Origin of the sequence: Corynebacterium sp. HMSC070H05 (genome assembly GCF_001837615.1) — a bacterium.
GTDB lineage: Bacteria > Actinomycetota > Actinomycetes > Mycobacteriales > Mycobacteriaceae > Corynebacterium > Corynebacterium coyleae.
This window is the reverse complement of the sequence record NZ_KV833341.1, coordinates 187,453-243,447: the sequence shown is the minus strand read 5'-3', so window position 1 is coordinate 243,447 and position 55,995 is coordinate 187,453. Positions and strand designations below refer to the sequence as shown.

At 61.4% G+C, this 55,995-nt stretch carries 57 protein-coding genes (2 of these 57 cut by a window edge); 14 read left to right on the top strand and 43 right to left on the bottom strand.

Going from position 1 to position 55,995, the window contains the following annotated elements:
* Positions 1-123 carry the 5' portion of a bifunctional riboflavin kinase/FAD synthetase gene (locus HMPREF2617_RS09375; protein ID WP_070451068.1) on the bottom strand. It extends 849 nt beyond the left edge of the window, so the window shows 123 of its 972 coding nt (coding positions 1-123); the start codon lies at positions 121-123; its stop codon lies beyond the left edge, outside the window.
* Positions 124-153: 30 nt separating this feature from the next.
* On the opposite strand from HMPREF2617_RS09375, the gene truB reads away from it, so the two are divergent.
* On the top strand, positions 154-1,047 hold the full coding sequence (truB, locus tag HMPREF2617_RS09370; RefSeq protein WP_070840573.1) for a tRNA pseudouridine(55) synthase TruB: 894 nt from the start codon (positions 154-156) through the stop codon (positions 1,045-1,047).
* 3 nt (positions 1,048-1,050) lie between these two features.
* Here the strand turns inward: truB and HMPREF2617_RS09365 are convergent, their stop codons facing one another.
* From HMPREF2617_RS09365 to rimP, 9 genes are all read right to left on the bottom strand, one after another.
* The gene (locus tag HMPREF2617_RS09365) at positions 1,051-1,704 is read right to left on the bottom strand and encodes a 4'-phosphopantetheinyl transferase family protein (RefSeq protein WP_070614539.1); all 654 of its coding nucleotides are present in this window, start codon (positions 1,702-1,704) and stop codon (positions 1,051-1,053) included.
* A 2-nt stretch (positions 1,705-1,706) separates the two neighbouring features.
* Positions 1,707-2,504, bottom strand: coding sequence for a metallophosphoesterase family protein (locus HMPREF2617_RS09360; RefSeq protein ID WP_070422294.1), 798 nt, complete (start codon positions 2,502-2,504; stop codon positions 1,707-1,709).
* The gene (locus HMPREF2617_RS09355) at positions 2,501-3,835 is read right to left on the bottom strand and encodes an MATE family efflux transporter (RefSeq protein WP_070840572.1); all 1,335 of its coding nucleotides are present in this window, start codon (positions 3,833-3,835) and stop codon (positions 2,501-2,503) included. Before HMPREF2617_RS09355 ends, HMPREF2617_RS09360 begins: the two co-directional genes overlap by 4 nt.
* Positions 3,832-4,836 carry a DHH family phosphoesterase gene (locus HMPREF2617_RS09350; RefSeq protein ID WP_246821727.1) on the bottom strand — a complete coding sequence of 335 codons (1,005 nt, stop codon included), beginning with the start codon at positions 4,834-4,836 and terminating at the stop codon, positions 3,832-3,834. Before HMPREF2617_RS09350 ends, HMPREF2617_RS09355 begins: the two co-directional genes overlap by 4 nt.
* Positions 4,823-5,263, bottom strand: coding sequence for a 30S ribosome-binding factor RbfA (gene rbfA, locus HMPREF2617_RS09345; protein ID WP_070422292.1), 441 nt, complete (start codon positions 5,261-5,263; stop codon positions 4,823-4,825). Before rbfA ends, HMPREF2617_RS09350 begins: the two co-directional genes overlap by 14 nt.
* A 95-nt stretch (positions 5,264-5,358) precedes the next feature.
* Positions 5,359-8,175, bottom strand: coding sequence for a translation initiation factor IF-2 (gene infB / locus HMPREF2617_RS09340; RefSeq protein WP_070483872.1), 2,817 nt, complete (start codon positions 8,173-8,175; stop codon positions 5,359-5,361).
* Between the two features lie 106 nt (positions 8,176-8,281).
* Positions 8,282-8,605: a YlxR family protein gene (locus tag HMPREF2617_RS09335; protein WP_070451066.1), complete on the bottom strand. Its 324-nt coding sequence runs from the start codon at positions 8,603-8,605 to the stop codon at positions 8,282-8,284.
* Positions 8,606-8,794: 189 nt separating this feature from the next.
* A complete protein-coding gene (gene nusA / locus HMPREF2617_RS09330; protein ID WP_070422289.1) occupies positions 8,795-9,808 on the bottom strand; it encodes a transcription termination factor NusA in 1,014 nt (337 codons plus the stop codon).
* A complete protein-coding gene (gene rimP / locus HMPREF2617_RS09325; RefSeq protein ID WP_070451006.1) occupies positions 9,805-10,356 on the bottom strand; it encodes a ribosome maturation factor RimP in 552 nt (183 codons plus the stop codon). Before rimP ends, nusA begins: the two co-directional genes overlap by 4 nt.
* Before the next feature lie 30 nt (positions 10,357-10,386).
* Here rimP and HMPREF2617_RS09320 point away from each other — a divergent pair, with 30 nt between their 5' ends.
* The gene (locus HMPREF2617_RS09320; RefSeq protein ID WP_246815410.1) at positions 10,387-11,181 is read left to right on the top strand and encodes a DUF4439 domain-containing protein; all 795 of its coding nucleotides are present in this window, start codon (positions 10,387-10,389) and stop codon (positions 11,179-11,181) included.
* 22 nt (positions 11,182-11,203) lie between these two features.
* Here HMPREF2617_RS09320 and HMPREF2617_RS09315 read toward each other — a convergent pair whose 3' ends face one another.
* Positions 11,204-12,991, bottom strand: coding sequence for a proline--tRNA ligase (locus HMPREF2617_RS09315; RefSeq protein WP_070840616.1), 1,788 nt, complete (start codon positions 12,989-12,991; stop codon positions 11,204-11,206).
* A 31-nt stretch (positions 12,992-13,022) separates the two neighbouring features.
* Between HMPREF2617_RS09315 and HMPREF2617_RS09310 the strand changes: the two genes are divergently transcribed.
* On the top strand, positions 13,023-13,688 hold the full coding sequence (locus HMPREF2617_RS09310; protein WP_070840571.1) for a YaaA family protein: 666 nt from the start codon (positions 13,023-13,025) through the stop codon (positions 13,686-13,688).
* Positions 13,689-13,691: 3 nt separating this feature from the next.
* On the opposite strand, the gene HMPREF2617_RS09305 is transcribed toward HMPREF2617_RS09310, so the two are convergent.
* On the bottom strand, positions 13,692-14,513 hold the full coding sequence (locus HMPREF2617_RS09305; RefSeq protein ID WP_070483877.1) for a hypothetical protein: 822 nt from the start codon (positions 14,511-14,513) through the stop codon (positions 13,692-13,694).
* Between the two features lie 311 nt (positions 14,514-14,824).
* On the opposite strand from HMPREF2617_RS09305, the gene HMPREF2617_RS09300 reads away from it, so the two are divergent.
* Entirely contained in the window at positions 14,825-15,547 is a 723-nt protein-coding gene (locus HMPREF2617_RS09300) for a DUF1648 domain-containing protein (protein ID WP_070840615.1), read from the top strand.
* Positions 15,548-15,550: 3 nt separating this feature from the next.
* Here the strand turns inward: HMPREF2617_RS09300 and gltS are convergent, their stop codons facing one another.
* Positions 15,551-16,771 (bottom strand): sodium/glutamate symporter, encoded by a 1,221-nt coding sequence (gene gltS / locus HMPREF2617_RS09295; protein WP_070840570.1) that lies wholly within the window; start codon positions 16,769-16,771, stop codon positions 15,551-15,553.
* Positions 16,772-16,880: 109 nt separating this feature from the next.
* Here gltS and HMPREF2617_RS09290 point away from each other — a divergent pair, with 109 nt between their 5' ends.
* Positions 16,881-17,609 carry an NAD-dependent deacylase gene (locus tag HMPREF2617_RS09290; RefSeq protein WP_070483878.1) on the top strand — a complete coding sequence of 243 codons (729 nt, stop codon included), beginning with the start codon at positions 16,881-16,883 and terminating at the stop codon, positions 17,607-17,609.
* On the opposite strand, the gene HMPREF2617_RS09285 is transcribed toward HMPREF2617_RS09290, so the two are convergent.
* Genes HMPREF2617_RS09285 through cobA form a run of 4 tightly spaced genes read right to left on the bottom strand, consistent with a single transcriptional unit; the run spans position 17,606 to position 19,827 of the window.
* The gene (locus tag HMPREF2617_RS09285) at positions 17,606-17,860 is read right to left on the bottom strand and encodes a Txe/YoeB family addiction module toxin (protein ID WP_070422282.1); all 255 of its coding nucleotides are present in this window, start codon (positions 17,858-17,860) and stop codon (positions 17,606-17,608) included. The genes HMPREF2617_RS09290 and HMPREF2617_RS09285 overlap by 4 nt on opposite strands.
* Complete coding sequence (locus HMPREF2617_RS09280; protein WP_070422281.1) at positions 17,860-18,111, bottom strand: type II toxin-antitoxin system Phd/YefM family antitoxin; 252 nt, start codon at positions 18,109-18,111, stop codon at positions 17,860-17,862. Before HMPREF2617_RS09280 ends, HMPREF2617_RS09285 begins: the two co-directional genes overlap by 1 nt.
* Positions 18,112-18,152: 41 nt before the next feature.
* Positions 18,153-19,103: a class I SAM-dependent methyltransferase gene (locus HMPREF2617_RS09275; protein WP_070451002.1), complete on the bottom strand. Its 951-nt coding sequence runs from the start codon at positions 19,101-19,103 to the stop codon at positions 18,153-18,155.
* On the bottom strand, positions 19,087-19,827 hold the full coding sequence (cobA, locus tag HMPREF2617_RS09270) for a uroporphyrinogen-III C-methyltransferase (RefSeq protein WP_070422279.1): 741 nt from the start codon (positions 19,825-19,827) through the stop codon (positions 19,087-19,089). Before cobA ends, HMPREF2617_RS09275 begins: the two co-directional genes overlap by 17 nt.
* A 24-nt stretch (positions 19,828-19,851) precedes the next feature.
* On the opposite strand from cobA, the gene HMPREF2617_RS09265 reads away from it, so the two are divergent.
* Complete coding sequence (locus HMPREF2617_RS09265; protein WP_070840569.1) at positions 19,852-21,057, top strand: protein adenylyltransferase SelO family protein; 1,206 nt, start codon at positions 19,852-19,854, stop codon at positions 21,055-21,057.
* 27 nt (positions 21,058-21,084) lie between these two features.
* Here HMPREF2617_RS09265 and mqo read toward each other — a convergent pair whose 3' ends face one another.
* The gene (gene mqo, locus HMPREF2617_RS09260) at positions 21,085-22,581 is read right to left on the bottom strand and encodes a malate dehydrogenase (quinone) (RefSeq protein WP_070840568.1); all 1,497 of its coding nucleotides are present in this window, start codon (positions 22,579-22,581) and stop codon (positions 21,085-21,087) included.
* 131 nt (positions 22,582-22,712) lie between these two features.
* Here mqo and HMPREF2617_RS09255 point away from each other — a divergent pair, with 131 nt between their 5' ends.
* From HMPREF2617_RS09255 to HMPREF2617_RS09240, 4 genes are all read left to right on the top strand, one after another.
* Positions 22,713-23,723 carry an alpha/beta hydrolase gene (locus HMPREF2617_RS09255; RefSeq protein ID WP_070816292.1) on the top strand — a complete coding sequence of 337 codons (1,011 nt, stop codon included), beginning with the start codon at positions 22,713-22,715 and terminating at the stop codon, positions 23,721-23,723.
* 41 nt (positions 23,724-23,764) lie between these two features.
* Complete coding sequence (gene mtr / locus HMPREF2617_RS09250; RefSeq protein WP_070840567.1) at positions 23,765-25,177, top strand: mycothione reductase; 1,413 nt, start codon at positions 23,765-23,767, stop codon at positions 25,175-25,177.
* A 322-nt stretch (positions 25,178-25,499) separates the two neighbouring features.
* A complete protein-coding gene (locus tag HMPREF2617_RS09245; RefSeq protein WP_070422274.1) occupies positions 25,500-25,907 on the top strand; it encodes a hypothetical protein in 408 nt (135 codons plus the stop codon).
* Between the two features lie 54 nt (positions 25,908-25,961).
* A complete protein-coding gene (locus tag HMPREF2617_RS09240) occupies positions 25,962-26,462 on the top strand; it encodes a hypothetical protein (protein ID WP_070840566.1) in 501 nt (166 codons plus the stop codon).
* Positions 26,463-26,604: 142 nt separating this feature from the next.
* On the opposite strand, the gene map is transcribed toward HMPREF2617_RS09240, so the two are convergent.
* From map to dxr, 5 genes are all read right to left on the bottom strand, one after another.
* On the bottom strand, positions 26,605-27,504 hold the full coding sequence (gene map / locus HMPREF2617_RS09235; protein ID WP_168168346.1) for a type I methionyl aminopeptidase: 900 nt from the start codon (positions 27,502-27,504) through the stop codon (positions 26,605-26,607).
* 59 nt (positions 27,505-27,563) lie between these two features.
* Positions 27,564-29,369: a penicillin-binding transpeptidase domain-containing protein gene (locus HMPREF2617_RS09230; protein ID WP_070483889.1), complete on the bottom strand. Its 1,806-nt coding sequence runs from the start codon at positions 29,367-29,369 to the stop codon at positions 27,564-27,566.
* Between the two features lies 1 nt (position 29,370).
* The gene (ispG, locus tag HMPREF2617_RS09225) at positions 29,371-30,534 is read right to left on the bottom strand and encodes a flavodoxin-dependent (E)-4-hydroxy-3-methylbut-2-enyl-diphosphate synthase (RefSeq protein ID WP_070422393.1); all 1,164 of its coding nucleotides are present in this window, start codon (positions 30,532-30,534) and stop codon (positions 29,371-29,373) included.
* 20 nt (positions 30,535-30,554) lie between these two features.
* Complete coding sequence (locus tag HMPREF2617_RS09220) at positions 30,555-31,763, bottom strand: M50 family metallopeptidase (protein WP_070483891.1); 1,209 nt, start codon at positions 31,761-31,763, stop codon at positions 30,555-30,557.
* Between the two features lie 63 nt (positions 31,764-31,826).
* Positions 31,827-32,987, bottom strand: coding sequence for a 1-deoxy-D-xylulose-5-phosphate reductoisomerase (gene dxr / locus HMPREF2617_RS09215; RefSeq protein ID WP_070840564.1), 1,161 nt, complete (start codon positions 32,985-32,987; stop codon positions 31,827-31,829).
* 196 nt (positions 32,988-33,183) lie between these two features.
* On the opposite strand from dxr, the gene HMPREF2617_RS09210 reads away from it, so the two are divergent.
* Complete coding sequence (locus tag HMPREF2617_RS09210) at positions 33,184-33,672, top strand: DUF2631 domain-containing protein (protein WP_083279402.1); 489 nt, start codon at positions 33,184-33,186, stop codon at positions 33,670-33,672.
* A 75-nt stretch (positions 33,673-33,747) separates the two neighbouring features.
* Here HMPREF2617_RS09210 and rlmN read toward each other — a convergent pair whose 3' ends face one another.
* From rlmN to frr, 3 genes are read right to left on the bottom strand one after another with little or no spacing between them, the layout of a single operon-like run.
* Positions 33,748-34,851, bottom strand: a complete 1,104-nt coding sequence (gene rlmN, locus HMPREF2617_RS09205; RefSeq protein ID WP_070422268.1) for a dual-specificity RNA methyltransferase RlmN — start codon at positions 34,849-34,851, stop codon at positions 33,748-33,750.
* A 55-nt stretch (positions 34,852-34,906) separates the two neighbouring features.
* Complete coding sequence (locus HMPREF2617_RS09200) at positions 34,907-35,815, bottom strand: phosphatidate cytidylyltransferase (protein WP_070422267.1); 909 nt, start codon at positions 35,813-35,815, stop codon at positions 34,907-34,909.
* Position 35,816: 1 nt separating this feature from the next.
* On the bottom strand, positions 35,817-36,374 hold the full coding sequence (gene frr / locus HMPREF2617_RS09195) for a ribosome recycling factor (RefSeq protein ID WP_070422266.1): 558 nt from the start codon (positions 36,372-36,374) through the stop codon (positions 35,817-35,819).
* Between the two features lie 74 nt (positions 36,375-36,448).
* Between frr and HMPREF2617_RS09190 the strand changes: the two genes are divergently transcribed.
* On the top strand, positions 36,449-37,528 hold the full coding sequence (locus HMPREF2617_RS09190) for an amidase family protein (protein ID WP_141763041.1): 1,080 nt from the start codon (positions 36,449-36,451) through the stop codon (positions 37,526-37,528).
* Here HMPREF2617_RS09190 and pyrH read toward each other — a convergent pair.
* From pyrH to rpsB, 3 genes are all read right to left on the bottom strand, one after another.
* Positions 37,517-38,200, bottom strand: a complete 684-nt coding sequence (pyrH, locus tag HMPREF2617_RS09185) for a UMP kinase (RefSeq protein WP_070422390.1) — start codon at positions 38,198-38,200, stop codon at positions 37,517-37,519. The two genes, HMPREF2617_RS09190 and pyrH, sit on opposite strands and share 12 nt — an antisense overlap.
* A gap of 225 nt (positions 38,201-38,425) precedes the next feature.
* On the bottom strand, positions 38,426-39,244 hold the full coding sequence (tsf, locus tag HMPREF2617_RS09180) for a translation elongation factor Ts (RefSeq protein WP_070450990.1): 819 nt from the start codon (positions 39,242-39,244) through the stop codon (positions 38,426-38,428).
* A gap of 231 nt (positions 39,245-39,475) precedes the next feature.
* Positions 39,476-40,393, bottom strand: coding sequence for a 30S ribosomal protein S2 (rpsB, locus tag HMPREF2617_RS09175; RefSeq protein WP_070614557.1), 918 nt, complete (start codon positions 40,391-40,393; stop codon positions 39,476-39,478).
* Between the two features lie 330 nt (positions 40,394-40,723).
* Between rpsB and HMPREF2617_RS09170 the strand changes: the two genes are divergently transcribed.
* On the top strand, positions 40,724-41,254 hold the full coding sequence (locus tag HMPREF2617_RS09170; RefSeq protein WP_083323258.1) for a M23 family metallopeptidase: 531 nt from the start codon (positions 40,724-40,726) through the stop codon (positions 41,252-41,254).
* On the opposite strand, the gene HMPREF2617_RS09165 is transcribed toward HMPREF2617_RS09170, so the two are convergent.
* The 14 genes from HMPREF2617_RS09165 to rpsP form a co-directional block, all read right to left on the bottom strand.
* On the bottom strand, positions 41,217-42,116 hold the full coding sequence (locus HMPREF2617_RS09165) for a tyrosine recombinase XerC (RefSeq protein WP_070840562.1): 900 nt from the start codon (positions 42,114-42,116) through the stop codon (positions 41,217-41,219). The two genes, HMPREF2617_RS09170 and HMPREF2617_RS09165, sit on opposite strands and share 38 nt — an antisense overlap.
* Before the next feature lie 41 nt (positions 42,117-42,157).
* Positions 42,158-43,333 carry a DNA-processing protein DprA gene (gene dprA / locus HMPREF2617_RS09160; protein ID WP_070840561.1) on the bottom strand — a complete coding sequence of 392 codons (1,176 nt, stop codon included), beginning with the start codon at positions 43,331-43,333 and terminating at the stop codon, positions 42,158-42,160.
* Positions 43,330-44,853, bottom strand: coding sequence for a YifB family Mg chelatase-like AAA ATPase (locus HMPREF2617_RS09155; RefSeq protein ID WP_070840560.1), 1,524 nt, complete (start codon positions 44,851-44,853; stop codon positions 43,330-43,332). Before HMPREF2617_RS09155 ends, dprA begins: the two co-directional genes overlap by 4 nt.
* Positions 44,840-45,220 (bottom strand): YraN family protein, encoded by a 381-nt coding sequence (locus tag HMPREF2617_RS09150; RefSeq protein WP_070422259.1) that lies wholly within the window; start codon positions 45,218-45,220, stop codon positions 44,840-44,842. Before HMPREF2617_RS09150 ends, HMPREF2617_RS09155 begins: the two co-directional genes overlap by 14 nt.
* Before the next feature lie 73 nt (positions 45,221-45,293).
* Positions 45,294-45,599 carry a DUF2469 domain-containing protein gene (locus HMPREF2617_RS09145; protein WP_070422258.1) on the bottom strand — a complete coding sequence of 102 codons (306 nt, stop codon included), beginning with the start codon at positions 45,597-45,599 and terminating at the stop codon, positions 45,294-45,296.
* Positions 45,596-46,246 carry a ribonuclease HII gene (locus HMPREF2617_RS09140; RefSeq protein ID WP_070840559.1) on the bottom strand — a complete coding sequence of 217 codons (651 nt, stop codon included), beginning with the start codon at positions 46,244-46,246 and terminating at the stop codon, positions 45,596-45,598. Before HMPREF2617_RS09140 ends, HMPREF2617_RS09145 begins: the two co-directional genes overlap by 4 nt.
* Positions 46,247-46,250: 4 nt before the next feature.
* Positions 46,251-47,009, bottom strand: a complete 759-nt coding sequence (gene lepB, locus HMPREF2617_RS09135; RefSeq protein WP_070840613.1) for a signal peptidase I — start codon at positions 47,007-47,009, stop codon at positions 46,251-46,253.
* A gap of 177 nt (positions 47,010-47,186) precedes the next feature.
* The gene (rplS, locus tag HMPREF2617_RS09130; RefSeq protein ID WP_070422256.1) at positions 47,187-47,534 is read right to left on the bottom strand and encodes a 50S ribosomal protein L19; all 348 of its coding nucleotides are present in this window, start codon (positions 47,532-47,534) and stop codon (positions 47,187-47,189) included.
* A 114-nt stretch (positions 47,535-47,648) separates the two neighbouring features.
* Positions 47,649-49,967, bottom strand: a complete 2,319-nt coding sequence (locus HMPREF2617_RS09125; protein ID WP_070840558.1) for a Tex family protein — start codon at positions 49,965-49,967, stop codon at positions 47,649-47,651.
* Between the two features lie 36 nt (positions 49,968-50,003).
* The gene (locus tag HMPREF2617_RS09120; RefSeq protein ID WP_070840557.1) at positions 50,004-51,389 is read right to left on the bottom strand and encodes an anaerobic C4-dicarboxylate transporter; all 1,386 of its coding nucleotides are present in this window, start codon (positions 51,387-51,389) and stop codon (positions 50,004-50,006) included.
* A 104-nt stretch (positions 51,390-51,493) separates the two neighbouring features.
* Positions 51,494-52,573: a tRNA (guanosine(37)-N1)-methyltransferase TrmD gene (gene trmD, locus HMPREF2617_RS09115; protein ID WP_070840556.1), complete on the bottom strand. Its 1,080-nt coding sequence runs from the start codon at positions 52,571-52,573 to the stop codon at positions 51,494-51,496.
* On the bottom strand, positions 52,566-53,066 hold the full coding sequence (gene rimM, locus HMPREF2617_RS09110) for a ribosome maturation factor RimM (RefSeq protein WP_070840555.1): 501 nt from the start codon (positions 53,064-53,066) through the stop codon (positions 52,566-52,568). Before rimM ends, trmD begins: the two co-directional genes overlap by 8 nt.
* A gap of 41 nt (positions 53,067-53,107) precedes the next feature.
* Positions 53,108-53,887 carry an SDR family NAD(P)-dependent oxidoreductase gene (locus HMPREF2617_RS09105; protein ID WP_070450976.1) on the bottom strand — a complete coding sequence of 260 codons (780 nt, stop codon included), beginning with the start codon at positions 53,885-53,887 and terminating at the stop codon, positions 53,108-53,110.
* A gap of 133 nt (positions 53,888-54,020) precedes the next feature.
* Entirely contained in the window at positions 54,021-54,515 is a 495-nt protein-coding gene (gene rpsP, locus HMPREF2617_RS09100) for a 30S ribosomal protein S16 (RefSeq protein ID WP_070840554.1), read from the bottom strand.
* Positions 54,516-54,906: 391 nt separating this feature from the next.
* On the opposite strand from rpsP, the gene HMPREF2617_RS09095 reads away from it, so the two are divergent.
* A protein-coding gene (locus tag HMPREF2617_RS09095) for an acyltransferase family protein (protein WP_070422249.1) crosses the window boundary here: on the top strand, positions 54,907-55,995 show its 5' end (the start). Its footprint extends 1,107 nt past the window's final position; only the first 1,089 of its 2,196 coding nucleotides appear in the window; the start codon lies at positions 54,907-54,909; the stop codon falls past the right edge of the window.

The window sequence follows — 55,995 nt, the reverse complement described above, 5'->3', positions numbered from 1 at the left end:
GGCCTTCGAGATCAGCAGTTGGTGGCCTCTGTGCACACCGTCAAAGACGCCGATAGTGACGACGGTGCCACCAGGCTCGCCAAACGTTTCCGGCACTGCGTCGAGGCCACGCAAAATATCCACGGGGGACACAGTACGGCATACTTCAAAAGCATGAACGATCCCCTCGAAAAGTCCGGCATTGTTGTCGTCGATAAGCCTCAGGGCTTGACGAGTCATGACGTGGTCGCGCGTCTGCGTCGGTTCTTCGGTACTCGCAAGGTTGGCCACGCTGGCACGCTCGACCCGATGGCCACGGGCGTGCTTGTCGCAGGCATTGAGCGCGGCACGAAGCTGCTGGCGCACCTGGTCGCAGAGGACAAGGTCTACGAAACGACGATCCGCCTCGGTGCGTCCACGACCACAGACGATGCGGAGGGCGAGATCACCGAAACGCACGACGCGTCCGCGGTTACCGACGACGCGATCCACGAGCAGATCGCACTGCTGACCGGCGATATCATGCAGGTTCCGTCGAAGGTGTCCGCGATCAAGATCGATGGGCGCCGCGCCCACGAACTGGTGCGCGCCGGTGAGGAGGTCACCATTCCTCCCCGCCCCGTGACCGTCCACGCTTTCGATGTCAGCGAGATCCGCCACCACGATGGCGTCGTCGACATCGACGCCCGCGTGCATTGTTCCTCCGGCACCTATATCCGCTCGCTGGGCCGCGACCTCGGCGCAGCACTGGGGGTTGGCGGGCATTTGATTGCTTTGCGACGAACCTCCGTCGGCCCATTCTCCATCGACGACGCGCACACCCTCGAAGGGTTGGAAGACAATGCTGTGTTGTCGCTGACCATGGATGAGACACTGACCCGCTCGTGGCCGGTGCTTGATGTCAATACTGATGAATACGCGGCGCTCTCCATGGGCAAGTGGCTCGAGCCGCGCGGTTTGAAGGGCGTGCACGCCGCCGTCGGACCAGACGGCAAAGCAGTCGCCCTAGTGAAAGAGCAGGGCAAGCGCCTAGCCACGGTGTTTGTGGCGCGGCCATCCACGCTTTAGCGCTTAGCGCACGTACGTGGAAGCCACCACGTAGCCACCACGGACCACCCAGCGGCCCTCAAACACCGGCACCGGCGCGGGACGGGCGAGGAGCTGCGAGACAAACGTGCCGTCGGCGCGCAACTCAATTTCGGCTTCGTCGAAATCTAGCCAACGCCGTGTCATCGGAAACCAGCACTTGTAGGTCGCTTCCTTGGCGCAAAACAGCAGCCGGTCGGCCCATTGCTGCCCCTGCTGACGCATACCGTTGACCATCGCAATCTCAGTATCACTGGCGATCGACTCCAGCACCCCGTCTGGCAGCGATTCTGCCGGCTCCGCATCGAGCCCCATCGACAGTACGTACCGGGTTGGTGCTGCGACAGCGGCGCGCAGGCCATCGGTATGGGTCAGCGAGCCGGTAAACCCCTCTGGCCACAACGGCATACCGCGTTCCCCGCGCAGGATTGCGCCTGCAGATTCCACGCCCAGTTCGCGCAGTGCCTGGTGTGCGCACCAGCGGGCATCGCCGAACTCTCCCTTGCGCAAATCGACTGCGGTTTTGACCTCTTGGCGCTCCGCCGGGTGCAGGTCGTCGTAGCGGGTGAGGTCGCCGGCGTCGTCGGTAAGTAAAAAGACGCAGCGTGCTTCTGGAGGAAACAGCGAAATATCTTGCATCACTATTCAACCTCCATGACCGGGTACGGGAATTGCCGCGTGGACGGGTGGTGGCGCCACTCGCGCGGATAGCCCAGGGAGACCTCAATGTGGTCGACGCCATCGACCTTGGTCACCCCCGGCATGTGCAGGTGACCGTACACCACTGCCTGCGCGTTGTAGCGCTTGGGCCATGTCCTGGTGTGCCGGGTCCCGCACCACAGGGCGATTTCGGACCACATCATGCGCTGCACCGGCTCCTGCACCAGCGGCCAGTGGTTGACCAGAATCGTCGGCCCGCTAATGCGGGATAAGCGTTTGGTGGTGTAGGCCAAACGGTCCCAGCACCAGCCACGGATATCCACAAATGGTGCGATGGCAAACTCGTCTGTCATCACCACGTTGTTGTCGTGGGCGGCCTGCAGGGCTTCGTCGACAGTCATTTCCCTGCTGCGGAACGAATAGTCGTACAGCGTAAATAGCGGCGCGATGGTCACTCCGCCGAACACCGGATAGCGATCTTCCGGGGTAATCACACCGATAGCGCGCATCGCTTGAACCAGCATGGCGTACTTTTCTCGGCCGCGGTACCTGTCCGCAGAACGGCAAAATAGCTCGTGGTTGCCGGGCACCCAGATGACGGTGTCGAACCGACTGGCCAGTTCTGTCATCACTTCAACGATGAGTTCGAACCGTTCGGCCACGTCGCCAGCGACGATGAGCCAGTCAGACGGGTCAGTAGGCTGGATGTCGTCGATTTTTGGGCCGTTGAGCTTCACTGCGGCGTGCAGGTCGCTGACTGCCCAGAGTGTCGTGGTCATGCGTCATTCCTACCATCACCGCTTGTCACTGCCCATCGCATGGAACGGAACCTGTGCACTACACCTACGAGGCGCACAAGGATTTGGCCGAGTTGTCCGACCCAAATACCGGTCAGGCCCCAGCCGAAGAAACCGGAAGCGATGATGATCGGCAGCGCAACCCCGAGCAGAGAAAACAGTGTCAGGTTGCGCAGGTACGCCGCATCCGCCGCACCAAGCAGCACCCCGTCGAGCGCAAACACCGCTCCCCCGGCGATGATCATGGCGATAAACAACAGCCACGGCAGCTGCAGCGTATCGACGACCGCCTGATCCTGCGTAAACAAACCCAGAATCGGCTCACGGAACAACGCGAACACCACGGCCAGCACGACCGCGAAGACCATCGAGTACTTCAATGCGTGCTCACCAACAGCGCGTGCGTCCTGCGCCCCTGCCCGCCCCAAAGCCGAGCCGGTCAGGGTCTGCGCCGCAATAGCCAGCGAATCAAGCACGAGTGTGAGGAAGTTCCACAGCTGCAGCATCAACTGGTGAGCAGCAAGCGCAACCACGCCGAAGCGACCAGCAACTGCAGCAGCGGTCAGCAACGAGACTTGAAACGATAACGACCGCAAAATCAGGTCGCGGCCTAACACGAGCTGCTTGGAAATCACCGACCACTGCGGCGCCCAGCCCCGGCCCGACGTCCGGTGCTCCCTGATAAGAAACACCACGAACAACGTTGACGTGATCCCCATGCCAATCACGTTGGATATCGCGGAGCCCACAAGCCCGTACTTGTTCACCAACAACGGCAACGAGATCGCGCCGGGAATGAGGCCACACAACGTTAAGTAAAAGGGCAATCGCGTATTTTGCACGCCGCGCATCCAGCCGTTTCCGGCCATGATGATCAGCGTCATCGGGATGGCGAATGCGGATACACGCATCCAGGACGCAGCGCGCACACTCGTGTCAACGTCTCCTGCAAGCGCCATCGCCAACGGCTGGGCGAACACCCACACAATCAGCGCCAAGATCGCGCCCACCCCGAGCGCTACCCAGGTAGCTTGTACACCTTCCTCGACTGCCTTGTCGCGCTTTCCCGCACCATAAAACCGCGAGCTTCGCGCCGTCGTGCCGTAGGACAAGAACGTCAATTGGGTTGTCACGGTCGACTGGATGGCAGCGCCTGCAGCGAGTGCAGCCAGCTGCGCGGTGCCGAGCCTGCCAACGACAGCGGTATCCAGCAACAGGTACAGCGGGTTGGCTGCCAGCACGCCGAGCGCGGGCAGCGCGAGCATCAAGATATCCCGCGCGGTTGGTGTGCGGGCAGCGTCCGCGCCCCTCATCGGTCGGCGGGTTCCGGCAATGCGTCGAGCAGGTCGCGGACGACCTCAGAGCGTGAACCGGTGGCCGAGTACCCCGCTGCTGCCTTGTGTCCGCCACCGCCAAGAGAGCGCGCGACGGTTGAAACATTCAGCACCGTAGAACGCAGCGACATCGCCCAGTGCTTGCTGCTGTACTGCTTCAACACCACACCAACGTCGGTGCCTTCAAGGGCACGTGCGTAGTCGATGATCGCCTCGACCGTTGGCTGACTCATGCGCGCTAACAACCCCGTGGGGATGGTGAGCACTGCAACGGAGAGCCCCTTGACCGGAATGATCTGGGTTTCCGCCAACACCGCGCCCATGAGCTGGAGGTCAGTCGCACTCATCGTGTCCATCAGGTCCAGCGCAATCTGGCGAGTATTCAGGCCGTAGCCCATCAGCTCCGCGGCCAAACGGTGCATCCTCGGTGTGCCCCACCGGAAGCTGCCAGTGTCGGTGACCAAGCCCGCGTACAGGCAGTACGCGATGTCCTCGTCAAGCTCCACCCCAAGATGATCAAGCAACTCGCGGATCATCGTTGTGGTCGATTCGGACTCGACGATCAAATTCATGTCGCCGAACCCGGGGTTGGTGTTGTGGTGATCGATGACAACAACGCGCGACGGGTTATCCGAAACATCGACCAGGAATGCTCCTGTGCGATCTGCGGAGGCACAATCCACGGTGACAACAAGGCCATCCTCCGGCAAAGTTTCGCCGTAGATGATCTCATCGACTCCCGGGATAGTGCGCATATTCGCCGGGTGCGGCAACGGCTGGCCAATGTAAACGTCGTTGTCGATACCAAGCGCCGTGAGCCCCTTTGCGAGCGCACACGCCGACCCGATCGCATCCGCATCGGGGTTGATGTGTGCGACCACGTTGACGCGGTCCGCGGCGCGGATACGAGCGGCAACCTCGGCAAATAGCGGAGCATGCTCCGCAAACAGCTGGCTGTTCAGGGCACTACTCCCCTTCACCGGAGCGCTTGTACGGGTCAGCATCGCCAGCCGGCTTCGCATTTGCGCGCAGCTTTGCTAGCTCCTCATCACGCGCGCGGGCACGGTTGAGCAACTCCTCCATGTGCGCGGAAGCTTCCGGCACGGTATCGCGCTCAAACGAGATGGTCGGCGTGAACCGAACCGAAAGCTGATCTCCCACGATCTTGCGGATCTGCCCGCGAGCACGGTTGAGCGCCTCAGCGGCCTGCTCGTAGTCAGGTTCGTCGTCGATCTCTTGGCCACGCACTGTGTAGTAAATGGTGGCGTCATGAAGGTCCCCGGTGACTCGGGTGTCGGTCACAGTGACCAACTCCAGCCGGCGGTCCTTAATCTCCCGCTCAATCGCGGAAGCAACAATCGTCTGAATCTGCTTCGCCAACCGCTGGGCGCGGGTGTTATCAGCCATGTCACTCCTCCTCAAAACTTCTGCATAGTGTAACCCCCGCCGAGCACGTGCGTGCGGGGCGGGGGTTTCGTCGATAAGCAATTGCTTTGCGACGACTAGTCGCGCGGGACCTCGACCATCTCGTAGGTCTGAATGATGTCGCCCACCTGGATATCCGGGTAGGACAGCACCATGCCGCACTCGTAGCCCTTGGCTACCTCGTTGACGTCGTCCTTCTCGCGGCGCAGCGAATCGATCGACGCATCCGGAGTAATGACGTTGCCGTCGCGGACCAGGCGCAGCTTCGCACCGCGCTTGACCTTGCCCTCGGTAACCATGCAACCTGCGATGAGGCCGACTGCGGAAGCCTTGAAGATCTGACGGATCTCGGCTTCGCCCAGGTCGCGCTCTTCGTAGATCGGCTTGAGCATGCCCTTGAGCGCCTGCTCCACATCCTCGATCGCCTGGTAGATGACCGAGTAGTAGCGGATCTCCACGCCTTCGGCATTCGCCTCTTCCGTGGCCTTGCCGTCCGCGCGGACGTTGAAGCCAATGATGATGGCGTCGGATGCCGCCGCGAGGGTGACGTTGGTCTGGGTCACAGCACCGACGCCACGGTCGATGATGTTGACCTGCACCTCGTCGTCGACCTCGATCTTGAGCAGCGCCTCCTCGAGGGCTTCCACCGAACCGGCGTTGTCGCCCTTGAGGATGAGGTTGAGCTGGCTGCGCTCCTTGAGAGCCTGATCCAGGTTCTCCAAAGAGACACGCTTCTTACGACGTGCCTGCATCGCCGCACGCTGACGAGCGTCACGCTGCGCAGCAATCTGGCGAGCCACACGGTCATCCTCAACCACGAGCAAGTTGTCGCCCGGGCCAGGAACACCGTTGAGGCCCTGGACCTGAACCGGACGGGACGGGCCTGCCTCTTCCACGTCCTCGCCCCACTCGTCGACCATGCGACGCACGCGACCGAAGTTGCCGCCAACGACAATCGAGTCACCGACACGCAGGGTGCCGCGCTGCACGATGACGGTGGACACCGGGCCACGGCCACGGTCCAGGTGGGACTCGATGGCAATACCTTGTGCGTCCATGTCTGGGTTCGCCGTGAGCTCAAGCGCCGCATCTGCGGTCAGGAGCACAGCCTCCAGCAGGTTGTCGATACCGGTGCCCTGCTTCGCGGAGATGTCAATGAACATGGTGTCGCCGCCGTACTCTTCCGGCACGAGGCCGTACTCGGTGAGCTGGCCACGGATCTTCTCCGGGGAAGCCTCCGGCTTATCCACCTTGTTCACTGCAACCACGATCGGCAGTTCCGCAGCCTTGGCGTGGTTAATCGCCTCAACGGTCTGCGGCATGACGCCGTCGTCCGCTGCCACCACGAGGATGGCCAAGTCGGTCGACTTCGCACCACGGGCACGCATGGCGGTAAACGCCTCGTGGCCCGGGGTATCCAGGAACGTGATCTTACGCGGGTGGCCGTCGAGGGTGACCTCGGTCTGGTATGCACCAATGCCCTGGGTAATACCGCCGGCCTCGCCACGACCCACGTTTGCCTTGCGGATGGAGTCCAACAGGCGGGTCTTACCGTGGTCGACGTGACCCATGACGGAGACCACTGGAGGACGCTGCTCGAGCTCCTCTTCGCCGCCTTCGTCCTCACCGAATTGCAGGTCGAAGGATTCGAGCAGTTCGCGGTCCTCGTCCTCAGGCGAGACGATCTGGACCTCGTAGTTGATCTCAGCGCCGAGCAGCTGCAGGGTGTCCTCAGACACGGACTGCGTTGCCGTCACCATCTCACCGAGGTTGAACAGCGCCTGCACCAGCGACGATGCATCGGTGTTGATCTTCTCAGCGAGGTCAGACAGGGTCGCGCCTTGGCGCAGGCGAACGGTCTTGCCACCGCCGTCGGGGAGACGAACGCCACCGATGACGTTCGGCTTGTGCATCTCCTCGTACTCAGCCCTCTTCTGGCCCTTGGACTTGCGGCGCTTGCCGGGTGCACCACCCGGACGGCCGAATGCACCTGCGGTACCGCCGCGACGTCCGCCGCGACCGCGGAAACCGCCACCCGGTCCGCCGAAACCGCCACGCTGTGGCCCGTTCTGGCCACCACGGCCACGACCACGGCCACCGCCGCGGCCACCGGCCGGTGCAGCCTTCGCAGGCATTTGTGTCGGCGACGGACCTGCCGGCATATCCGCCGGGGACGGACGGTTGCCGCCACCCTGACGGGCACCACCCGGGCGTGGGCCGCCCTGGCCCTGGCCACCGCGACCCTGCCCCGGACGTCCACCCGGACGCGGCGGGCGCTGCCCACCGCCGGTGTTGGACGAGAACGGGTTGTTAGCAACGCGCGGGCGTCCACCAGGCTTCGGCATCGGGCGAGGCATACCGCCCGGAGTCGGGCCGTCCTTCTTCGCAGCAGCCGGCTTCGGCGCTGCAGGCTTTGGAGCTGCGGGCTTTGGAGCTGCGGGTTTAGGTGCGCCTGGCTTCGGGGCGGAACCCGCAGGCTTCGGCGCTGCAGGCTTCGGTGCGCCCGGCTTCGGGGCGCCTGGCTTCTGGGCCGGCTCACCCGCAGCCTTCGCAGCCGGTGCCTTCGGAGCAGCCGGAGCCGGCTTCGGCTTCGCAGCCTCGCCCGGCTTTGGTGCGGAACCGGCGGGCTTCGGCGCTGCAGGCTTGGCACGGTTCTGGCCAGGCTTCTTCAGCGGCGGTTTCGCCGGAGTCGGTGCTTCCTTCTTTTCGTTGTCGTCTGCGCCACCGCCATTGAGCTTGGCGTAGTGCGCCTTCATCTTCTTGATGACAGGCGGCTCAATGGTCGACGACGCCGTCTTCACAAACTCACCCTGTTCTTTCAGGGTTGCGAGTAATTCCTTACTTGTTACGCCGAGCTGCTTAGCCAACTCGTGTACGCGTAGCTTTCCGGACACATGTCTCCTTGTTGTTCATGCTAGGAGCCCAGTGCCCTTCGGCTACCGGCCCCTAGACGTGGTCAGTGACTTTCATCGCTGATGCTGCTTCATGGTTGCGTACTCATCAGTGTTCGGTCTTTCCTTCATTCTCTGGGTCGACCGCCTCGGCGCTTCTGCTTTGCGACGAGGCGAGGTACGTACGTACATGACCTAGGTCTACTTTCGCAGACAGACGGAGCGCTCGCCCAAAGGCTCGGCGTTGTTCCGCCAGCTCGACTGCGTCCAACGACGGGGTAATCCATGCTCCCCGACCAGGCAGTTTCCGGTCCGGGTCGGCGAGGATCTTCCCCGGCACGTCCGGATCGGCGACCACGCGCAACAGTTCGACGTCGGGGTGAGTTTTTCGGGTGGCAATACAGGTACGTGTGCGGATGGGGTGCTTACGCATTCCGCTCATTCACATCCTTCCCGCAACCTATCTGCCGTCTAACACTGTGCCGTTATGTCTCACACCGGCGCACTCGTGTGCGTGGTGGGCCGCCGCACCCAACGTGCGGACGCAAAGCCGTTAAACACTGTACGCGAAAACCCGCAGAATCTGTACTTCCTGCGGGTTTCATAAACGTTGGCAAAGACCTTATTCGTCGTCGGCGATATCAGCGTCGGAGCGGATGTCGATCTTCCAGCCGGTCAGGCGGGCGGCCAGGCGGGCGTTTTGGCCTTCCTTGCCGATGGCTAAGGAGAGCTGATAGTCCGGCACCGTCACGCGAGCTGCTTGCATATCCGCATCGAGCACCGTGACATCCACCACTTTCGAGGGGGCCAGGGAGTTGCCGACGTACTTCGCCGGGTCTGCATCCCAGTCGATGATGTCGATCTTCTCGCCGCCTAGCTGCTGCATGATGTTGGTCACGCGAGCACCACGCGGACCGATGCACGCACCCTTGGCGTTGACGCCCTTGACGGTTGCGCGAACCGCGACCTTGGAGCGGTGGCCGGCCTCACGTGCAATGCTGACAATCTCCACTGATCCGTCTGCAACCTCCGGCACCTCGAGTGCGAACAGGCCTCGAACCAACTCGGGGTGCGTGCGCGACAGGTTGACCTGCACGCGCTTGTCGCCCTTGTTCACACCCACCACGTAAGCCTTGATGCGATCGCCGTGGCGCAACACTTCGCCCGGGATCTTCTCTGCCGGCAGCAGGATGCCGTCCTGCGGGTCTGCCTCCGTACCGAGCTGGACGATGCTGATGCCGCGCGCCTCTGCGTGGGCATCGCGCTGGACCAGCCCAGAGACAATCTGGCCCTCGAGTTCGGCGTACTCGCCGTAAACGCGGCCAGCCTCCGCTTGGCGCAGACGGCCCTTGATCGCGTCACGCACGGCGACGGAACCAATTCGGGAGAAGTTCACCGGCGTGTCGTCGTATTCAGAGATGACTTCGCCTTCGGCGTCGAGCTCGCTGACGATAACGGCAACGTCGCCCGTTTCGGTGTCAATGTCCACACGCGCCTTGGAACGCTCGGTACCGCTTTCCTCCTTGAACTCGCGGTATGAAAACAGCAGCGCGTTTGCGATGGTGGTCAGCAGGTCCTCCATCGAAATGCCTTGCTGTTCTTCGATGGTTTTCAGCGCGTTCAAGTCGATATTCACTTGTTTCCTTCCTGTGCCGCCGCTGCGGCTTCGAGCTCTGCAAACGTCTGATCCGCCAGCTCAACTTCTGCTGCTGGCGGCGCGTTGAACTCAATTTCTACCACTGCACCAGCAATTTCTGAAACCGGTGCAATTCGCACCTCATCGCCCTTTTTCGACGAACGCACCAGCGCAACATGCTCCTGCGCCTCATCCAGTACGGCGATGCGCCACTTCTGCTCACCCGCCTTAATCAGACGGCCCTGGTTGCGACGGAAGTGTCGCGGCTGCGTCAGCGGCATATCCACACCAGGGGTGGTCAGTTCAAGCGTGTATCCGGCGCCGAAGTTGACTTCCCCGCGCTGCTCGAGGTCGTCGAAAAGCGTTGATAGCTCATTGGACACTTCCTCCAACTCATCCAGCGTCGGGTGCGTATCCGAGTCGAGCGCAATAACGACCTGCGATTTCTTCCCCGCCTTGACGGTGCGAATGTTCTCAATGTCCATCGCGTACGCCTTCACGACAGGGGCGACCAATTGTTCAAGTTCGTTATCTGTGGGAAATGCCATGCGTCAAACCTAGCGTGTAACGTGCAGCGGGTGAAGAAACTGCTTGTTTTGCCAGCTGTACTGCTCCTGACCAGTTGCACAGTGATGGATGTTGTCGGCCCTCGCGCCAACGGCGAGATCATGTCGCTGGCCAAGCAAGCCTCCGCTGATTGGGTGTTCGGGGAGCACCCCGAGTGGGCGGAACTGCGCAAGTTCCAGAGCGAGCAGCTTCAAGACGAAGCACTGCGCCTGTGCGGCACGGACGAAACTGGACAGACCCCGCAGTCCTGCAACGTCGGGTATGGCGACACCGACCTTCCGGCAGCCGCGGACGGCGCAGCCCTTTTGGAGCACACCGTCACCGCCGCCGACAAGGTGCCTGACGATTCGGTTGACCTCGTAGTAGCCCAAGCCATCGATGCGCTTGCGCTCACTCCTGTCAAGATTGAGATCGAGGGCCCGCTTGACGACGACGCCGCCACCCAATCCGCCGCCGACCTCCTCGCCCGCGAAAACGCGATGTATTACGGCCTCGGCCTCGCGCTCGCCCATGCCGACGAGGCTTTGCGCACCCGCATTAGCGAACTGCGCGAGGCGTCCCACGAACGCACCGAGGCGCTTACGGAACTGCTCGGCGACACAGACGGCCAATCGTTAGTTCCCGCCGCCGGATACACCCTCGCGGACGGCTACAACGACCCCCAGACAACGCAAGAGGCCACCGCGCTCGTCGAAACGATGCACGGTGATCTTGTCAGACAGTGGCGCTACGCCGCCGCTCACGCAGAGACCAAGCAGTGGCGCAAGGCGGCAATCCAACTCGCCGCCCACGCCCAGCGGGCCTAGCCTTCACACCCAGATTTATCGCCTAGTCGCGGCGCTCTGCGACCAGTTCCTGGACCTTCGCCACGATGTCGTCGGCCGGGACCTCAAGGGTCTCGCCCCCGCGGATGCGCAGTTCGACGTTGCCGTCAGCGAACGCGCGACCGAGGATCACGATGAACGGCATACCGAGCAGTTCCGCATCCTTGAACTTGACGCCTGGGGAGACCTTCGGGCGGTCGTCGAAAAGCACCTCGAGCCCGGCGTCGGAGAGTTCTGCAGCGATGCGGTCGCCTGCCTCGAGCGCAGCAGCGTCCTTGTTCGCCACAGCCACATGCACCTGGTACGGGGCGATCTCCACCGGCCAGACCAGGCCCTTGTCGTCGTGGCGCTGCTCCGCCACCACAGCGAGCATGCGAGAGATACCGATGCCGTAGGAACCCATGGTCGGCACGGCACGCTTGCCGTTTTCGTCCAGGATCTGCACGTCCATGGCTTCGGTGTACTTGCGGCCCAGCTGGAAGATGTGGCCAAGCTCGATGCCGCGGGCGAGTTTCACGGTGCCGTTGCCGGACGGCGACGGGTCGCCTTCCTTGATCTCGGCGGCCTCGATGTAGCCGTCGACGGTGAAGTCGCGACCAGCGACCAGTCCGACGACATGCTTCTGCGGAGCGTCCGCACCGGTGATCCACGCGGAGCCGTCAACCACACGCGGGTCCGCGAGGACACGCACACCGTTGGCCTGGAGCGCACGCGGGCCAACGTAGCCCTTGACCAGGAAATCACTCTTGGCAAAGTCCTCGTCGCTTGCCAACTCGAAGGTCGCCGGCTCGAGCGATGATTCCAGGCGCTTCTCGTCCAGTTCGCGGTCGCCCGGAATGAGCACGCCGACCAACTGTGGGCCGACCGGCTTGCCGTCCTCATCCACGGCGCGCGGATCGTTGACCTTGATCATCATGCACTTGAGGGTGTCGGAGGCTTCGGCAGGGCGGTCGTCGATAAGCACTCCTGCGCTCTGCGCCCACTCCACGAGTGCCGCGATGGTCTCGGACTTCGGGGTGTCGTGCTCGACAGCCTCGGGCAGCCCTTCGATCGGGCGTGCTTCCGGAGCAACCGTAGTCACGGCCTCGACGTTGGCGGCGTAATCGCCCGCGGTGGAAACGACAAAGGTGTCCTCGCCGTTGTCGGAGTACGCGAGGAACTCCTCGGATGCGGAGCCACCCATGGCACCGGAGGTGGCCTGGCAGATTTCGTACTTCAGTCCCACGCGGTCGAAGATGCGCTGGTAGGTCGCACGGTGGTTTGCATACGACTCATCCAGGCCCTCGTCCGACATGTCGAAGGAGTAGGAATCCTTCATCACAAACTCACGCCCGCGAAGGATGCCCGCGCGCGGACGTGCCTCATCGCGGTACTTCGTCTGAATCTGGTACAGCGTGACCGGGAAATCCTTATACGACGAGTACAGATCCTTCACCGCCGTAGTGAACATCTCCTCATGCGTCGGGCCGAGCAGCATGTCCGCACCCTTACGGTCCTTCAGGCGGAACAGGTCATCGCCGTATTCGGTCCAGCGGTTCGTCGCCTCGTAGGGCTCGCGCGGCAGCAGTGCCGGAAACAGCAGTTCCTGGCCACCCATTGCGTCCATCTCCTCGCGCACCACACCCTCGATCTTGCGCAGCGCACGCAGACCAAGCGGCAGCCAGGAGTACACGCCCGGCGCGGCACGGCGGACGTAACCAGCACGGACAAGGAGTTTGTGGCTCGGCACTTCAGCGTCGGCCGGGTCTTCGCGCAGAGTGCGCAGGAACAGCGTGGACAGGCGAGTAATCATGCGGGGCAGTTTACCCGGTAGCTTGTTCGTCATGCTGATCGTCCTCCCTCCTTCCGAAACCAAAGCGCCCGGCGGCACCGACGCTGCGATGGCGTTGTCGTTTCCGTCGTTGGATCCCATTCGCAATTCGCTTCTCGACGAACTCACCCACACCCTCGTCGACACCCCCGCCTCCAAGCAGGCCGAAGCGGAGGAGAACCTCACGTTGCGCTCGGCACCGGTGATGCCGGCCATCGAGCGCTACACGGGTGTGCTGTACGACTCGCTCGATGCCTCCACGTTGTCCGCCGACGCGCTGTCGCGCCTTGCCGTTGGCTCCGCGCTGTTCGGCGTGGTTCGGGCAGGCGACCTCATCCCCCGCTACCGCCTGTCCGCCGGAATGAAACTGGACGGCAAAACGTTGCGCGCCTGGTGGGGCTCCGCCGTGACGGATGCACTTGCAGACTGCGGCTTTGTCATCGACATGCGCTCCGGCGCCTACCAGAACCTCGGCCCTGTGCCCGGCGCGCTGACCATCCGCGTGGAACAGGCCGACACCGGCAAGGTGGTCAGCCACTTCAACAAGAAGTACAAGGGCGAGCTGGCCCGGGTTCTGGCGCCACACGACGCTGCGTCTGCTTCGGAGGTCGTGGATCTGGCTGTGGCGGCCGGTTTCGACGTCGCCGTTGGCGGCACGCTGCTGACCATGCGTGTGTAGGTGTCACGCCGCCTGGGTGTGTGCTGCCCCGTTGTCTGCTTCTCGCGCCTGGGCGAGGGCGAGCAGGGCGCGGGCGTCGTCGACAAACTCGTCTTCCTTAAACAACAGATCATGCGGCGACGCCCTGAGCAGGAACACACCACGTTTGAGCAGATGTTTCTCACGCTTGCGCTCTTGTCGCAGCGTCTCGTCGGTTTTCTTAAATGTGACCCCGTCGTATTTGTAATCCCCGTCGATCTCCAAGATCAGTGCCCCGAGGCGTAGGTCCACCTCGTAGCCCGCGAACATGCCGTTGACGATCCAACCGTCGGCCACCCGCTCAATCAACACCGCGCGTGCGTACGATTCGAACGGCGACCGCGAGTTACCCACTGCGTATCGCAGCACTTTCCGCAATACACCTATCCCCTTGACACGGCCAAGCTTGTCGGCTTCCGCCTCCACGGTCGCACGATCGGTGTGATGTTTGAGCACCCAGTCCATCGCCACCAGCCCCTCCCTGAACCCGTAGCGCAGGGCGATCTCGAATGCGGTGGTCAGCTCGTCGGTAACGCGCAATGTGTCAAAGTGCTTGATCACAGTCTCGCAGTTGCGCGCACGGTGATAGACGGTATTGTCCGGCCACTGTCTTCTCGATGGTGTCCTGCCGTTCGGGAGCAACAGTTCTACCGGTTCGTTTGAGTCCGTGGTCACCAGCCACATCCCCAGTACACGCGCCGCAGACCTGCCAGCCAGCGCCGCCTTCCTCGCTGCCTGACCTGCTGCAACCGCCTGCACCCAGCGCTTTTCGTAAAACGCCAACGCGTGAAAGTCGGCCTGTAGCATCGCATGCCTTGCCGACAACGCGACTGTCCTACCTGCTTGTGTATCTCTACGGTCGATCACCTTGCTCAGGATCTCCCGTTGCCTCCCCATATCCATGCCACAACGATTGCAGAGATCCCGTGTCGGCGGAAGACCCCGCCCGTTTTTGTGGATAACTTCGGGTAACTCCGGATACTTTCGCGCCGGTTATCCACAGCCTAAAAGACGATATCGTCTTTTAGCATTTGCGCGGATCTAAAACCCCAGGTCGCGGCTCCATCGCCGGCACAAAAGACGATATCGTCTTTTGGGCTGTGTCTAAGATCGCCTACATGCCTGTCCATTACCGTCGCTATGCCCTCGCTGCCCTGGCTTACGCAGCCGCGTTCGCGTATATCCTCCTGCGCTGGGATGCGATCCCCGACCCGGTGCCGGTCCATTTCAACGTCAACGGCGACGCGGACGGATTCGAACCGAAAACCCTGCTTCACGCGACGTTCTTGATCACAATCGGCATCGCCATCTCCATATCGATGCTCGCGTGCGTACCGCCGAAAACCCTCGCACGCCAGACCGTGAACGTACCGGAGGACAAGGCGTTGCCGTATTCGGAGACGGCGGCGGCGCGCGTCGAGAAGCTGTGCGATGCAACAGCCGACTTCATGTCGAAGACCCTCCTCGCTATGGCGGTCTTGTTCGCGCTGACCAACGTCTCGATGATGCTGCCGGACATCTCGCTGCCATTCTGGCTGGAGATCGCACTGTGGATCGCATTCACCGTCTACATCGTCGTCGTAGCAATCCGCATGACCACGGCCAAGGACGGCATCGAACCCGACGAAGCGGAGCAACAACGCAACCACCTGCTGCGGATGCAGGGTGGCATGGGCACCTACAAGGAGCCGAACGACCCGATGGTCGCCGCGGTGCTGCCGCAGGCCCCGGGCAAGATCTCGGTCAACACGGCACACGCGCCGGGCAAGCGTTACCTGTGGCGTGTGATGACAAGCGTCGTCGCAGTCCTGGTTGTCTGTCTCCTGTTTGTGTTTATCTAACGGCTACAGCACGTTGAGGAACACCGTCACCACGAGGATGTTGACGAAGTCGATGAACATCCCACCGACGATTGGCAAAACGAAAAACGCTAGGCGCGACGGCGAGTACTTCTGCACCACCGACTCCATGTTGGCCACACCGTTGGGGGTTGCGCCCATGCCGAAACCGCAGTGGCCGGCGGACAGGATCGCGGCGTCATAGTCGCTGCCCATCGCTCGGAATGTGACAAAGCGGGCGAAGAGGAGCATCAGCACGGTCTGGGCGATGAGCAGAATGACAAGCGGGATGGCAAGGTCTGCCAGTTCCCACAGTTTGATCGTCATCAGTGCTTGCGCGAGGAAAAGTGCGAGCGCAACACTGCCGATGATCTCCACCTCTTGTGTGGGCACAAACTCGTGGTACTGGCGCTGGTTGCGCGTGTCTGAGATGTAGCGGAACAGAATGCCAACGAGCATGGCACCCAGGTAGTTCGGGAAGGCGGCTTTGTCGGTGAACTGGCTGATGATCCAGTTGATGCCGTCGGTGATGTAGGTGCCGATAAACATCGCGATGAGGATGACGATGAAGGCTTGCATGACCTGGTCGCTGCGCAGGTCTCGTCGATACGCAGTGAGCAAACTATCGTCCACGTCGACATTGCGGGTGCCGATGGATTGGAGGCGGTTGCGTTTGATCAGACGGTCGCCGACAGGCCCGCCTATGAGCGAGCCCATCAGCAGGCCGAACGTTGCTGCGGTGTAGGCGACGGTTTCTGCGCGCTCCACACCCTGCGCCTCCACGAGCGGGGCCATACCACCGGAAACACCGTGGCCGCCGGTCATGGAAACGGATCCGGTCATCAGCGCGAGCGCGGACGGGATGTCCACAATCGGCGCGAGCAGCACCGCAAGAAGGTTCTGTAGCACCACCAGCACAGAGGCGACGAGAAGGAAGCGGGTGACCATCTTGCCGGCTTTGCCAAGAAGCGCGACACTGGCGCCGAAGCCGACGGTGGTGAAGAACATCGTCATGAAGAACCCCTGCAGGGTGGTGTCGAAGGTGATGTCCACCCAACCGGTGAGTTTGAACACCAGGTTGAACAGGGCGAAAAGGAACCCGCCGATCACCGGCGCTGGGATGGCGAAGCGCTCAAAGAACGCGACGTTGTTGCGCAGCCAGCGTCCAACGACGAGCAGGAGCACGGCGAAGCCGATGGTTTGGATCATGTTGAATTCAATCGCCATCGGCGGCCACCTCTCTGTTAGATGTCTGTCGATCTCGACGAGTCTAAAGCGCGCACACGGTTTGTGACAAAGAACACGCTCCTTTGCTTCTCCCGGTAGCGTTTAAACCATGACCACAATCGACAACGCCCGCGCACTACTCGCCGACGCCAGCCGTATCGAGGTCTTCACCGGCGCCGGCATGAGCGCCGACAGTGGCCTTGTGACCTATCGCGACGCACAAACCGGGTTGTGGGAGAACGTGGACCCACAGGCCATGGCGTCTATCGGCGCCTGGCACACCGACCCGGACACAATGCTCGCCTGGTACCTCTGGCGCGCCCAACTCGCCCAGCGCGCCGAGCCAAATGCAGGACATCTCGCCATCGCGCAATCGCCGAAGACGACGGTAACCACGCAAAACATCGACAACCTTCACGAGCGTGCTGGCAGCGACAATGTCGTCCACCTGCACGGCTCGCTCTTCGCGTTTCGCTGTTCGCTTTGCGACGAGCCCTACACCGACCCAATCCCACTGCCCGAGGAGCCTGTCCCGACGATCACTCCGCCCCAGTGCCCGTTATGTGGCGGGCCGGTGCGTCCCGGCGTGGTGTGGTTCGGCGAGATGTTGCCCCAAGCTGAGTGGAAGGAGGCGGAGCGTCGCATGCGCACCGCTGACGCGTTGATCATCGTCGGCACTTCTGGCGTGGTCTACCCCGCCGCTGGCCTGCCGCTAATGGCGCACGCGCGCGAAATCCCCATCATTGAGGTCACCCCGATGCGCACGGACCTGTCGCATATCGCCGACGTGGTCATCGAGGACACCGCCGCCAACGCCCTGCCGAAGCTGCTGGGTTAGTAGTGGTACCGGGCTTGGAGAATCACCAAATCTGTCCCAGCGACCGTATAGACCAAGCGGTGTTCTTGCGTGATCCTCCTCGACCACGCCCCTTCAGCTCCGTACTTCAGCGGTTCGGGTTTCCCTATGCCTTCAAACGGATCCCTTAAGGTGTCGCGCAGAAGCTGGTTGACTCGTCTCAGCGTTTTCTTGTCGTTGCCCTGCCAGTACAGGTAGTCCTCCCACGCGTTGGTGGTCCACACAAGCCGCATTACGCGTCCAGGTCGATGTCGTGTTCGGCCACCGCCCCGTTGAGTGCTTCCTCGTAGGCCTGAGTCAGGCGTCGAGCATTCTCTGGCGACTTAAACAGGTAGGCAGTCTCAACCCATGCCGCGTAGTCATCTGCAGCCATCAATACTGCATTACCGTGACGCGACACGATTTCAACGGGATCGCGATCATTGTTCACACGCTCGATGAGCGGATATAGCGTGCGCCGCGCTTCAGATGCACTGATAGACATCACAACCTCCTCCGAGTGGTACCGTAATACGGTACCACACTCTAGAGTGAAGCACGCAGGACCGTGAAGGTCTTATCGCGGGTGACCTGCTCCACGGCGCCGAACCTTTGCTCCACCTCGCCGCGGTAACGCAGGTGCGAATTGTGGACCAGGTAGAGCGTGCCGCCCGGCGCGAGTAGTCGCTTGGAGGCGTCGAGGAGGTGCTGGACGAGGGTTGCGTCGACCGTGGTCCCGTCGTGGAACGGTGGGTTGAGCGCAATGGTGTCGAAGGAGCCGTCCGGGAACTGTGAGCCGGCGTCATCCCAGGTCGCTTCCAGCCCGATGGCGCGGGCGGAGAGCACCGCGTCTGCGTCAGCGTCTGTGGCCACTGCCTCCAAGCCACGCGTGACAGAGCCGTTGCCGCACCCCAGGTCCAACAGTCGTCCAGGCTCTGCCGGCAGGCAGGAGCGCAGCAGTTCCCCACCACGGTCGGGCTTCGCCCCTGAGAACACGCCTCCGATGGCGACAAGTCCATCGCCGCGTACGGGCTCATAGGACACCTCGCGCGGCCCAGACGCCACAAGACAGCGAAACTTCCCGCGCCCACGGGAGGCCGCCACCTGGTCGAACGATTCGCCCAGCACCACATTCATGCCACGAGACAAGTGTTTATTGTTCGCGCCGAACACCACCCGCGCCGAAGCAAACCCAGCTCCCGCAATCGAGCGTGCCAGGTAGTCCAGCCGCGCCAGGGACTTCGGCATCTCCCCAATGGCAACGGCTGTGCCTGAAGAACCGGCAAGGTAGTCGTCGATACGCATATCGCCCGCAATCTCCGCACCGAGCGACGCTGCTTCCTGGCAGCGTGAGTAGTCGGAGTCCAAAAACACAACCTTCGCCCCAGCAGCGAGTGCGGTGCGGGTGAGATCGAGTGTCGGGTCGTTGCACACGAGGACGACCTCTCCCGCAGCAACATCGGCCGTGTCCCAAATCAGACTATCCAGCGTGCGCAAGGCCTGCGACCTCCCCAAAAACGTACACAGCAGGCGAAGTCACATCGTTGTTCTCCATCACATCTGGCAAGGTGGCGGCGGTAGCGAAGAACACGCGCTGCGCGTCGGTTTCGCCTTCCTGGATCACCGCTGCGGGCGTATCCGGGGACAGCGATGCCTCCAGCAGCTTCTCGACGATCGCACGCACGTTGCGCACCCCCATCACCACCACGATAGTGCCACCGACCTGTGCAAGCGCGGACCAATCCACGAGCGACTTGGGATGCTCCGGCGGCAAGTGTCCCGACACCACGGTGAACGCATGCGTCACCCCGCGTTGCGTCACGGGCACGTTTGCCGCCGCAGGAACGGACACCGCGGACGTCACGCCCGGGATTACCGAGCACTCAAGACCGGCAGCCGCGCATGCCTGCAGCTCCTCAAAGCCGCGACCGAACACGTACGGGTCGCCGCCTTTGAGCCGCACGACCTGCTTGCCCTCACGCGCATAGGACACCAGCATCTCGTTGATACGCTCCTGCGCGACCTGGCGCGCGTAGGGCAACTTGGCCACGTCCACGACTTCTTTGCCGGTCAGATCCAGAAAATCCTCAAGCTCCGCGGCCGGCCCAAGGTGATCCGCAAGGATTACGTCCGCTGCTTCCAGCGCGCGCAAGCCTCGGATGGTGAGCAGGTCCCATGCGCCTGGGCCGCCGCCGACAAGAGTGATGTGGCCTTTCGTCATAGCGACACAGTCTAGGGTGGCACCATGACACGACCCCAGCTCGACCACACATTCGCCGAGAACCTGCCCGAGCTCGCCCACGCTGAACCAGGCAGAAGTTTTGAGAACCCCCAGATGGTTGCCCTTAACGAGCCTCTCGCAGTAGAACTTGGGCTCGATGTCGCTTGGTTGCGTAGCAGCGACGGCCTCGCCTGGCTTACCGGCGCCCAGGGCGGGCACGCATTGGCATATGCGGGCCATCAGTTCGGTCAGTTTGTGCCATTGCTTGGCGACGGCCGCGCGTTGCTGCTCGGCAACATCGCCGGCCACGAGATCCAACTCAAAGGATCCGGCCTGACAGTGTTTTCACGGCGTGGATCTGACGGCGTCGGTGCGATCGGCCCGATGTTGCGCGAACACCTCGTCTCTACGTTCATGCACGCCGTCGGCGTACCGACGACACGCTCGCTAGCGGTGCTGACCACCGGAGAGAAGGTCATACGCCAAAACGGCGCCGTACCCGGCGGCATTGTGGTCCGCGTTGCGAAAAGCCACCTTCGTGTCGGCAGCGTCCAGTACGCGGCAACGCAGTCCGAGGACCTTGTACGCCAGATCGTCACCGCTGCCGGTTTCGACAATGCAGCCAGCCTGCTCGAAACCGTCACCCGCCGCCACTTCGACCTGGTTGCGCACTGGATGCGCATCGGTTTCGTCCACGGGGTGATGAACACCGACAACGTGACACTCTCAGGCGAAACGATCGACTACGGGCCATGCGCGTTCACTGAGCGCTTCGATGCCGCAGCGTCGTTTTCATCTATCGACAGGCAAGGCCGCTACGCCTTTGGCAACCAACCGAGCATCATCGCCTGGAACATGGCCCGCCTGGCAGAGGCCCTTTACCCCTTACTGGGCCAGGATTATGTTGACGCCTACATCAAAACAGTCCAGCCAACCTGGGACGAGGCGTGGCAGCGTTGGATCGGCGACGACCACGAAGGCCTCAACAACGCCACCGACATCACCACCTACAACCGCGAACACGGCATCAACGGCGATCCAGGACCGATCTTCGTCCCGCGCAACCACATGCTGCAGGATGCGATAGACGCCGCTGAGTTGCACGGTGATTACGCGACGTACAACGAACTGCTCGCGGCAGTATCCGACCCGTACAACGAGCAGGCCGGGCCCGAATGGATGGCCCGGCCGGAAGGACAACTGCCCTACGTCACCTTCTGCGGGACGTAGGGCAGCCAGTTCAGTGAAGCGAGCGGATTAATCCTCGAGCTTCAGCGTCTTCTGGGTCCATGCCCACTGCTCCTCGTACGCCTTCTTGTCGTGCTTGAGCGACTTGCCGTACGTCGGGAACATCTCGTGGAGCTTGTCAGCCCACTCGATCATGCGCTCACCGAAGCAACGCTCCAACAGCTCGAGCATCGCAGCCGGGGTAATCGATGCGCCCGGGGATGCGCCGAGGATGCCCGCGATGGTGCCGTTCTGGTCGTTGACCAGAGCGGTACCGAACTCCAAGGTGCCGAAACGCGGGAATGCTGCCGGCTTGATCACCTGCACGCGCTGGCCGGCGACGACAACGTCCCAGTCCTTGCCGTCTGCCATCGGGTAGTACTCGTGCAGCACGTCCATCTTGCCGTCGAAGTTACGGAAAACCTCCTCAACCAGATACTTGACCAGGCCGATATTGGTTGCCGCGACACCGAGGTAGGACGGGATGTTGTCCAGACGGATGGACTTGAACAGGTCCAGGTAGGAGCCTTCCTTCAAGAACTTCGGAGTCCAGCCGCCGTACGGGCCGAACAGCAGGGACTCTTCACCGTCGACGACGCGCAGATCCAGGTGCGGAACAGACATCGGCGGAGCACCAACCTTGGCCTTGCCGTACACCTTCGCCTTGTGCTGCTGGACAAGCTCCTGGTTGGTGGTCTTGAGCCACAAACCGGAGATCGGGAAGCCTGCATAGCCGTGAACCTCTGGAACGCCTGCCTTGCGCAGCAGGTCCAGGGCGTAGCCGCCAGCGCCGATAAACACGAAGCGTGCACGGACGACCTGCTTGTCGCCGGTGCGAACGTTCTTCACGGTGACCTTCCAGAAGTTGCCCTCACGCTTGAGGTTGAGCACTTCGTGGCCGTAGCGGATCTTGGTGCCGCTTTCCTGAGCGGACTCCAGGAACTGCTTGGTCAGGGAACCGTAGTTGATGTCAGTGCCGGCATCGGTCCAGGAAATTGCGACCGGCTCAGCGTCGAAGTCGCGGCCTTGCGCCATCAGCGGCAGCTTCTCAGCGAACTTCTCGCGGTCATCGGTGAACTGCATCTCCGGGAACATGTGGTTCGCAGAAAGCTTGTCGTAGCGCTTACGCAGGTATGCAATCTGGTCTTCACCCTGGGCGAAGGAAACGTGCGGCACCGGGTTGATAAAGGCGCGCGGGTCCTTGATCACACCGTTTTCTACCTGGTGGGACCAAAACTGGCGAGCGACCTGGAACTTCTCGTTGATCGCCATCGCCTTAGAGACGTCGATTCGACCGTTCTTTTCCGGGGTGTAGTTCAGTTCGCAGAGAGCGGAGTGACCCGTACCAGCGTTGTTGAACGCGTACGAGGATTCCTCGGCGGGACCATCGAGGCGCTCGAAGATCACCTGGCTCCACTCGGGCTCCAGTTCGTGCAACATCGAGCACAGGGTGGCGCTCATAATGCCAGCGCCAACGTGCAGGATGTCCACCTCGTCCGCGTACTTATTACCACCGTTGTCAGACATGCGTAGTCATCCTTATAGTGTTTCGACAATTTTTGGAGTACAGACATTCTACGTCTATCTGCACCGGAACGTGCATAGGCCCGAATTATGACACGGCCCACACCCGCTTTCGGGTCAGTATCATCAGCCCCATGAATCAAACAGAAGAAGCATCCCTCGACACACTTACCTGGAAACCGGACGTGCTCGGTAAAAATTACGAGCATGCGCGTCTGCAATTAGATAAGGACCCCGACACGGGACATGCGCCAGAGGCGGTGTTGGTCCGGGACGTGAGGTCGTCGACAAGCAACAAGCCCGCGGTGCTGTGGGTCCACGGCATGTCGGACTACTTCTTCCACAACCATGTTGCCGACGAGTTCGTGGAACGCGGTTACCCCTTTTACGCGCTGGATCTGCGCCGTTGTGGCCGCGCGCACACGAAGGGCCAGCGCTTCCACTTCACGCTGGATATGCGTCGTTACTTCGAGGAACTCACGACGGCGCTGCGGCTCATCGCGCGCGAGCATGGCTCGGTCGTTGTGCTCGCACACTCCACTGGCGGGTTGATTGTTCCGCTGTGGGCGGATCATTTACGACGAGAATCGCCCGCGGATCATGCACTGCTTCAAGGAATCGCGCTCAACAGCCCGTGGTTGGACCTGCAGTACCCGACCTGGCAGGTGAAGCTCCTGCGCCCAGTACTGAACACGCTTGGAGCCATTTTCCCGTCTATCCCACTGCCGGGCGGCGGGCTGGGCACCTATGGCACCTCTATCCACGAGAGCAAACACGGCGAATGGAGCTTCAACACCACCTGGAAACCGCTGGTCGGTCACCGCAAGTACTTCGGCTGGATCCGGGCAGTACTTAAAGGACAGGAACAAATCCACAAGGGCAACGTTGATACCGGCGTGCCAACGCTGACCCTGTGCTCTTCGCACTCATACCTGGGCAAGGAGTACTCCCCCGCTGCCGACACGGCCGATACCGTGCTTGACGTCGACCAGATCCAGCGTTGGGCCCCGACACTTGGGAAAGATTCACAAGTGCGAGTTATCGACGGCGCCCGCCACGACGTTTTCCTCTCCGAACGCCACGCCCGCGAGTCCGCGTTCAAGGCGACGTTTACGTGGCTAGACGATCTCACCGGGGCGCAGTAACGTCTAAACCCAATCCATACATATATATAGAGGAGACGAGCATGTCTGCTGTGGCGACGAATTCCACCCACTACGACCTCATTATCGTGGGCACCGGTTCCGGCAACTCGATCCTGACCCCGGACTTCGATGACAAGAAGGTCGCTATCGTCGAAAAGGGCAAATTCGGTGGAACGTGCCTGAACGTGGGTTGCATCCCGACGAAGATGTACGTCCTGGCCGCCGAGCACGCCTTGGCCGCACGCGAGGCCGGCAAACTCGGTGTTGATCTTGAGTTCCATGGCGCCGACTGGGATGCCATCAAGGAACGTGTTTTTGATAACCGGATCGACCTCATCGCCAAGGGCGGCGAAAACTACCGCCGCAATGAGTGCGACAACGTCACCGTCTACGACATGGAGGCCTCCTTTGTCGGGGCGAAGACCCTAAAGACGGGTCGCGGCGGCGTAGAGACAACGATTACCGCAGACACGATCATTCTCGCCGCCGGTGCGCGTCCGTTTATCCCCGAGTGGGCCAAGGGCGTCACCTATCACACCAACGAGGACGTCATGCGCCTCGACGAACTGCCAAAGTCGATGACCATCGTTGGCGGCGGCTTTATCGCGATGGAGTTTGCTCACGTCTTCGATGCCCTGGGCACCGACGTAACCATCATCAGCCGCTCTCCCCTGCTGCGTCCGCTCGACGAGGATCTGCGCGATCCGTTCAACGAGATCGCCACACAGCGCTACACCACCCACATCGGCCGCACGGTCGCATCCGCCACTGAGGATGGCGGCCAGGTGACGCTCACGCTTGACGACGACACTCAGGTGACCTCCGACGCCCTCCTCATCGCCACCGGTCGCATCCCGAACAGTGACACCCTCAACGTTGCAGCGGGTGGCATCGAAACGCATGACGACGGCCGCGTAAAGGTCGACGAGTTCGGCCGCACGACCGCTGAGGGTGTGTGGTCGCTTGGTGATCTCTCTTCCCCCTACCAACTCAAGCACGTTGCCAACGCCGAGATGCGTGCGGTGACCCACAACGTGCTTGCCACCTGGCGAGGCAACGGCGCGCTCGTTCCGATGCCGCACGACCATGTACCGTCGGCGATCTTCACCCACCCGCAGATCGCCACCGTCGGCCTGACCGAGCAGCAAGCAATCGAGGCCGGCCACGATGTCACCGTCAAGGTCCAGAACTATGGCGACGTTGCATACGGCTGGGCGCTGGAGGACAGCACCGGACTGGTGAAGCTCATCGCCGACCGCACCACCGGCAAACTGCTTGGCGCGCACTATATGGGCCCACAGGCTTCCACCCTGATCCAGCAAATGATCACCGTCATGGCCTACGACCTTGACCTTCGAGAGTTCCCACGCAGCCAATACTGGATCCATCCAGCACTGGCCGAAGTGACGGAAAACGCGATCCTGGGCCTTGATCTGACTTTCAAAGAAGTCTAAACCTATCCTTTACCCCCTAATTTGGGGGCCATTCAACAAAGCCGCTGGGACAACTGCCCAAGACGCGAAAAGCGCACGTTGCGATTGTTATCCACCCGCAATCATTCCCAGCGGACACACAGAGACTCCAACCTTTTGATGATCTTTGCATCAAATCGCACACCAAACTTGCACGATGCTGGAAACGATCGGCTATTGTCGTTGCAGACACCGGGACCGAGCCTCTAAGGCTTGCTATCGGTCCTAGGAGCTCAATGCCCCTGGACTTCTTTGAATTCCACCCGGACGTCGTGCAAGAACTATCAGAGAAGGATTTCGTTTCATGCGTAATTTCCGTAAGGCAGCCCTCGCCGGCGCAACCGCCGTCGCTGTGGCATTCGGCTCCACCGCAGTCGCAACCGCTCAGACCGAGGAGGACACCAAGGCGGCAGAGAACACCTATGTCGCACCGGCCCGCCCGGTCGAAGACAAGGACGGCAAGGACGGCGTCAAGCCTGGTTCCTCCGAGAAGATCACCCACTCCAAGTGGCTCGAGTTCCGTGACAAGGACGGCAACCTGCGCGGCACCGATGGCACCGCGATCTTCGGTAAGAAGGACAACTTCGACGCACAGCCGACCTACGCCAAGGTTGGTTACGGCCTGACCATCTTCACCGCTGTTTCTGCTGTCATCGGCCTCATCGTCGGCCCGCTGTACAACTTCATTGTTCACGGCCCGGTCAAGTTCTAATAACGCGGATTTCCGCTAACCACTTCCAACTCATATTTCGAAAGAAGGAATAAGATGCGTAACTTCCGCACCGCTGCAGTTGCTTCCGCAACCGCTCTGACCGTCTTCGTTGGCGGCACCGCTATCGCTTCCGCTCAGTCGTCTGAGAAGCCGGAGACCACCGCTACTGCCGAGCAGAACGGCCAGGACAACAACGACACCAAGAAGCCGGAAGAGAAGAAGTCCGACAAGGACAAGCAGGTCATCTTCGCTGGCAAGCAGGAGGGCGACAAGTCCTTCGGCGACGTCGTCAAGGACGGCACCGCGGGCCTGTTCAACGGCAAGGGTTCCTCCAAGTACTTCAACCAGGAAGTTAATGGTACGACAGATGCTGAGAGGCCGTTCTACCCGACCGACGCTTTCGGCAAGAAGACCAACCCTGAGGCTGTCCCGCAGTGGGCACGCTACTGGATCGACGGCACCATCGTCGCTGGTATCGGCGCTCTCGTCGGCCTCGTGATCGCTGGCATCAACTTCGCTTCCTACAACGGCTTCATCCAGCTGCCGAAGTTCTAAGTTAACTTCGTCGTAGGACGATAGAAACCCGCTGCTTTGGCAGCGGGTTTTCGCTTTGGTCAGTGTCGGCCTTGCAAGCTATAAATGTGTACCCCGCAGGGATGATTCCTGCGGGGCACACTTGCATCTACCGGTACAGCGTCTACTCCCCCAGCATGTGCTGGCCAGCTGCCACATCCGCATCCGGGATTGTCAGGATCTCATTACCGTCGTCGGTGATCACGATAGTGTGCTCGAACTGCGCGGTGTACTCACCATCGACGTTCTGTACCGTCCAGCCGTCGTCCCACACGGTGTACGGCAACTCACCCAGGTTGATCATGGGCTCGACGGTGAGCGTCATCCCCGGCTCGAGAACATCCGTGTAGGCATCCGAGTCATAGTGCAGGACGACGAGGCCGTTGTGGAACGTCGTGCCCACACCGTGTCCGGTGAAGTCGGTGACTACGTTGTAGCCGAAACGCTTCGCGTACGCCTCGATCACGCGCCCGATAACGTTGATCTCACGGCCCGGCTTTGCAGCCTTAATGCCACGCATCATGGCCTGGTATGTGCGGTCCACAAGGTCCTTGTGTTCCTGTGCAACGTTGCCCGCGAAGAACGTGGCGTTGGTGTCGCCGTGTACACCGTTCTTGTAAGCAGTGACGTCAATGTTGACGATGTCGCCTTCCTGGATCACCGTCGTGTCCGGGATGCCGTGGCACACAATCTCATTGAGCGACACGCAGGAAGACTTTGTAAAGCCTCGGTAGCCAAGCGTGGACGGGTATGCACCATGCTCGATGAGGTAGTCGTGCACAATGCCGTCAATCTCATCGGTGGTTTTGCCCGGCGCAACCGCCGCACCGGCAAGGGCAAGGGCGTTCGCGGCGATCTTGGATGCCTCGCGCATCGCTTCAATCGTCTCGGGGGTTTGGATGACCGGTTCGCCGACGTTTTCTTGGACGTCGTCTTTCCAGGCGTACTCCGGACGCTCAATGTGCTCCGGGACCTTACGCACTGGGGTTGGTTTACCTGGTGTTAGTAGTCCTCTTGGATTCATAAAGGCCATGGTAGTACCGCAGCCAAATTGGCCCTGCGGCAGCTAGCCAGCTTTCTGATCTATCCCAGCGGCAAGTTGGCAAGCATCGTGTTCGTCAGCGCGACTGCCGCTTCAGAACCACCGCCGAGGACCACCAGGGTTGCAAACGCGATGTCGTCTTCCACGCGGTAGCCGGTGAACCAGGAGTGGGACCCACCGTTGATTTCGGCCTCGCCGGTTTTGCCGCGAATATCGCCGCCGGCACTCATGCCGCCTGCGGTACCGCCTGGACCGGTCACGGCAGCCATGATCTGGCGGAGCTGATCGATCGCTTCCGGTGGAAGGGGCTGCACGTCCTCGCTGAGTTTCGTTTCCTCGCCCTGCACCAGGTACGGCACCGGCAAGGATCCACGCGCGGCCGTTGCAGAAACGAGTGCCATGCCGAACGGGCTGGCAAGGTCGAGGCCCTGGCCGTAGCCGGCCTCAGTGCGGTCGAGGGGCTCCTCCCCGACCGGGATCGAGCCAGTGATTGTCTCTACCCCTGGGATCTGCATATCGACCCCGAGACCAAACTGCTTACCCACGTCCTGCAACTCACCTGGGGCGAGACGCGTCGACATGTCCGCAAACGTGGTGTTGCACGAACGCGCAAACGCCGTCTCCAACGGCACGGTGCCGAGGCTGAAGCCTCCGTAGTTGGTCACGATGCGCCCATACAGGTTCATCGGGCCCGGACACGGCACCGGCGAGCCTGGTGTGAGCCCCTGCCGTGCAAGCCCCGCCGCTGCGGTGATGATCTTAAATGTCGAGCCAGGCGGGTACTGGCCCATCGTCGCCAGATTGCCTTGCGCATCCGCAGCCGGGGTCTGCGCAATAGCCAGAATCCCGCCCGTAGACGGCCTGATGGCCACAATCATGGCCTGCTGCCCGGCAACGGGTTCGAGCGCACGCTCAGCGGCTTCCTGGACGCGGTGATCCAAGCTGATGTGCACCGCCGGCGCCGGTGCGGGATCCTGACGGGTGATCTCCTCGTACGACGCACCATTTTCGTTGACAATGTCGACGCTCCAGCCGGAATCACCAACCAGATCATCGCGCACCAACTCGCCCACGCGCGCCATAATGTCGGGCGCGAAACCCGGCTTTGCGTTGACCATGGCGGCTTCTTCGTTGAGCCGGACACCGGGTTCGTCGCTAAGCGCTGCTTCAACAGCATCTCGCGCTGCTGCCGGCACCACCGCCACCGAATACACACCGGAGGCGCGCTCGAGCTCGTCCTTCAACGTGTCTGCATCGCGGAGCGGCACGCCACGGTCCTGCTCGTGCGCCCGGGCGAGAGCACCGCTGATCGCAGATGCCGCAGCACCGGCGGTGCGCATCTCGTTGGTATCCACCAACACCCGATACGCGATGCCGGGCTTTAACAACTCCACCCCATCAGAGGACACGACACTCGCCTGTGCGGGAGCGATCGCACGCAGCTCCAAATGCTGGTGCGCACCCAGACGCGGGTGCAACACCGACGGCTGCCAGCGCACAGTCCACTTCTCGCCAGATTGTGTCAGCGTCATCTGCGCGTCGTACTTCAACTCACGGTCACGCGGCAATTGCCACGCCAACTCGTACGTCGCGGTGGCTAGATTCTCCTCCTGGCGCACATCTTTCAGCGTCGCCGTGACGTCTTCTGCCTGCAAACCATCCCAGGTCGCGTTCGTGGAATCAGCCGCGGACGTCGGATTGTCAATCGCAGACGACTCGACGTCGCGACGCTCCAGCGCCTCCAAAAACGCACTCGCTGCTGGCTCAGCATCATTGGGGCGCGGGGTGCATGCGCTTATCGACGACGCAAGCACCACCCCGGCAACAACTGCGACGACACGACGCATACTAGCGGGTGACCTTGACCTCAGCCTTGGCGCCAGCGACCTCCTCGAGGCCCTGCTCCTCAGCAATACGCAGCGCGTGAGCAATCAGCGTTTCCACAATCTTCGACTCCGGCACGGTCTCCACAACCTCGCCCTTGACAAAGATCTGGCCCTTACCGTTACCGGAAGCTACACCAAGGTCAGCGTCGCGCGCCTCGCCCGGACCGTTGACAACACAGCCCATGACGGCCACACGCAGCGGGAACTCCATGCCATCCAGGCCAGCGGTGACCTCCTCGGCCAACTTGTACACGTCCACCTGGGCGCGACCACAGGACGGGCAGGAAACGATCTCCAACTTGCGCGGACGCAAGTTCATCGACTGCAGAATCTGGTCACCGACCTTGATCTCTTCCACCGGGTCAGCGGAAAGAGACACACGAATCGTGTCGCCGATACCCTGCGACAACAGGGCACCGAAGGCGACGGACGACTTAATCGTGCCCATGAACTTCGGACCAGCTTCCGTCACACCGAGGTGCAACGGGTAATCCGTCTTCTCTGCCAACTGGCGGTACGCCTCGACCATCAGCACCGGGTCCGAGTGCTTTACGGAAATCGCAATATCGCCGTAGCCGTACTCTTCGAACAAGCCAGCCTCGTAGATCGCGGACTCCACCAGCGCTTCTGGCGTGGCCTTGCCGTACTTCTCCAGCAGGCGCTTATCCAGCGAGCCACCGTTGACGCCGATACGGATCGGGATGCCTGCGTCACCGGCTGCCTTTGCAACCTCCTTGACGCGGCCGTCGAACTCCTTGATGTTGCCCGGGTTCACACGCACAGCTGCGCAACCGGCGTCGATCGCAGCGAAGATGTACTTCGGCTGGAAGTGAATATCGGCGATCACCGGGATCGGCGACTTCGCAGCAATTGCTGGCAACGCTTCCGCATCGACCGTCTTCGGGCACGCGACACGCACAATGTCGCAGCCAGCCGTGGTCAACTGCGCAATCTGCTGCAAGGTGGCGTTGATGTCGTGCGTCTTCGTCGTGGTCATCGACTGCACCGTGATCGGGTGATCGGAGCCAACACCGACACCTCCAACCATCAGTTGGCGGGTCTTACGACGTGGGGCCAGGGTGGGTGCCGGACCTTCAGGGATGCCTAATCCGATGGGGGTACTCATGGTGGATAACTCTAGCACCGTCACCCAAAAAGATTGACGGGGTTCACCACGTCTGCCGCCATCACCAACACACCGACAACAAGCAGCAGCGCCGCCATGAAATAGGTCAGTGGCATCAGCTTCTCGTAGTTTGCCGGGCCGACTGGTGGCAGGCCACGGAGTCGTCGCAAAGCATTGCGAATCTTCTCGTAAATAACCACCGCAATATGGCCACCATCAAGCGGTGGAAGCGGCACGAGATTAAACAACGCCAGGAAGAAGTTCAGGCTCGCCAGCATCATCCAAAACGCCGGCCACTGGTCGCGCTCCACCAGCTCGCCGCCGGTGCGCGAGGCCCCAATCACACTGATCGGGCCCTCAATGTCGCGCTCCCCGCCGAAGATCGATGCGACAACCCCCGGGATCTTGCCCGGAAACGCCATCAACCCGTCAACGGACGCACGAAGCATCTGACCGGTAAACTTGGCCGTCGCCGGCACCGCCTCGACAGGCCCGAATTGCTTCACCGCATCCTTGACCGGAGCTGCGGCGATGCCCACCGCGCCGACGTCGATACGCTCGCCCGTCGAAGGATCGATGCGCTCGACCCGCGCCACGGGGACATCAATGCTTTGCGACGACCCACCGCGCTCCACCTCAAGCGCGACCATCTCCCCCGGACGCTGCGCAACATAAGTACGCAGATCCGCGAATGTCTCGATTGGTTCGTCGTCGACCGCAACCAACGTGTCGCCCACCTGTACACCCGCTTGGCCCGCAGGACCAGGTCCGCTGCACTCCGCCAGAGTTTTCTCATCCACCTGGTCGGCAACACAGACGACCTGGCCCACCTTCGGGGTGAAATCCGCGTACGGGTTCCGGATACCTGATGAGACAGCAACCCCAAAAATGATCACGACGCCGATCAAGATGTTCATCACGATCCCGCCGGAGAGCACCGCAATACGCTGCCACGCAGGCTTTTTCACCATCGCGTGCGGCGCTTCCTCCTCGGTGACCGGATCCATCGCCGTCATCCCCGCAATGTCACAGAACCCACCGAACGGCAGCGCAGCAATCCCATACTCTGTTCCGCCCCGTTTCACCGACCACAACGTTGGCCCGAAACCGACAAAAAACCGGCGCACTCGCATGCCAAACGCACGCGCAGTGAACATGTGGCCTGCTTCGTGCAGCGCAATCGAAGCAGTGATTGCAAGCGCGAAAAGCACAATCCCCAACACACTCATCGCGCTTCACCCCACAGCACACACAGCGAAGAGGTGCGGGCACACCGCCCGCACCTCAAGGGTCTAACGCTCAATGCGCGCAATCGCCGCGGCGACTCGCTCACGCGTACGGGATTCAACCCGCATCACATCAAACACATCGCTCGGGACTGCGGCGAACTCGTCCGCCTCGTCCAGGACCTCCCCGATAATGTCCACGATCTCCGGGAACTTAATGCGACCCGCGAAGAACGCCTCTACCGCTGCTTCGTTAGCAGCGTTGTAAATAGCCGGGTACGGATCACCCTTCTTGGTCACCTCACGGGCCAGACGCACAGCAGGGAACACCTCGTTGTCCAGCGGCTCAAACTCCCACGAGAATGCCTGCGAGAAGTCCAACGGCTCCTGCACATCCGGCACACGGTTCGGCCAATCCAGCGCGTGTGCGATAGGCAGCTTCATCGACGGCCGCGAAGCCTGCGCAAGCGTTGCACCGTCCGTAAACGTGACCAACGAGTGAATCACGGACTGCGGGTGAATCGTGACGTCGATCTTGTCCGGATCCATGTCGAACAACATGGCCGCCTCAATCAGCTCAAGGCCCTTGTTCACCAGAGTCGAAGAGTTAATGGTGTTCATCGTTCCCATCGACCAGGTCGGGTGCACCACGGCCTCTTCCGTGGTCACCTCCATGAGCCCCTCGCGCTCCCAGCCACGGAACGGACCACCCGATGCGGTAAGAACAAGGCGAGCGATTTCGCTACGGCGAGTGCCGCGCATGCACTGCGCCATTGCCGAGTGCTCCGAATCCACCGGAACAATCTGACCGGGCTTTGCAGCGTCGAGCACGATACGGCCACCCGCCACAAGCGATTCTTTGTTAGCCAACGCAAGTGTCGCATCCGAGCGCAGCGCAGCCATGGTTGCCGGCAGGCCCGAGGCACCAACGAGTGCGTTGAGCACCACATCAGCCTCCTGCGATTCAACGAGCGCAGCAGCCGAGTTCTCGCCAGTGATCACGTAACCACCAAGCGCACGGGAGACTTCCTTCGCACCCTCAATATTGCGCACGGCAATCTGGTCGGCGCTCAGGCCAAACTCCTGCGCCTGCTCAATGGCACTCTTAGGATTGGCGCCACCAATGGCAATCCCGACAATGTTGAACTTGTCGCGGTTTTCGCGGATCACCTCCACAGCCTGTGAGCCAATGGAACCGGTCGAACCTAAAATTACAACGTTTCGCACGCAACCATTGTGACACGTTTTGATTCATTTCGGCACTTGAACAGGATTAAACCCCCGAGGTGGTGCGAAAGTTTGAACACATTGGGGGCTATTGTCACCTTTTTCGCGCTCTGTGTGCGATGATGGGCAGCGATAGTTTCATCATTTCCAGGTGATCGTGTTTGCGATCGATCCCGTGTTAACAAGGAGCGTTGCAGTGGCCCACGCAAAGGAAAGCGCACCCCAGGTGTACAACGGTGTATCCGAGGCTGACGTCCCGTCCGCCAAATTTGGTTGGAGTGCGCTGAGCGACCGCGCCATCCAGCTGGCAGGTTGGATTTCCGTCGCGTTCCTCGTCGCCTACAACTTTGGCAACCACCAGGGCCACGTTGAGACCATCTGGCTCATCGCACTGGCCGTCCTCATTGCTCTCGCCCTGATCCTTCTGGCTACCAAGCCGAAGCTCAACCAGGTGCGTACCGTGACGTCGCACAACAAGCCGGTCGGCTACGTGGAGCGTGACTGGACCTACGACCAGGCCACCCTCTCCGGCGATGTCTACGAGTCGCTGACCGATAGCCAGCTGCGCGCCCTCAACATCGAGCCGAGCCGTGTTGCACACCTGCGCAACGCCGCACCGGCACAGGCACGCGAAAACGTAGAGGTCATCGAGGTCGAGTCCAAGACCGGCAAGCACGCCCTCTAAAATCTTTTCGACGAAATACCGCCGCACCTTCCAACGAAGGTGCGGCGGTATTTTCATGCCGTCTGCCTGAGCGGACTAGCCAGTTTTTTCGTCGGCTGCCAACTGCCCGCAGGCAGCCGCGATCTCCTGGCCCTTGGTGTCGCGCACCGTGCAAGGCACGCCTTGGGCGATCACACGGCGGACGAACTCGTCCTGCCGATCCTTCGGCGACGCATCCCACTTCGATCCCGGTGTCGGGTTGAGCGGAATGAGATTGACGTGCACCAGCGAACCCAACGCGCTGTGAAGCTTCTTGCCCAACATATCTGCGCGGAAGTTCTGATCGTTCATGTCGCGAATCAAGGCGTACTCAATGGAGACACGGCGCCCCGTCTGGTCCGCGTAGTAGCGGGCCGCATCAAGCACTTCGGCTACCTCGAAGCGGTTGTTGACTGGGACCAACTCGTCGCGCAATTCATCGTCCGGTGTGTGCAGACTCACTGCGAGTGTGCAGGACAGCCCTTCATCCGCGAGCATACGAATCTGCGGTGCAAGTCCGACAGTGGATACCGTCACGTTGCGCTGAGAGATGCCAAAGCCAGCAGGCGACGGCTGCGTAATCTGGCGAACAGCAGAGACCACACGCTTGTAGTTAGCCAGCGGCTCCCCCATCCCCATAAACACAATGTTGGATAGGCGGGAGCCTTCCGCCTCCATCATCGCGGCTGCAGCGCGCACCTGGTCCACGATCTCCGCGGTGGACAGGTTACGGTCCAGGCCACCCTGACCGGTCGCACAGAACGGGCATGCCATGCCGCAGCCAGCCTGCGAGGAGATGCACAACGTCGCGCGACCTGGGTAACGCATCAGCACCGACTCCAGCAAGATGCCATCGTGCAGACGCCACAGCGTCTTCGTGGTATCACCGTTGTCGGTCTCCACGGTGCGCACGGGAGTCAACAACGTGGGAAAAAGTGCGTCCTTGACAAGCTGACGCTGGTTCTCGGGCAGATCCGTCATCGTCAGCGGATCCGCCTCAAACTTGCCGTAATAGTGACGCGCGATCTGATCAGCACGGAACTTCGGCAGCCCGAGTTCCTTCAACGCGTCGATTCGCTCCTGTGCCGACAAATCAGCGAAGTGCTTCGGCGGCATGCCACGCTTTGGGGCGAGCAGTTTGATCTCGGGAAAATCACTCATAGTGCGCCCCATCTTTGCATGTCGCACGAATGTTTTCGAATTACTAGGTCTGTGCTTAGGCGCTCATAAGCGTGATGGTCGTGAGCAGGATGTAGGTCGCCGCTGCTGCGGGAAGCATCCCGTCAAGTCGATCCATGATGCCACCATGCCCTGGCAGCAGGTTGGACATGTCTTTGATGCCCAGTTCACGCTTGAACTGGCTTTCCACCAAATCGCCCATCGTCGCGCAAATCACTAAAGCGATGCCGAGCACTACGCCCATCCACCACGGGCCGTGAATGAGCAGCGTGACCACCAAGATGCCGGTAATACTTCCGGCAACGATCGACCCAGCGAAGCCTTCCCAGGACTTGTTCGGGCTAATTGCCGGCGCCATCGGGTGCGAGCCAAACATCACGCCTGCAGCAAAACCACCCACATCGCTGGCAACAACGCACAGCATGAACGCCACAATGTAGGCGGAACCATCCACCCCACCTTGGCTAATCAAGGAAATCATTGCGGCGAACGTGCCAAACAGCGGAATCCACGCAAGCACGAACAGACTCACTGCCGTGTCGCGCAGGTAGTTCTCTGGTCGCTTGTTCCTGCCCTGGTGGAACATCCCCCAGAACATGACAACGAGAACGGTGAAGGCAAAACCCGCCACGAGCCCTGTAGTGCCATACGGCACGGAGGACCACAGCATGAGTTGGGCCATGATGATCAGCAGTGTGCGCGGCTGCTGGTAACCAGCTTCCCGCAGCCGGGTCATCACCTCCCACATCGCTCCTGCTACAGCGACGGCGACAAGTGGGTACCAGGCTTTGGGTCCCACCCATACGGCGGCAATGACAATCGCGCCGAGCACAACACCGGTCGTAATGGCGGTCGGCAGATCACGCCCCGGATTGTTCTTCGGCTTCGGCGCATGCACCGGCCAGCGGCTCGGCGTGGCGCGCTCCTCCTGATCAGCAGCAGGCACGCTAGACCTCCAGCAGTTCGGCTTCCTTACGCTGAACGATCTCATCGACCTGAGCAACGTAGGACTGGGTGGTCTTGTCCAGCGCCTTCTCGGCGGTTACGACCTCATCCTCACCAGCGTCGCCGTCTTTCTGAATCTTCTTCAGCGCTTCCATGCCCTGGCGACGGATATTACGGATGGCAATCTTGCCGTCCTCGCCCTTCTGCTTCGCCTGCTTCACCAGGTCACGGCGGCGTTCTTCGGTGAGCTGCGGGATAGACACTCGGATGACCTGGCCGTCATCCGTCGGGTTCACACCGAGATCAGAGTTGCGGATTGCGTTCTCGATCTCACCCATGGTGGACATGTCGTACGGCTTGATCAGCAGCATGCGCGGCTCCGGCACGGAAATCGTCGCCATCTGGTTAATCGGCGTCGGCGCACCGTAGAAGTCAGCCATCACACCGTTGAACATCGCCGGGTTCGCACGTCCGGTACGAATCGTGGCCAACTCGTCACGAGCGTGCTCAACAGAGGCGGTCATGCGCTCTTCGGCATCCAGCAATACGTCATCAATCATGGGGAAAACCCTACCTTTTCTCTATTCGGCGTCCCTACTAACCTACCAGCGCGACTGGCACCTACACTGGCGCCATGCTGCATCCCGCGTTCACGTTGCCCCCAAGCACACACACGCGGCCGCGCCCAAACGTTGGACGTCTGGCTGGTTGGCAGATTCCGGTCAAAGACGGCACCGACGTTGCTGGCATGACCACTACCCACGGCAGCCCGGCACGCGCCTACACCGCAACAGCAACCGATCCGTTTATCTCCAACCTTTTGGCGCAAGGCGTCGCCATCCACGGCAAGACACTGACGTCGGAATTGGGAGCGACCTGTTATGCGGAGCGCCCCGACGTTCCCGTGCTCGAGTCGCCGGCCTACCCCGGCTGCACCCCAGGAGGGTCGTCTACCGGTGCCGCAGTTGTCGTGGCCGACGGCACCGTTCGCGCCGCACACGGCACCGATGCAGGCGGATCCATACGCGTACCTGCAGCGGCCTGCGAGATCGTCGGCTTCAAACCCGCAAGCAAAGGTATCGCCGCGCACGGGTTTCTCACCCAAGATGTCTCGGACCAATTCACGTTATGGGGTTGGCACCGCCGCATCAAAGGCAAGCGGCTCCGAATCGGTGTGCTCACCGACGGTATCTTCGCGCGGCCGGATGTGGAGGATCGGCGAGGTGCGCTCGTCGAAAAGCTTGCGAGTGCTGTCGACTTTGAAGTGGTGCAGCTCAAGCCGTATCGCGAATCGCTGGAAACCTACGCCCACTTCACGACCACAATCACCGCGAGTTTCAACCTGACGGATCCGCTCGACAGCGAATACATCGGCTGGCTCGTCGAGCAATCCCACAAGCTGACCAACAGCGACCTTGACGCCGCCGAGCAACACCGCCGGGATTTACCTCACCTCATCGCCTCCCAATGGGACGTCGATGTAGTGCTCTCCCCCACGCTCGCGTTCGCACCACCCCGGATCGGCTATTTCCCCTCTCTCACGCCAGAAGCGAGCTTCCACGCGCAAACCGAATGGTCACCGTGGTGCTCGCTGTACAACATGCTTGGCACCCCTGCGATTGCACTCGGCGGGGTGCACCTTGGCAGCCTTACGCTCACCGGGCCAGAACTGCTCACGGTGGCGCAGCATATTGAGACGCTGTTAGGCGACTAGCGTGCCTACCTGCTCGCCGCCAACCGCGCGGGCGATGTTTCCTTCCTTAAGCAGGTTAAACACCAGAATCGGCATGTTGTTGTCCATACAGAGACTAAATGCGGTGGCATCCGCAACCTTGAGGCCAAGTTCAATGACCTCGCGCGGGGAAATCTCGGAGTAGAGCTTCGCATCGGGGTTCTCGCGCGGGTCGGAGTCGTAGACACCGTCCACACCCTTAGCCATGAGCAGCACCTCGCAGCCGATCTCCAGCGCACGCTGCGCGGCCGTGGTGTCCGTGGAGAAGTACGGCATACCCATACCCGCACCGAAGATGACCACGCGGCCCTTCTCCAGGTGGCGTGCTGCACGCAGTGGCAGGTACGGCTCTGCAATCTGCGCCATGTTGATCGAAGTTTGGACGCGGCAATCGATGCCCATCTGCTGCAAGAAGTCCTGCAACGCAAGGCAGTTCATGACAGTGCCGAGCATGCCCATGTAGTCCGAGCGCGCACGGTCCATGCCGCGCTGCTGCAGCTGAGCGCCGCGGAAGAAGTTGCCGCCACCGATCACGACAGCGACCTCGGTGCCGGAGCGCGCGACATCTGCGATCTGGCGGGCGACGGACTCGACTACGTCGGGGTCGATGCCAACTTTGCCGCCGCCGAACATCTCACCCCCCAGCTTCAGCATGACTCGCTTGAAACCTGTGCGGTTGGGGTTGAGGTCAGTCACCGAAAACGCTCCTTTGCGCGGATCAGCCAATTGCAAAATGTTCGGAACCGATCTTAGCCACGCAACGCGTTGAGTTCAGAACTGCTTGCTTAACGACGACAACCCCGCACCACCCGTCCCCCTAATCGGGACAGACAGTACGGGGTTGCACCGCGTGTGAGGCTATGAAACCTCTCGCCTGGCTTATGCCTGGCCGACCTCGAAGCGGACGAAGTCGGTGATCTCGATGCCGTTCTCGTCAGCGAACTGCTTCACGGTCTTCTTGGAGTCAGCCAGGGACGGCTGGTCGAGCAGGACGACGTCCTTGAAGAAGCCACCCATGCGGCCCTCGACAATCTTCTCGATGGCTGCTTCCGGCTTGCCCTCGTTGCGGGTGATCTCTTCCTGAACCGCACGCTCCTTCTCAACAACGTCGGCCGGGACAGCCTCCTTGTTGAGGTAACGAGCCTTCATTGCAGCGATCTGCAGAGCCACCTGGTGTGCAGCCTCAGCGTTGTCACCGTTGTAGGCAACGAGTACGCCAACTGCCGGCGGAAGGTCAGCAGCCTTCTGGTGCAGGTACTTGGCAATGTTGTCGCCTTCGATGGTGGCAGCGCGACGCAGCTCGAGCTTCTCGCCGATCTTTGCGGAGAGGCGCTCCAGCACCTCGTGTGCGGTCTCACCGTTGACGTCGGCCTTTGCCAGCTCCTCCTGGGAGTTCGCCTTCACTGCAGCAGCAGCCTCAGCGATCTGGCTGGCGATGTCCTTGAACTCCTGGTTCTTCGCCACGAAGTCGGTCTCGGAGTTGATCTCCACGATGGTGTTGCCGGAAACAGCAACGAGGCCCTCGAGGGCGTTGCGCTCAGCGCGCTTGCCCACGTCCTTCGCACCCTTGATGCGGAGGTTCTCAACGGCCTTGTCGAAGTCGCCGTCGGTTTCCTCGAGTGCCTTCTTGCAGTCGAGCATGCCGGAGCCGGTGATCTCGCGGAGCTTCTTGACGTCAGCAGCAGTGTAGTTCGCCATATTGGGCGATCCTCCTCGTGAAAGTTTTACGTAAAGGTATTCAACCGTTTCAAGCGTAGCCGACGATCTGGCCGGCGGCATGACTTGCCACGTGTGGAAAATACGAACACCCCGGTCCGCCGCGTCCCGGCCGGTAATCGGCGGACGTGAGCGGAACGCGGGGTGTGCGTGAATCCTGGCCGAAGCCAGGCGGCTTACGCCTGGGTTGCGGACTTGCAGTGTCCTTGAGACTTAGGCGTCCTTGCCCTCAGCCTGCTCAGCAGCGCGGACGGCTGCCGGCTGCTCGACCTCTGCAACTTCCTGCGGGGCAGCGGTCTCTGCGGCAGCAGCAGCCTTAGCGGCATCTGCTGCGGAAACATCGTCGGAAGCAGCGGCCTGTGCAGCAGCCTCGGCTGCCTCAGCCTGACGCTTCGCGTCGGTGTCGCCTGCAGCGTCACGTGCAGCTGCGAGCTGACGCTCTTCGCGCTGCTGCTTACCAGCGATGACAGCCTCGCCCACGACGTGGGTGAGCAGCTTGACAGCGCCGATGGCGTCGTCGTTGCCCGGGATCGGGAAATCGACAACATCCGGGTCGCAGTTCGTGTCCAGAACAGCGACGACCGGGATGCGAAGCTTCTGCGCCTCGTTGACGGCGATGTGCTCCTTGTTGGTGTCCACGATCCAGAGAGCGGACGGAGCCTTGGTCATCTCAGAGATGCCACCCAGGACACGCTCGAGCTTCACGCGCTCGCGGGTCAGCATGAGGATTTCCTTCTTGCCGCGACCTGCGTAGCCGTCCTCGGCTGCGTCCATCGCCTGAAGTTCCTTCATGCGACCGATACGCTTGGATACGGTCTGGAAGTTGGTGAGCATGCCACCCAGCCAGCGGTGCGTGACGTACGGCATGCCGACACGCTGCGCCTCTTCCTGGATCGGCTCCTGTGCCTGCTTCTTGGTGCCGACGAACAGGATGGTGCCGCCGTGTGCGACGGTTTCCTTGACAAACTCGTATGCCTCATCGATGTAGGTCAGCGTCTGCTGCAGGTCGATGATGTAGATGCCGTTGCGCTCCGTGAAGATGAAGCGACGCATCTTCGGGTTCCAGCGACGCGTCTGGTGACCAAAGTGGACACCTGCGTCGAGGAGTTCACGCATGGTTACAACTGCCATGGGAATGTCTCCTTCGGAGAAAGTAGTTCGGTTACTTATAAGTCTCACGTGCGGGTTTTTATCCCTCACCCTGGCACCGTGCCTGCCCCGCACCCCTGTGAGAGGGACCGTTGCTGAGCAGCCATTGTTCGGCGCGCGTAGTCAATCTATGCAGCGCTCTACGGTGCTGCACAAACTGCCCCGGCAACCTTACCCGTATGAGCCCTAAAAACCTAAACTCATCTGCAACGTTGTGGATAACTTCCCCTGGAGTCACACTAACCACTCCCGTTATCCACAGATTTTGCGCAGACCCTGTTCTTTTCCGCGCCGCAATGGTCCTTTGAGAGCATGCATTGCCTATCGACGACACCACGCACCACCACAGCCACCATCCTGCTAGGAGTCCTACTGTGGTGCTCCCCCGCCACCGCCCTTGCCTGGGTCGATCCCTCGGCAGGCACACCGTATCCCCGCGCGGTATCCCGTCCTGCGTCAATCCCGGAGGAAAATTGGAAGCCTGGCCACCGTGGCGTGGATCTGCCTTTGAAGCTCAACGCGCCTGTGCTCGCTGCGGGCGACGGGGTTGTGGCGTTCGTCGGCACTGTCGCGGGCACTCCTGTGATCTCGATTGACCACCCAGGGGGCATTCGCACCACCTACCAGCCAGTGCGCTCAGACCTCAAGGCTGGCGACAACGTTACGGAAGGCCACATCATTGGCAGACTTGCGCGCGCCACAAGCCACTTTGCTGGCGAACACGACGGACTGCACTGGGGTGCGCTTACAGGACCTGACAGGTACATCGATCCGTTCACGCTGCTGGAGCCACCGAGAATACGACTTAAGCCCGTGGATGCGCCTGGTCGTAGACGTTTTTGAGGCGCTGCGCCGAGACGTGTGTGTAGATTTGCGTGGTTTGCAGGCTTGAGTGCCCAAGCATTTCCTGCACAACACGCAGATCCGCCCCGCCTTCGAGCATGTGCGTCGCGGCAGTGTGGCGAAGGGTGTGCGGACTGATGTCGCTGACACCGGCACGTTGCCCGGCGCGCTCGACAACGCGGCGCACTTGGCGTTGGTCGATGCGCCCGCCACGGGATCCGACGAATACCGCATCCCCTGCCTTGCCATTGGCCAGTTCGGAGCGCCCGAACTCGAGCCACTCGTTGAGCGCCAGTGTTGCTTCGCGCCCGAACGGGACGACGCGTTGTTTGTTGCCCTTGCCGGTCACGCGGGCAAGCCCGCGAGCCAGGTCAATGTCGGAGAGGTTGAGACCGGTGAGTTCGCCAACACGCATGCCGGTGGCGTAGAGCAGCTCGAGCATGGCTCGGTCGCGGAAGTGTTCGGCGGGGTGGGCGTCGTCGGCGGTATCCGCCTCGACGAGTTCTGTGGCACGCTCCCCGCGTACGACGTTGGGCAGCGCGCGGTTCACTTTTGGCGCTTTGAGGCGGGCTGCTGCGTCGTGGTCGATGTAGCCCTGGCGGTACGCCCAGGTAGAGAATGCGCGCGCGGCTGCGGTTCTGCGCGCAAGGGTGGCTCGGCTGCGCCCGGCGGTCAGTGCGTCGGCCAGCCAGGTGCGAAGCACCTCCAGGGTGAACGCGTCGAAGGTGTCTGCGTACCCGGCGAGTGTCGCCAGGTCGGAGACATACCCCTTCACTGTGTTTGGGGAGCGCCCGAGCACAAGCGAGGCGTAATCGGCGAAATCGCCGACGGCCGCCTGCACTTGCCCTACGGTTTCACTCATGTCGCAGGAGTTTACTCCCTAACCAATATTCACTTGGTTATTCACTCGGTGCGGGACCACTCCTTCCGCTCGCGCTGCACCACTCCCCGTTTAGCGAGATCCATCAGGATATGCACCGCCAGTCCGATGGAAAGGCCAGCATCTGCCGCGATCTCTTCAGCCGTTCGCGATCCTTCGCCTGCTCGTGGCAGTGCGTCGTAAATGCGCAGTTCGTTGTGGCTGAGTTGCTGCGTCAATGTCGGCGGGTACTTCATTTCCATCTGTTCACCCGCATCGAACGCTCCCATGCGTTGGATGTGTTCGTGGATCTGATCGGCGTTGAGCACCATGGTGGCCTGCTCGTTCCGAATGGCGAGATTCGTGCCGAGCGACTCCGTTGCAGTAATGGGGCCCGGCACTGCCATCGTTTGTTTATTCATTGCATTAGCCCACTTCAACGTGTTTAACGCACCTGAGCGAAACGCCGCTTCCACCAGCAGGGTGCCCTGGGTCAGCCCTGCTACGAGACGGTTACGGGTGAGGAACCGGTGCCGGTCCGGGGTCGTGCCGGGTGGGTACTCGGTGACAATGGCTCCCCCGTTGCGCACAACCCGATCGAAGAGTGGCTCGTTGCTCAGCGGGTAGACGTACCCCGGCCCGCAGGCAGCGACCACGATAGTGGGTGCGCCGCAGTCGAGGGCCGCCTGGTGTGCGATCGTGTCAATGCCCAGCGCACCACCCGAGACGATCGTGTACTGGTGTTTTGCCAAACCCCGCACAAGGTCATCGGTAGCGTGACGCCCGTACTGCGTTGCTGTTCGTGTACCGACAACGCCGACCGACTGTGCAAGTAACTTCGCAAGATCTGCGTCACCTTTTACCCACAGCGCGTGTGGTGCAATCGCTTCTTCGTTCAGGGAACGTTTTCGATCATCGTCCGGATACTCATAGTGGAACGTGGGTTTGATGTTCTCTCCAGGCCAGCCTGGCGAATCGGGAGTCAGCAACGTATATCCGGCGGCCCTAGCACGCGCGAGGTCCTGCGCAGGTTGGTCCCAGGTATAGCGGTTTTGTGTCTGCGGTCCCAGGGCCCCGATCCAGCTTGCACGCGTGCGCACACCGTGGGCAATCTCGTCCGCGCTTCGCCCGTTGGTGATGAACTCCTGAATGTGGATCGAGGGTCCCTCGACAACGCGGCTGAGATACGCCCAGGATTCTGGCGAACTTACATTCCTCATGCCGCCACCTCCTCTGGTGCGGTGCGCATATCGACGGCGCGAGCCACATGGTCGATATCCGGTTGCGCAACCCCTTCCAGATCCGCAAGCGTCCACGCCACCTTCAGGCTCCGATCCACGCCACGCTGCGTGATACTTCCGGTGCGCAGCAGCGAGGACAGGTAGGCCATCGCTGCTTCGTCCGCAGGAAATTGCTTGCGGATCAAAGTTGGGGCAACGCGAGCGTTGACGGACTCGTCGACACCAGCCTGCGACCAGCGCTCTTGGGCACGCTCGCGCGCCTGCATGACACGCTCGGCGATGACTGCCGACGACTCCGCGTCACCCGGGGTAACCACCGTGGAATCCACTGAGGTCTGGATGAACACATCCAGCCGGTCGAGCAACGGGCCGGAAACGTTGGATAAGTGCCGGGCCCGCTCAGCCACCCGACACGTGCAATTGCCGTTGACCCGCTGGCACGCACACGGGTTCGCAGCCAGAACGATTTGCGTATCAGCCGGGTAGACAACTTCCCGGCGCGAGCGCGTCAGGCGCACCTCACGCTTTTCTAGCGGGATCCGAAGCGCGTCGAGAACGTGCGCAGAAATCTCCGAGGCTTCGTCGAGGAACAGCACCCCATGGTGGGCCTGGCTGACCACCCCGGGGCGAGGCACTCCTGAACCGCCGCCGATGAGCGCCGCCCTGGTCAACGACGGATGTGGGGCGATAAACGGCCGGTTGGACACAATGCCGCCACTGGAAATTCCCGCAGCCGAGTGCAGCGCCGTGACTTCCACCATCTCCTCGATGTTCAGCGGCGGCAAGATAGAAGGCAGCCGCTCTGCCAGCATCGACTTGCCGGAGCCAGGCGGGCCGATCATCATCACGTGGTGCCCACCGGCTGCGGCGACCTCGAGGGCCTCGCGCTCCACAGTCATTCCGGCGATGTCACTGAAGTCCGCGACCGCTGCAGCGTGTTGGACCTCCGGCTCGCCGACGGTATCCAGCGTTGTCTCCCCGATGAGCCACTGCCACACCTGCGCCAGCGAATCTGCCACAAGGATGTTCTTCATGCCAAGCAGTGAGGCTTCTGCGGCGTTCTCTCGTGGAACGACGACGATGTCGGGGCCGGTGGTGGAGTCGTCGTGAAGCATTGCAATCAGCATCGGCAACACGCCGTCCACTCGGCGCAACGAACCATCCAACGCCAGCTCTCCGAGCAGCATTGTGCTCTCTAGTCTGCGCTGCACCCGCGGATCCAAACTGCCCAAGACGGCAGCTGCAATCGGTAAGTCGAAGTGCGAGCCCGTCTTCGGCAAATGCGCCGGCGACAACGACACCATGATCTTCGTACGTGGCCAAGGAAGCTGCGAGTTGGAGATCGCAGTGCGAATCCGGTCGCGCGACTCTTTCACCGCAGCATCGCCCAACCCCACCATATGGATACCCGGAAGCCCGGGCCCAACATTGGCCTCCACGGTAACGAGCCGAGCCGTGATGCCCTCGACTGTTGCGCTGATCGTGCTAGCAAGCGGCATCTTCCACCCCCAAATAACGACGAAGGACGAAATCATCGCCATCGGTGACGCACTCCACGACGTCGAAACGGATAGCGCGAACCCCCAACGCAGGATGCTCTCGCATCCACTGCGCAGCGCAACGACGCATCGTGCGCAACTTCTTCGCAGTGACCGCCTCCGCAGCACCGAACGCGCCACCCCTGCGCGACTTCACCTCGACGAACACAATCGTGCCGTCTTCGTCTTCAACGACTGCGTCAATCTCTCCCGCAGCAACGCGTTCTCGCTGACCAAGGACGGTATACCCTTGCTCCGCGTACCAGCGAGCTGCGGCACGTTCCCCCAATACGCCCAACTCCTGTTGGGCCGCATACCTGGCGTGCATACATTCCCCCTTATTGTCTTTAGGACCAAAACATCTGGTGCCTATTAGACGGGCAAATGCACGCCCCGGTTCCCTACTCCGGGAATGTCAGTTCGGGTTTATCCAGCTCTTCGATGTTGACGTCCTTGTAGGTGATCACACGCACGTAACGCACGAAGCGCACCGCACGGTACATGTCCCACACCCACGCATCCGACATGAGAACCTCGTAGTAGACGTCGCCACCCTCCGTGTGCGGAATCAGCTTCACCGCATTAGCCAGGTAGAAGCGGCGGTCCGTCTCCACAACGTAGGAGAACTGGCTCGCCACATCGCGGTATTCGCGGTACAGGGACAGCTCAACTTCTGCCTCGTAGTTGTCAAGATCCTCGGCGCTCATACATGACCCCTTAGCTCAGTGTGAAACCTGTCAGCGTCCCTGACGTTCGCATAACTATAACGATGTTCCGGGCTCGCCCCGTGGCGGCGCACCGCGTCCATATGCACCTTTGTTGAATAGCCCTTGTGCCCCTCCAACCCGTACTGCGGATAGTCCCGAGCCATCTCCACAACAAGCCTGTCGCGGCTCACCTTTGCCAGCACACTCGCCGCAGCGATACAACGCGCGGTGTAGTCACCGCCGACAACTGGCAGTTGCGGTGCGCGAAGCCCCGGCACACGAAACGCGTCCACGAGCACGTAACCCGGATCGACATCCAGGCCTGCGACGGCGCGACGGGCCCCATCAAGGTTGGCGTGTTGGATCCCGCGCCGATCAATCTCTGCCGCGGGGATATGAATGACGTGGTAGGAGACGGCGGCGTTGCGGATTTCGTCGAAAAGCAATTCGCGCTTCTTCGCCGTAAGCTTCTTCGAATCCGTCAACCCCTCAAGCGCAGCAATCGGCTTGGTGGGCAAAACGCACGCGGCGATGGTCACAGGGCCGAAGCACGCACCCCGGCCAGCCTCGTCGACCCCCGCCACCGGCCCCAGCCCGGCCTTGTCCAACGCGACCTCGTAGGTGCGCAACTGCTTAAGACGGCGCACTACCCTACTGCTGAATATCCGGGTCCGACACACCCTGAAGGCGGTTCAGCGGGAAGACAACCGCCTGCACCTTGCCGCGGATATTCTCCTCCGGAATAGTTCCCTGGAACTGATCCCCCAAGTGGTAGCGAGAGTCCAGCGAGTTGGTGCGGTTATCGCCCATCATGAAGTAGTGGCCTTCCGGCACCGTCACCGGGCCGAAGTACGGACCACCACACGCATCCGAACCGGTCTCCTCATCGACCGGGTAGAAGTTCGGCTGCAAGATGTATGACTGATCGATCGGCTTACCATCAACCATGACCGCCGGGTCGCCCGCCTGACACGAGACAGTCTGTCCGCCGGTAGCGATGATGCGCTTGACCAACGTGTTTTCATCCTTGGGCACCAAACCAACCCAGGAACCCACCTCCTGCAACCCACGAATCGCAGGGTTCGAAGAACGGTTGGAGGAAAAACCCGTGTTCCACGAATCCGTACCGGCGAACACGATGACATCACCCGGCTCAGGGTCCGAGAAGTAATAGCTGACCTTCTCCACAAAAATGCGGTCGCCCGAACCGTCCTCGCCGTGCAGCGTTGGCTCCATCGACGCCGACGGAATGACGTACAGCCGGCCGATAAACGTTTGCAGCACAAACATGATCACCAACGTGAGCACAACTACCACCGGGATCTCGACGTACCAGGGCAGGTTCTGCTTCTCGTCGCTGCTGTCAGCGCCGTTTGCAGCGCCGTTTGCAGCGCTGTCTGCAGTGCTCACCTCGTACGCCGCACCCTCGGCAGCGTACGGGTTGTGCGGCTTAGGGGTTTGGGGCTGCCCATTTGCGGGCACATTTGCGTTGGTCACGCCGGATAGGTTAGCACCGCACCCCGACACCCTGAGAACGCAACGTGCCCCGCCCGAGAAACTCGGACGGGGCACGTGGTGCGGCTAAGACTAGCGACGCTCCTTAATACGAGCAGCCTTACCGCGCAGATCGCGCATGTAGTACAGCTTCGCACGACGGACGTCACCCTTGCGGACGACCTCAATCTTCTCCAGGTTCGGGGAGTGCACCGGGAAGGTACGCTCAACGCCGATACCGAAGGAAACCTTGCGGACGGTGAAGGTCTCGCGGATACCGCTGCCCTGGCGACGCACAACGAAGCCAGTGAACACCTGGGTACGGGTCACAGAACCCTCGATAACCTTAACGTGAACGTCGAGGGTATCGCCCGGGCGGAAGTCCGGGATATCGTCGCGGAGCTGGCCTGCGTCAACCAGATCAATAATGCCGTTGCTCATGAAAGCAATCCTTTTCGTTTTCGGACAGAGGACCCTGGCGGCACTTCCCCAATCAGGGCGCTCGGCCGGTTCGTGTCGATTACAACAACCTGCAGCATTCTACATACTGCCCGGTCACTTCCCAAATCCGGCACGCTTAAGCGCGTCCGCCATCGAGCCAGCTGCTTGACGACGATCACCGCCCCGGTTCTGGTTTCGCCCCTGGCGCTGCTTCTGGCCGCCACGGTTCTGGCCACGGCTCTGCCCGCTGCGTTGTTTCTGACTGTTGGGCTGGCCGGGCTGGCCGGGCTCGTCGTCAAGCCGGAGGCTCAACCCGATGCGGTTGCGGGCGACATCCACGTCCATCACCTTGACCTTGACTACTTCGCCGGAGCGCACCACCTCGTGCGGGTCGGAAACAAACTTGTGGCTCATCGCGGAGACGTGAACCAGACCATCCTGGTGCACACCCACATCCACAAACGCGCCAAAAGCCGCAACATTGGTCACGGTGCCTTCCAAGATCATGCCGGGGTTGAGATCCTTGACCTCGTTGACGCCTTCCTTGAACTCGGCGGTTTTAAACTCGGGGCGCGGGTCGCGCCCCGGCTTGTCCAGCTCGGCCAGGATGTCGGTCACGGTAGGCACGCCGAAAGTGTCGTCAGCGAAATCCGCCGGCTTGAGTTTGGTGAGTACCGCCGTGTTGCCGATGAGTTGCTCGGTGTTCAGGCCCGTCGCCTGGGCAACTCGCTCCACCACCGGGTAGGCCTCCGGGTGCACCGCGGAGCCATCGAGCGGGTTCGTCCCGCCCTGGATACGCAGGAAGCCAGCGGCCTGCTCGAACGCCTTCGGCCCCAGACGCGGAACCTTGCCCAACTCCTTGCGGGTAGCAAAACTGCCGTGCTCGTCGCGGTACGCCACGATGTTCTTCGCCACCGTGCCGGACAGACCAGCGACACGCTCAAGCAGTGGTGCCGAAGCCGTGTTGACGTCCACGCCAACCGAGTTCACCGCATCCTCCACCACAGCGTCCAACGTCTGTGCGAGCGCCGTTTGATTCACGTCGTGCTGGTACTGGCCCACGCCGATCGACTTCGGGTCAACCTTGACCAATTCCGCCAAAGGATCCTGCAAACGGCGGGCAATGGACACTGCGGAGCGCAGCGAGACATCCATGTCCGGGAACTCCTCCGCCGCAATCGGGCTTGCTGAATAGACCGATGCACCAGATTCCGACACGACCACCGGCGTCGGGCGCTTGCCGCCAGCCTGCGCGATGAGGTCCGCAACCTCGCCGGCGAGCTTCTCCGATTCGCGCGAGGCGGTGCCGTTGCCAATAGCGATGAGTTCCACCCCGTGCTGTGCTGCCAACGAAGCCAACTCCGCGCGCGACGCGTCCCAACGGTTCTGCGGCTGGTGCGGGTAGACGATTGTCGTGGCCAGCACCTTGCCGGTGCCGTCCACAACCGCACACTTCACGCCGTTGCGGTAGCCCGGGTCAAGCGCGAGCGTTGCGCGTTGACCTGCGGGGGCGGCGAGCAACACGTCGCGCAGGTTGGTCTTGAACACCTGCAGCGCGCCCTCCTCGGCCTTTTCCTTCAGACGCATACGGGTATCCAGGTTGGCCGACACCTGCAGCTTCGTGCGCCAACCCCACTGCACCGCCTTGGCCAGCCAGGCGGAGTCTTTCACCGGCAGATCGAAACGATCCGCAATCATGCCCCCAAAAACGGACTCGTCGCCCGGGTCGAGGTTGAGCGTGAGTACACCTTCGTTCTCCCCACGCAACAGCGCCAAAATGCGGTGGCTGGGCAGTTTGTCGAACGGCTCCGAGAAGTCAAAGTAGTCCGCGAACTTCGCGCCTTCCTGCTCCTTGCCCTCAACAACCGAGGAGCGCATGGTGCCCTGTTCGTAGACGCGGTCGCGCACGGCTCCAACAAGGTCGGCATCGGTGGCGAACCGGTCCACCAAAATCGCACGAGCACCGTCAAGCGCAGCCTTCGTATCCGGGAAGCCTTCGGAGAGGAACCTTTCGGCGAGGGTCTCGGGGGTGGCGGTGGGGTCGTCGATAAGCAACTGCGTCAAATCCTCAAGACCTGCCTCGCGGGCGATATCCGCCTTAGTCTTGCGACGCTTCTTGTAGGGCAAGTAGAGGTCCTCAACGCGCGCCTTCGTATCGGCTGCGAGAATCTCGCGTTTGAGATCGTCGGTAAGTTTGCCCTGCTCCTCAATACTTTCGAGCACCGCGGTCTTGCGCTCAGCGAGCTCGACGAGGTAGGTGTTGCGCTCCTCAATATGGCGCAACTGCCCGTCGTCGAGCCCACCGGTGGCTTCCTTGCGGTAGCGGGAAATGAACGGCACGGTGTTGCCCTCGGCGAGCAGTTTCAGCGCCTGCTCGACCTGAGATTCCCGAATGTTGAGTTCGTTCGCGATGGTGGCTGCGATTGATGTCATTCGGGCGATCTTAGTCGCGCCGTTCTCGCGGAAGCTTTACAGCAGCACCTGTGCCAGAATCGAGCCCACCACGCACGAAGTGAACACCGAGATCGCACCCGGGATCAGGAACGAGTGGTTGATCACGAACTTGCCAATTCGGGTGGTGCCGGTGCGGTCGAAGCCGATGCAAGCCAGGTCGGACGGGTAGGTGGGCAGAATCCAGTAGCCATACGCCGCGCCGTAGAAGCCGACGATGATCTTCGGGTCGATGCCTAGCGCCAGGCCGATCGGTGCGATGGCGACCAGTGCCGCAGCTTGGGAATTCACCAACTTAGACACAATCAGCAGCACGATGGCATACGCCCACGGGGCGGCCTCCACAACGGAACCGAGGCTGGATTCGAGCTGGTCGATGTGCGCCGCGAAAAATGTATCCGCCATCCACGCAACACCGAACACGGAGAACACCGCGGTCATGCCCGCCTTAAATACCGGAGTCGAGGCGATCTTCTTGTGATCCACCTTGCAGAACAGCAAGATGATCGCACCGGCAAAGAGCATCACCATCTGGATGGCGAGGTTCATGGACAGCGGCTTCATGCCACCATCGCCGTCGTCGAACGCGGGACGCAGGCCCTCAAACGCGCCGAGAACAACCACGAACGCGATCGCGGCAAGGAAGACCCATACCGCGTTGCGGGCGGACTTTGGAAAGACCTCGTTCAAAAGCGAGTGGCTGGACTGTTGGATGGACTCCGCAAACGCCGGATCTTGCATACGCTCCTGGAACACCGGGTCCTTGTCCAGATCCTTGCCACGGTGCAACGACCACAGCGCGGCCAAGATCACGCCGGAAAGTGAAGCCGGAATGGCAACCATAAGAATCTGCGGGATCGAGTACGCCTTATCGATAACACCGGCGTGTTCCGCCAAAATCGACGCGAGCGACACAGTGGCCACCGACACCGGCGAGGCTGTAATACCCATCTGCGCCGAAGTGGACGCAACCGCCATGGGGCGCTCCGGGCGAATCCCTTTCTTCACCGCGATGTCCTCAATGATCGGGAACATGGTGTAGACCACGTGGCCGGTACCGCACAGCACGGTGAGGAACCATGTGGTCACCGGAGCCAGCAGGGTGATCCGTTCGGGGTGGGCGCGAAGGAGCTTCTCGGCTTGCTGCATCATCACCTCCAATCCGCGCGATTGTTGGAGGGTCGCCGCGCAGCCAATGACTGCGATGATGGTGAGCATGACGCCCACCGGTGGTTCGCCCGGCTCCAGTCCGAAGACGAAGACCATGAGCATAAGGCCGATGCCAGAAATCAGACCAAGCCCAAGGCCCCCGTAACGCGTACCGAGCAGAAGCGCGCTAAGAATGACGGCGATTTGAAGGACAATTGCGATCCCCGAGGTGGGGTCGAGCACTGACGCGAGCATGGGTGTCCTTTCGTTTTGCAACGCGTGTAACACACCAAACATTACGCGATCAATGATCAGATCTTTAAATTATTCCAAGGTGATTTCTACCACCTCAGCAGGCATTACCCTGCCGTGTACCCGCTCCACTGCGTGCCCTTCGGCAACGCATCCGCAACCGCTTGCGTCGCATCCTCCAGCGACAGCGCGGTTCGCCCTTTTACCGTGAGCGTCGTTTCGTTCCGCTCGATCGTCTCCGCGCGGTAGCCTGCCTGCTTCAGCGCCCGTCGCAGTTGCTTTGCGACGACCCGCTGCCCGCCCACCTCGAACACCGACACAACCTCACGCGAATCCAGCATGAAGCGGTCCTCTTCACTGAGCTCCACCTGTTCGAGCAATTCAGGCCTGACGGCACGGGTGCGTTTCAGCGACTGCTCACGGCGCCACGCATCAACCTTCTTGTGGTCGCCAGAGGTAAGCACCTCCGGAGCCTCGATCCCCCGCCAAAGCCGCGGCTTTGTGTAACTCGGGCCCTCAAGCAACCCATCCGAGAAGCTGTCCTCCTCGTGGCTTTCAGTGTTGCCGAGCACTCCGGGGATCAACCGGGTGACTGCCTCCGCGATGACCAGCACGGCGACCTCGCCGCCGATCAACACATAGTCACCGATGGACACCTCTCGCACCCGGTAGCGCTGCTTCGCGTCTTCAAAGACACGCTGGTCGATTCCCTCGTAGCGCCCGCAAGCGAACACAATGTGTTCCTCGCGCGACCAGGCACGGGCATCCGCCTGCGTAAATGGCTTTCCGGCCGGTGTGGGAACGAGCAACAGCGGCTTTGAGGCGTCATCGCCTGCCACTGGGGATTCGTAAGGGCGTGGTGCAACGTTTGCGACATCGTCGTGACGCAACTTGTCATTCCGGTGCTTGGCCGCCGAGTCCAGCTCCGTGCCTGTGCGTCCCGCAGCGATATCGTCGAGCGCCGGCCCCCACACTTCCGGCTTCATCACCATGCCAGGACCACCGCCCAGAGGGGGCGCGTCTACCGACTTGTGGTTACCCGTCGCCCAATCACGCAGGTCATGCACTCCAACGGACAGGATGCCCTGCTCAATCGCCTTGCCCAGCAGCGCGTGGCGCAACGGGTCCAAGTACTCCGGGAAAATGGTGACGACATCGAGGCGAAGCACCGGCTTCGGGTTAGACATCAAGCAGTCCCTCCGGCGGGGTAATCACCAGGTAGCCATCAGCGAGGTCAATATCCGGCACAAACTCCATAACGAAAGGCACGAGGACTTCCTTGCCGTGATAGTCGATCTCCAGAATCTTGCGATTCGGCGCATCCATCACGCCAGTAACAGCGCCAACTTCATCGCCGTCATGGAGGACCTTCAACCCGATGAGTTCGTGGTTGTAGTACTCGTCGGAATCCTCGTCGCGCTCCAGAGGTTCTGCAAAAAACTTCATGCCACGCAGACTGTCCGCGGCAGTGCGGTCTGGCACCTCCTCAAAACTGACGAGGAGGCGCTTCTGATGAGGCCGAACCGTCTTCACGGTCAAGTGCTGTTCCTTGCCAGCCTGGCGGCCAGTGAGCACCTCGCCGACAACAATGTGGTCTTCAGACTCGTCGGCGAGTAGCTCGACTGCTACCTCACCCTTCACGCCATGCGACTTCACGACGCGGCCAATGTTGAGCTCCATAATCGGCTACGGTAGCAGCCCCACAAATTGCCCTTGTCGGCCTACCAGACCTTGTCGCCACGAACTGTGGCGTCGAAGCCGCCGTCGATAAAGACAACCTGGCCGCACAGGTGGGTATTCTCCTCACTGGTCAGCCATGCAATGAAGCTGGCCGCAGCCTCTGCCGGCATCCAACCGTTCAGCGGCATCGGCACCTGTGCCAACTGCGCACGACCTTCGTCGGTGTTGCGCAGCTCTTCAGTCATCGGGGAAATCACGACGGCCGGCGCAATAGCGTTGAGCGCAATGCCCTTGCCAGCCCACTCCTCGGAGATCGCGTTCTTGCGCACCCAACGAGCAATGGCCTGCTTAGAGGACGAGTAGTTAAGGTATGCAACTTCGGGGCCCTGGTCAGCAAGTTCCTGACCACGCTTGACGGTGGCTTCCTCATCACCAGCAAGCATCGCTTCAATCAACTGGTCATCCGCCGGCTGCAGTGATGCGATCGACGCCGTCACCACAGCGCGCGGCGCATCCGACTTCTCCAGCAGCGGACGAAGCCCCTCAAGCGTTGCCACCGCGCCGAAGTAGTTCACCTGCGCGGTCTTCGGCGTCGGCGCCTGCATACCGGCATTCGCAATGACGCCGTCGAGCTTTCCTTCGGAAAGCTTGGTTGCCTCATCAACGAGTGCCTGCCGGCCCTCAACAGTTGTGAGGTCCGCATTGATATCCGCATTCGCAATATCGGCAGTAATCACCTTGTGACCGCGAGAGGTAAGCAACTCCGCAGTGGCCTTGCCAATGCCGCCCGCGCCACCAGTCACCAAAAACGTACGAGCCATGATCCGCTCCCCTTTCGATTAGGAAATGTCTGCATGCCCAACCGTACGCAAGTTTTACAAAGTCGCAGCACGAAAAACCCCGCATCGGCACGAAATGTGTGCGGGTGCGGGGTGTCGTCGATAAGCGAAAGGCTTATGCCTCCTCGGACTCAGCCTCAGCGGACTCGCCCTCAGCCTCTGCAGCCTCGGCCTCTGCGGCAGCTGCAGCCTCAGCAGCTGCCTTAGCCTCAGCGTCTTCCTTAGCCTTCTTGCGCTTCTCGGTGATCGCCTCAGCGGTCGGGCCGTTCTTAGCCTCTTCCAGAGCCTGGTTGAACAGGTCGAGCTTGGACGGCTTCTCCTCAGCAACCTTGAGGGTGCCCTCAGCACCGTCGAGGCCCTTGTGCTTCTGCCAGTCGCCGGTCACCTTCAGCAGCGCGAGCACCGGCTCGGTCGGCTGTGCGCCGACACCCAGCCAGTACTGAGCGCGCTCGGAATCGATGCGGATGAGCGACGGCTCTTCCTTCGGGTGGTAGATGCCGATGTTCTCGATGACAGCACCGTCACGACGGGTGCGAGCATCAGCGATGACGACACGGTACTGAGCGTTGCGGATCTTGCCAACGCGCTGCAGCTTGATCTTTACAGCCATGGTGTACTTCCTTTAGGTCACTGGGCAGTGCAGACACTCGCCGCTTCTCGACGAGCCGGTTCAACCCTTCTTATTTACCCTGCGCGTGCCTGGCCGGTCGACCATCCCCTCCCAGGCAACCTGGGAAGGATCCAGACGGATCCGGCGCGTACGCAGTTATAGACTTGTCGTGCCAAACGCCAACAATGACGTCAGACAACCTTTGACACCTTACGGGCTAAAACCCCAAGACACCAAACTCCCGCACGGCAATGCCTTGCAATGCCCCGGTGTGGCTGGTTCGGTCATGCAAAGTTCAGACTGTATGGTCTTTACCGATTGCGACGCGCATTGCCAGCTGCAATACACGTCGCCTGTAACGAAATAGAAGTAGTTGACAAGGTTGGACACGATGGCAGGACAATCGGCACAGTCGACAAAAGGCTCGACCGCATACCGCGTCGACCTCGATGGGCTGCGTGGATACGCCATCGCACTCGTCGTCCTGTTCCACGTCTTCGTCGGACGTGTCTCTGGTGGCGTCGACGTCTTCCTGCTGCTGTCCGGTTACTTTTTCCTTGGCGGGCAACTGCGATACGCTCTGCGTCCGAACCCAAACCTGAACCCGTGGTGGCCCCTGTGGCGCACCATCCGCCGACTCGTACCGGCGCTCGCACTTGTCATCGTTAGCGTTGTCCTTCTCGTTCTCGCGTTTACGCCAGAACTGATGAGCCAGCAGCTCGCGAGCCAAGTCACAGCGTCGATGCTGTACTACCAAAACTGGGAACTCATCGCCCAAAATGCCGACTACGCTGCAGCAAGCCAGGAAACATCCCCGCTACAGCACTTGTGGTCAATGTCGGTCCAGGGCCAGTTCTACATCTTCGGCATCCTCATGGGCACCCTATTGGCTGTTGCAGTATCGAAGCTCAAAGCCAACCCTGTCTGGGCGCGACGCGTAGCCATCGGAGTGCTGGCACTCATCACTATCGCCTCCTTCGCCTGGGCCTCCCGCTTCGGTTTCGTCGGCACCGGCGCCAACTACTACTCCACGTTCTCTCGCGCATGGGAACTCTCCCTCGGCGCACTGCTCGCCTTCGTACCAGCCGAGCGATTCTTCCCACAGCGTTTCGCCTGGTTCACTGCGCTACTCGGCGTCGCAATGATCACCATCACCGGCATCGTTATCCCAACGTCGCTCGCATTCCCCGGCCCCCTCACACTGCTGCCACTGACCGGTGCCGCACTGGTCATCCTGTCAGGCAACAGCAACGCTGTCTCCGGCGTGCTGGCATCTGCACCCATGACCTGGCTGGGCAAGATCGCTTACTCGCTCTACCTTTGGCACTGGCCGCTTTTGATCATCGTCACCGCCCTCGGCGGATACGCCGTTCCCCCAGCATGGCTCGGCGCATGTGTCATCGCCGTGTCCCTCGCCCTCGCACACATCACCCACATGCTGGTGGAAGATCCACTACGCCAGCATCGTGCGCGCCCGCGT

Excerpts from the sequence above, each read along its gene's own strand:
- HMPREF2617_RS09170 (WP_083323258.1), top strand. The coding sequence starts at position 40,724 with ATGCATTGCCTATCGACGACACCACGCACCACCACAGCCACCATCCTG.
- rimM (WP_070840555.1), bottom strand. The coding sequence starts at position 53,066 with ATGGAGCTCAACATTGGCCGCGTCGTGAAGTCGCATGGCGTGAAGGGT.
- HMPREF2617_RS09285 (WP_070422282.1), bottom strand. The coding sequence starts at position 17,860 with ATGCGGCTTGTGTGGACCACCAACGCGTGGGAGGACTACCTGTACTGG.
- HMPREF2617_RS09290 (WP_070483878.1), top strand. The coding sequence starts at position 16,881 with ATGACCACAATCGACAACGCCCGCGCACTACTCGCCGACGCCAGCCGT.
- dprA (WP_070840561.1), bottom strand. The coding sequence starts at position 43,333 with ATGAGGAATGTAAGTTCGCCAGAATCCTGGGCGTATCTCAGCCGCGTT.
- truB (WP_070840573.1), top strand. The coding sequence starts at position 154 with ATGAACGATCCCCTCGAAAAGTCCGGCATTGTTGTCGTCGATAAGCCT.
- gltS (WP_070840570.1), bottom strand. The coding sequence starts at position 16,771 with ATGGCGATTGAATTCAACATGATCCAAACCATCGGCTTCGCCGTGCTC.
- cobA (WP_070422279.1), bottom strand. The coding sequence starts at position 19,827 with ATGACGAAAGGCCACATCACTCTTGTCGGCGGCGGCCCAGGCGCATGG.
- HMPREF2617_RS09120 (WP_070840557.1), bottom strand. The coding sequence starts at position 51,389 with ATGCTCGCGTCAGTGCTCGACCCCACCTCGGGGATCGCAATTGTCCTT.
- HMPREF2617_RS09300 (WP_070840615.1), top strand. The coding sequence starts at position 14,825 with ATGCCTGTCCATTACCGTCGCTATGCCCTCGCTGCCCTGGCTTACGCA.
- mqo (WP_070840568.1), bottom strand. The coding sequence starts at position 22,581 with ATGTCTGACAACGGTGGTAATAAGTACGCGGACGAGGTGGACATCCTG.
- HMPREF2617_RS09165 (WP_070840562.1), bottom strand. The coding sequence starts at position 42,116 with ATGAGTGAAACCGTAGGGCAAGTGCAGGCGGCCGTCGGCGATTTCGCC.
- HMPREF2617_RS09265 (WP_070840569.1), top strand. The coding sequence starts at position 19,852 with ATGACACGACCCCAGCTCGACCACACATTCGCCGAGAACCTGCCCGAG.
- frr (WP_070422266.1), bottom strand. The coding sequence starts at position 36,374 with ATGATTGATGACGTATTGCTGGATGCCGAAGAGCGCATGACCGCCTCT.
- HMPREF2617_RS09240 (WP_070840566.1), top strand. The coding sequence starts at position 25,962 with ATGCGTAACTTCCGCACCGCTGCAGTTGCTTCCGCAACCGCTCTGACC.
- rbfA (WP_070422292.1), bottom strand. The coding sequence starts at position 5,263 with ATGGCTGATAACACCCGCGCCCAGCGGTTGGCGAAGCAGATTCAGACG.
- ispG (WP_070422393.1), bottom strand. The coding sequence starts at position 30,534 with ATGAGTACCCCCATCGGATTAGGCATCCCTGAAGGTCCGGCACCCACC.
- HMPREF2617_RS09355 (WP_070840572.1), bottom strand. The coding sequence starts at position 3,835 with ATGAGGGGCGCGGACGCTGCCCGCACACCAACCGCGCGGGATATCTTG.
- HMPREF2617_RS09190 (WP_141763041.1), top strand. The coding sequence starts at position 36,449 with ATGCTGCATCCCGCGTTCACGTTGCCCCCAAGCACACACACGCGGCCG.
- trmD (WP_070840556.1), bottom strand. The coding sequence starts at position 52,573 with ATGTCTAACCCGAAGCCGGTGCTTCGCCTCGATGTCGTCACCATTTTC.
- HMPREF2617_RS09365 (WP_070614539.1), bottom strand. The coding sequence starts at position 1,704 with ATGCAAGATATTTCGCTGTTTCCTCCAGAAGCACGCTGCGTCTTTTTA.
- rpsP (WP_070840554.1), bottom strand. The coding sequence starts at position 54,515 with ATGGCTGTAAAGATCAAGCTGCAGCGCGTTGGCAAGATCCGCAACGCT.
- HMPREF2617_RS09335 (WP_070451066.1), bottom strand. The coding sequence starts at position 8,605 with ATGCGTAAGCACCCCATCCGCACACGTACCTGTATTGCCACCCGAAAA.
- map (WP_168168346.1), bottom strand. The coding sequence starts at position 27,504 with ATGAATCCAAGAGGACTACTAACACCAGGTAAACCAACCCCAGTGCGT.
- HMPREF2617_RS09245 (WP_070422274.1), top strand. The coding sequence starts at position 25,500 with ATGCGTAATTTCCGTAAGGCAGCCCTCGCCGGCGCAACCGCCGTCGCT.
- HMPREF2617_RS09310 (WP_070840571.1), top strand. The coding sequence starts at position 13,023 with ATGCTGATCGTCCTCCCTCCTTCCGAAACCAAAGCGCCCGGCGGCACC.
- HMPREF2617_RS09150 (WP_070422259.1), bottom strand. The coding sequence starts at position 45,220 with ATGCACGCCAGGTATGCGGCCCAACAGGAGTTGGGCGTATTGGGGGAA.
- HMPREF2617_RS09230 (WP_070483889.1), bottom strand. The coding sequence starts at position 29,369 with ATGCGTCGTGTCGTCGCAGTTGTTGCCGGGGTGGTGCTTGCGTCGTCG.
- rlmN (WP_070422268.1), bottom strand. The coding sequence starts at position 34,851 with ATGAGTGATTTTCCCGAGATCAAACTGCTCGCCCCAAAGCGTGGCATG.
- HMPREF2617_RS09125 (WP_070840558.1), bottom strand. The coding sequence starts at position 49,967 with ATGACATCAATCGCAGCCACCATCGCGAACGAACTCAACATTCGGGAA.
- HMPREF2617_RS09315 (WP_070840616.1), bottom strand. The coding sequence starts at position 12,991 with ATGATTACTCGCCTGTCCACGCTGTTCCTGCGCACTCTGCGCGAAGAC.
- tsf (WP_070450990.1), bottom strand. The coding sequence starts at position 39,244 with ATGGCGAACTACACTGCTGCTGACGTCAAGAAGCTCCGCGAGATCACC.
- HMPREF2617_RS09105 (WP_070450976.1), bottom strand. The coding sequence starts at position 53,887 with ATGGCTCGTACGTTTTTGGTGACTGGTGGCGCGGGCGGCATTGGCAAG.
- rplS (WP_070422256.1), bottom strand. The coding sequence starts at position 47,534 with ATGAGCAACGGCATTATTGATCTGGTTGACGCAGGCCAGCTCCGCGAC.
- HMPREF2617_RS09255 (WP_070816292.1), top strand. The coding sequence starts at position 22,713 with ATGAATCAAACAGAAGAAGCATCCCTCGACACACTTACCTGGAAACCG.
- HMPREF2617_RS09360 (WP_070422294.1), bottom strand. The coding sequence starts at position 2,504 with ATGACCACGACACTCTGGGCAGTCAGCGACCTGCACGCCGCAGTGAAG.
- pyrH (WP_070422390.1), bottom strand. The coding sequence starts at position 38,200 with ATGCTGAAGCTGGGGGGTGAGATGTTCGGCGGCGGCAAAGTTGGCATC.
- rpsB (WP_070614557.1), bottom strand. The coding sequence starts at position 40,393 with ATGGCAGTTGTAACCATGCGTGAACTCCTCGACGCAGGTGTCCACTTT.
- HMPREF2617_RS09305 (WP_070483877.1), bottom strand. The coding sequence starts at position 14,513 with ATGCTACAGGCCGACTTTCACGCGTTGGCGTTTTACGAAAAGCGCTGG.
- HMPREF2617_RS09155 (WP_070840560.1), bottom strand. The coding sequence starts at position 44,853 with ATGCCGCTTGCTAGCACGATCAGCGCAACAGTCGAGGGCATCACGGCT.
- mtr (WP_070840567.1), top strand. The coding sequence starts at position 23,765 with ATGTCTGCTGTGGCGACGAATTCCACCCACTACGACCTCATTATCGTG.
- HMPREF2617_RS09145 (WP_070422258.1), bottom strand. The coding sequence starts at position 45,599 with ATGAGCGCCGAGGATCTTGACAACTACGAGGCAGAAGTTGAGCTGTCC.
- rimP (WP_070451006.1), bottom strand. The coding sequence starts at position 10,356 with ATGGCATTTCCCACAGATAACGAACTTGAACAATTGGTCGCCCCTGTC.
- HMPREF2617_RS09220 (WP_070483891.1), bottom strand. The coding sequence starts at position 31,763 with ATGAGTGTGTTGGGGATTGTGCTTTTCGCGCTTGCAATCACTGCTTCG.
- HMPREF2617_RS09280 (WP_070422281.1), bottom strand. The coding sequence starts at position 18,111 with ATGTCTATCAGTGCATCTGAAGCGCGGCGCACGCTATATCCGCTCATC.